Below are 46,479 nucleotides of genomic sequence, written 5' to 3' on the forward strand. Positions count from 1 at the left end.
CTATCCGCAGATATCATGTTGACGGTCCCTCCACCCTGGCTCCTACATACCGCGTAGGAGCCGGGAGGAACATACAAGCCATGCTCGGCTGAGGCATTACCAGGAAGGCCCTTGCCGAGCACGGCTCGGCACTACCTGGCAGCTTTACCGGGAAGGCCCCTAGCCGAGCATGGCTCGGCACTACATTCAGCAGCCTTGGCGGAGCTGACGTACCATCGCGCCTCCCTCGTATCACCTGTCCCAGCCTGTTCCGATGACCCAGCAATCCCACCGTGTGCAAGGCCTGAACAACGATGAAGTGGCCGCTGACTGGCCCGCCATCAATGCGACCGAGCTTGCCTGGCTGTGTAATCGCTACCCGCAGCTGGACGCTGACAGCACCCTGCTCTGGCACAGTCCGCGACCGATGTCGGCCGCCGCGATTGCCCAGGGCCCGCACGGCAAGGTCTTCGTCAAACGGCACCACCGGCTGGTCCGCAGTGCTGCCTGTCTGCTGGAAGAGCATCAATTCATCACCCACCTCACCAAGGCCGGGGTGCCGGTTACCCAGCTCCTGCATGGCCACGATGGCCAGACCGCCATCGAACATGGCGACTGGACCTACGAGCTGCACGCCGTAGCCGATGGCCAGGACCTGTACCGGGATGCCCCATCGTGGACACTGCTGACCGAAGTCGAACGCGCGCGCGCTGCCGGCCGCATGCTGGCCACCCTGCACCGTGCCTCCGCCAGCTATGACGCGCCCCAGCGCAGCACCCACCTGCTGGTCGCACGTGAAGAGCTGATCCGTGCGGAAGACCCGATCGCGGCGCTCAAGACCGATCTCGGCAATCGACCCGGCCTTGCCCGCTATCTGGCCCGCATACCCTGGGAGCAACAACTGCAGCGCAGCGTCATGCCTTGGCACACCGGACTGTCAGCGCGCCTGCAGGCCGAACCTCGGCTCTGGGCGCACAACGACTGGCACGTCTCCAACCTGCTGTGGGGCCACGGCGACAATGCGATGCAGGTCAGCAGCGTGCTCGATTTCGGCCTGGCCTCCCCCACCAGCGCCCTGTTCGATCTGGCCACCGCCATCGAACGCAATGCCGTGGCTTGGCTGGAACTGGAGCGCGGCGCCGAGGCGGTGCGTATCGATATCGCATTGGCCCTGCTCGACGGCTACCGCGAAGTGTTGCCCTTGTCGGCCGAACGGGTACACCTGCTGGCCGACCTGCTGCCAATGGTGCATTTCGACTTTGCACTGTCCGAAGTCGAGTATTTCGAAGGCGTCACCGGCTCCACCGCAAATGCCGATGTCGCCTGGCAGCCCTTCATGCTCGGCCACCCTGAATGGTTCGCCAGCCATCACGGCCAAACCTTGTTGCAGGCCCTGCACGCCGCCGCCTGAAGCAGCCCGACTCGCAAATCATTCGCATTTGTAGTGAAATGGCGCCCTGAAGCGGGGGTGCCTGGATTTGCCAGGCTGAGAGAGTCCCTTGGAACCTGATCCGGTTTGCACCGGCGTAGGGAGCTTTGAGCAGCAGCCGTAGCGCCGTCATTGGCGCTGCGCATGCGCGCCTTCGCTTCGTCTCCCTTGTTGCCTGAAGACGAATCGAATGAACCGCTGCCTGCGCCCCACGTTGCTGTCTCTCGCCCTGAGCACCGCCCTGCCGCTGTACGCCAGCGACACCGGCCTCGATGCCGCTGCCGAATACTCCCCGACCGAACTGGCCGCCGTGCGCGTGCAGGCACGCCAGCCGGACGCGGACAACTCCCGCGCCAACAGCTTTGGCAGCGGCGACTGGAAAAGCACGCCGGCATCAATGAACGTGCTGGACCGCGACTTCCTCGACCACCAGCAGGTGCGCTCGCTGTCCGAACTGGCCAGCAATGACGCCTCGCTCGGTGATGCCTACGCACCGGTCGGTTACTACCAGAACATCGCCATCCGTGGCTTCGCGTTGGACACAGCCACCGGCTACCGCTTCAACGGCATGTCGATCGCCGGCGAACAGCGTCTGGCACTGGAGAACCTGCAGTCGGTGGAAGTGCTCAAGGGCGAAGCTGGTTTGGCAGCCGGCGTGATGGCACCCGGCGGCATCATCAACTACGTCAGCAAACGGCCGGCCGAAGTACGCACCGTCACCCTGGGCACCGACAACGAAGGCTCGCGCTATGCCGCCATCGACGTCGGCCACTGGCTGACCCCGCGCATCGGCCTGCGCTTCAACGCAGCCTGGGACGACAGCGCGTCCTATATCGAACATGCCGATGGCCGCCGCAATTTCTACTCGCTGGCGACCGACTGGCTGATCGGCGAGCGCGGCAAGCTTGAAGTCGACGCCAACTACCAGACCAGCGCGCAGCGCTCGGCCTCCGGCTACCAACTGCTGGGCGGACGTGAACTGCCGACCGGCGTGGACCGTGAGCAGTTGCTCGGCTATCAGCCGTGGCAGCAGCCGGTAGGCATTGCCAGCACCAATATCACCGCGCTGCACACCTACGACTTCAACGCCAATTGGCAATCCCGCGTCGCCGTCAGCCACAGCCGCACGGTGATCGACGACAACGTCGCCTTCGCCTATGGCTGCTACTACGCCGCGCAATGCGCCGATGGCAGCGTGCCGGGCAATTACTTTGCCCCCAATGGCGATTACGACATCTACGACTACCGCAGCCCGGACGATACCCGTCGCAACCAGGAGCTGCGCGCCGAGCTGCGCGGCAGCTTCGACACCGGCAGCATCGGCCATCAGCTGACCGTGGGTGCGGACCAGTTCCGCCGCACCGTGGACAAGCGCCGCAACGTCAACGAATACGTCGGCACGGTCAATATCCACGACAAGCAGCTGCTCGTGTTCGAGCCCTCGCCACTGATGCCCGGCGCGTCCGCACGTCGCCTGGACAGCCGCCAGACCGCGGCCTTCGCACTGGACCGCATCCAGCTCAATGAAGACTGGCAATGGCTGGCCGGCGGCCGCTACGTGCGCCTGGACGAACGCGCATACGACAAGCGCGGCAACCCGCAACGTCGCAGCCGCCTGTCGCGCTTCCTGCCGCAGACTGCGGTGATGTGGAAGGCCAGCGACAGCATCAATGCCTACGCAAGCTATGTCGAAGGCATCTCGCTCGGCCAGGAGGCACCGTTCTGGACCGCCAACGCCGATACCTTCCTGCCGGCAGTGCAATCGCGCCAGCTCGAAATCGGCGTGAAGTATTCCAGCACCGAGCAGCTGACGCTGGGCGCGGCACTGTTCCGCACCACCCAGCCCTACCAGTACGCAAAGCCCGACGACAGCGACGCCGGCTACACCTTCGTAGAGGAAGGCAAGCAGGCACACGTCGGCCTGGAACTGACCGCCAATGGCCAGCTCACCGATGCACTACAGATCGTCGCCAGCGCCAGCGTATTGCAGGCACGTGCACGCGATACCGGCACGTCAAGCTACGAAGGCCACCAGCTGGTCAACGTTCCCAAGCTGCGCACCAGCGTGCACCTGAGCTATGCGCTGCCCTTCGTTGAAGGGCTGGACCTGACCGGCGGCTGGCGCTACGCATCGGCCAATACCGCGCGCGCTGATGGCGCCGTACGCGCACCGAGCTACAACCTGTTCGATGCCGGCCTGCGCTTCCAGCACCAGCTGCAGGGCCACGCCGTAAGCTGGAACCTGTCAGTGGACAATGTATTCAACCGCTTCTACTGGCGTGACACCGGCAGCAGCATGGGCGATTACTACCTGTTCCCAGGCGCACCGCGGCAGGCACGCGTATCGGTGAGCGTCGCGCTGTGAGCAGCGCAACGCTCGAATGGTCGGCCGCGCTATGCAGCATCCTCGGCGTCTGGCTGATGGCGCAACGGCGGATGGTCGCCTGGCCGGTCGGCCTGTTGTCGGTGGCGCTGTATGCACTGGTATTCGCCGAAGCCAAGCTGTATTCGGACACGCTGCTGCAGCTCGCTTTCGCCGTTTTCCTGGTCTATGGCTGGATCAACTGGCGTCGCCACGCCGCCGACGAAGGCAGCGTGCGTATCGTGCCCCTGTCACGCAGCAAGATGCTGCGTGACCTGGGTATCGGCCTGCTTGGCGGCATCGCGCTTGGTGCCGGCATGCACAGCTTCACCGATGCCTCGCTGCCATGGCTGGACGCGATGCTGACCGGATTGAGCCTGGTCGCGCAGTGGTGGCAGGCACGCCGCCATACCGCCACCTGGTGGCTGTGGATCGTGGTCGACGTGGTGTACGTGGGCGCATATCTGTTCAAGTCACTGCATGTGACCGCGGCGCTGTACGTGTTCTTCCTCGGTCTTGCCGTGATCGGGCTGCGTGCATGGAGTGCAGCGGCCCACATCCCCACTGCGGAACCTGCAGCGCACGCCGCGCGCTGAGCAGCGTCACGCATTGCCAGCTGCTGCCGATGTCGGCAGCAGTTGGCTGAAGGTAAATCGCAGACAACAAAAAAGCCCCGTCAGGGGCTTTTCTTTACCTGCAGATATCACATGGAATCTGCTGGTCATTATCTGGAGCGGGAAACGAGACTCGAACTCGCGACCTCAACCTTGGCAAGGTTGCGCTCTACCAACTGAGCTATTCCCGCGGATTGAATGCAGCACCTGCGAAACAGAGAACCGACATTCGAGATGTATTGCAAGACTGGAGCGGGAAACGAGACTCGAACTCGCGACCTCAACCTTGGCAAGGTTGCGCTCTACCAACTGAGCTATTCCCGCAGGCTTGCTACATCTATTTACTCATCGAAGCACGAATGAACATGACCCGATGCTTGAAACTGGAGCGGGAAACGAGACTCGAACTCGCGACCTCAACCTTGGCAAGGTTGCGCTCTACCAACTGAGCTATTCCCGCTTGGGAGGCGAAATTCTACATGCATTGGGCGCAGTGTCAACAGCCTGTTCACTTTTTAACTGCGCTATTCCTTGCGGCTTTTTCGTCTTCACGCAGGCTCGGCCAAGCCGCACGCAGGTACTGCAGCGCAGACACCAGAGTCAGCAAAGCAGCGATGGCCAACATCCAGTCACCAATATGGAAAACCGGCTCGCCCATCCAGATGGTTTTGTACGAGGTATTGGGCGACACCGAGTACAGCAGGCACAGCAACGCCACCATCTGCGCGGTGGTCTTGACCTTGCCGATCATCGCCACCCGCACCTTGGCGCGCTGGCCGATCTCGGCCATCCACTCGCGCAACGCCGACACCGCGATTTCACGGCCGACGATCACCGCTGCCCAGAACGCCATCCACGGCGTCGGGTGCCCCTGCACGATCAGGAACAGGGCCACCGCCACCATCAACTTGTCCGCCACCGGGTCCAGGAATGCGCCGAACGCCGAATGCTGCTCGTACTTGCGCGCCACCCAGCCGTCCAGCCAATCGGTGATAGCCGCCAGGCCGAAAATCGCCGCCGAGGCGAAGTTGGTCCAGGCATAGGGCAGGTAGAACACCAGCACCAGCACCGGGATCATCAGGATCCGCAGCAGCGTCAGCCAGGTGGGGATGGTCAATTTCATTACAACATTACTCCGCTGCCGGATCGGGTACCGACAGACCATGAAGGTTAGCGTAGATACGCGCAGCGAGGGCGGCATTGATGCCTTCCACGCGGGCGATTTCAGCCTCGCCCGCGGCCTTCAGGCCGGCAATGCCGCCAAAATGCTTGAGCAGGCTGGCGCGCCGACGCGGGCCGATACCGGGAATATCCTCGAGTTTGCTGGTCATGCGCGCCTTCTGGCGACGCCCGCGGTGGCCGGTAATGGCAAAGCGATGGGCCTCGTCACGCACCTGCTGGATGAACTGCAAGGCCGGGGACGCGGCGCCGGGGCGTAGCTCGCGGCCATCGGGCAGCACCAGTGCTTCATGGCCGGCACGGCGCTCCACGCCCTTGGCCACGCCCACCAGCATCACCCCTTCCACGCCCAGGTCAGCCAGCGCTGCCTGTGCCTGTGCCAACTGTCCGGCACCACCGTCGATCAACAACACGTCCGGCAGCACCCCACCCTCTTCCACCGCGCGGCGGAAACGTCGGTCGATGGCCTGGCGCATGGCGGCGTAATCGTCGCCCGGCTCGATGCCGCTGATGTTGTAGCGCCGGTACTGCGCGCGCACCGGGCCGGCCGCATCAAACACCACGCAGGAGGCCACTGTAGCCTCACCCATGGTGTGACTGATATCAAAGCACTCCACGCGCTTGACCGGCTCGGCCAGGCCCAGCATCTCGCGCACGGCCTCACTGCGCGCCTGCTGTGCACCGGCACTGTCCATCTCGGCGACCAGGGTGATCTGCGCGTTGCGACTTGCCAGTTCCACGTAGCCGGCGCGTTCGCCGCGCACGTTCCACTTCAAGGCCACCTTGCGCTCGGCCGATGCACTCAGCGCGGCCTCGATCATCTCTGCATCCGGAATCTGTCGATCCAGCAGCACCTCCGCCGGCGGCTCATGTTCGACGTAATACTGCGAGACAAACGCCGCCAACACCTCCTCGGCGCTGTCTTCGCCATTGGTGCGCGGAAAGAATGCACGCGTACCCAGATTGCGGCCATCGCGGAATGCCAGCAGCATCACGCAGGCGCTGGCACCCTGGGTTGCACAGGCCAGCACGTCCAGATCGGCAGCGCGCCCATCCACGTACTGGCGGTTCTGCATGCTGCGCAACGAAGCCACCAGATCACGCAACCGCGCCGCCCGCTCGAACTCAAGCGTATCGCTGGCCTGCTGCATCGCCTGCATCAGCTCCTCGGCAAGCTGATCGCTCTTGCCTTCCAGGAACATCGCCGCGCGCCGCACCGATTCGTCGTATTCGGCCTGCGGAACCAGCTCCACGCAGGGCGCGCTGCAACGACCGATCTGGTACTGCAGGCACGGCCGCGAGCGGTTGCGGAATACGCTGTCTTCGCAGCTGCGCAGCTTGAACAGCTTGTGCATCAGGTTCAGCGTTTCGCGCACCGCACCGACGCCCGGATACGGCCCGTAATAGCGTCCGGGCACCGCACGCGGACCGCGATGCAGGGCAATCCGCGGCCATTGCTCGCGGGTCAGCAGCACCTGCGGATAGGTTTTGTCGTCGCGCAGCGAGACGTTGTAACGCGGGTTCAGCGACTTGATCAGCTGGTTTTCCAGCAGCAGCGCTTCAGCCTCGGTGCGGGTGACGGTGACATCCATCCGCGCCACCTGCGACAGCATCATCATGATGCGGCGGCTCTTCGGCGAGCCGTTGAAGTAACTGCCTACGCGCTTGCGCAGCGCGCCGGCCTTGCCCACGTACAGCAAGCTGTCATCGGCAGCGTACATCCGGTACACACCTGGCGCTGTACTCAGCGCCGCAGCGAAGGCCTTGCCATCGAATTCATTGGCAACTACGTCGGTCATCCTTCAATCGGCACTTCACTCAGTTCACCGCTGAGTGGATCAAAACGCAGCACAGCGTGCGCGTCGGCTTCGGCAATCCAGATCGCGCCTGCAGCCACCGCCAAGGCGGCCGGACCATGCAGGCGACGCGGCAGGTTGACCGTGGACAGATCACCACCGCCCAAGCGCAGGGTACGTAGCGAACCATTGCCGGCATCGGCAATCCACAGCAGCGGCGAGTCCGGCCCCATTGCCAGGGCCAACGGGTACTGCAGGCGCGCACGCAAGCGCGGGCCATCAACATTGCCCGACTCCCATGGTCCCTGCCCGACCAGCGTCTGCACCAGGTCGCCACGCAGCTGCACCGAACGGATCGCCGAGCCCAGCGCGTCGCAGACGTAGAGCGTCTGCTGGACCGCAACCAGACTGCTGGGCTGTGCAAATGCAGCCAGATGACCACTGCCATCGCGCACCTCCACTGCGCCGGCACCGGCCCTCCAGCGCAGCTCGCGCGTGCCCAGGTCATAGCTCCAGATATGGTTGTCACCGGCCATCGCGATATGGACCTGGTTGTCCGCCACCGCAACCGCTGCTGGATGATTGAGCTGACTGTCCCAAGGCTGGGCCAACACGCCGGCACGCGGATCACCTGCACGGCCGTTGCCGCACAAGGTGTCCACCTGCCCACTGATCAGATTGATGCTGCGCAAGGCGTGATTGCCGGTATCAGCCACGTACAGGATCTCGCGCACCAAAGCCAAGCCCTGCGGGCGATTGAACGTCGCCTCGCCGGTGCCGCCATTGATCAGATCGGCGCTGCCCAAGCCGAACTGACGCAGAACGCGGCCATTATGGGTGCACTCTAGAATTCGATGGTGACCGGTGTCAGCCACGTAAAGGCGATCTGCCGTGGCAACCAGTCCGCCCGGGAACAGCAGCGGGAGGCGCGGTTCGGCGTTGATTTCACGGATGCCGTAGGCATCATCGTCCAACGGGCGCGTCATGCCTTCACCCAGACTGTTCAAGGCCCGCTCCAAGTCACCGGTCGCGCCCACCAGCCGCTCCTGTTCCTGCCCATAGGCATCGAGCATCAGCAGGGTTGGCCAGGACTGTACGTCAAACCGGCGCCAGGCATCCCACTGCGCATCCAACACGATGGGCGCACTGATGCCCTGCCGACGCAGCAGCTTCAGTGCTTGCTGCGGTTCACGTTCAAACTCGAATCGCGGCACCTGCACCACCAGCAACTGCACCTTGCCGGGGTTGCGCGCCTGCCAGCGCATGACCTCAGCCAGCCGCTGCATGCACCACACCGAGGCTCCGTTGACGAAGGCCAGCACCAGCGGGCGACCGCGCATGTCCTGCAAGGTCGCCGGCGCTGCATTCAGCCAGATACCGGAGGTGGGCAGTTCCGTTACACGGTTTTCGTTCATGCAGGGATTATGCCGGAGTCGTCGCGCCGCGACAGGCGGCGCACTGTGGCCTGGGCCGCAGTATCGAGCAGCGCCCAGCTGTGTTCGAAATCTCCCACATCACCGTAATAGGGGTCCGGCACCACATCGGCCCCTTCAATGCCTGCCCACGGCAGCCACAACACCGCACGCGCCTCGAACCCGGCCGGCGCCAGCTGCCGGGCCTCACGCAGATTGTCGACATCCGCACACAGGATAAGGTCGTATTCATCGAAATCCTCGGCCAGCAGCTGGCGGGCCCGCTGGGCGGCTATGTCCACGCCATGCTGGCGGGCACAGGCAACGGCACGCGGATCGGGGCTGCGCCCGGCATGCCAATGGCCCGAGGTTCCAGCCGAACCGACCTGCACCCAACTGCCCAACCCCGCCTCGGCAATCCGCGCGCGCAAAGCCCCTTCACCCATCGGCGAGCGGCAGATATTGCCCAGGCAGACCACCAGCAACTTCATTGCCCCGCCCTCATTCGCGCCTCGGCGCGATGCAGGTCTCCCGGGGTGTCGATCCCTGGCGGGAATGGCGCGGGCGACAAGCCCACCGCGATACGGAAGCCAGCCTCCAGCACCCGCAGCTGCTCCAGCGATTCGATCTGCTCCAGATTACCGGGCGGCATGCCGGCAAACTGCTGCAGGAAACCAGCTCGGTAGCCATAAATACCGATATGCCGCAGCCACTGGCCGGCCGGCAGCACATCGCGACTGACGGCGAAGCCATCGCGGTGCCACGGAATCGGCGCGCGGCTGAAGTACAGCGCATCGCCCTGCGCAGTCCGTACCAGCTTGACCACATTGGGATCAAACAGGGTCGGAGCGTCTTCCACCAGCGTTGCCAACGTCGACATCGGCGCGCCGCTGTCGGCAAGAATTGTCGCCACTGCCTGGATGCCTGCCGCCGGGGCGAAGGGCTCATCACCCTGCAGGTTCACCACGATCACATCGTCGGCCCAACCAGCCTGGCGAGCACATTCGGCAAGACGGTCGGTACCGGAGGCATGCGCGGGGTCGGTCATCGCCACATGGATGCCGGTCAATCCCGCCACCGCTTCCGCAATCCGCGCGTCATCGGTAGCCACCCACACCTCGCGGGCGCCCGCGTCCAACGCGCGACGCGCCACGTGCAGCACCATTGGCTCCCCGGCAATCAGCGCCAAGGGCTTGCCCGGCAAGCGGGTGGAGGCATAGCGGGCCGGAATGGCCACCACGAATTCGGGAACCCTGCTCATCTCAACTCCTTCCAACACGTACGACAACAGCATGCATCAACCGCGGGACAGCTTACCCAGACGGTCGAGCAGGGCCACCCAGAATGCTGCCGGCAACTCAGCCTGCAGCGGCACAGCGTAGTGCCACGCGGTAGCGAAACCCTGGCATTTGACCGCGTCTTTTTCGGTCATCAATACCGGCAACTCGCTGCCGAAGGACAGGTCTTGCGGCGTGTAACGATGATGATCGGCAAAGGCATGCGGCACCACACCGATATCGCGGCCGCGCAGCATCTGGAAAAACCGCTGCGGATTGGCGATGCCTGCCACCGCGTGTACCCGCAGGCCGGCAAATGTCTTCAAGGGTTTGCCGCGGCCGCCCTTCAGTGGCCGCGCCGATTCGATCGACAGACGCATCGCCCACTCGCCGAAACCGGAGTCCCCTACCTGAGTGGGCGCATCACTGTTCTGCCCAAGATTGACCACCCGGAAGTCACACTGCGCGGCGCGCGAGGCCGGCTCGCGCAGCGGCCCGGCCGGCAGCAACCGTCCGTTGCCATAGCGGCGCACTGCGTCCACCACTTCGATTTCGATATCACGCGCCAAACGGTAGTGCTGCAGACCGTCATCGCAGACCACCACATCGCAACCGGCATCCAGCAGGGCCTTGGCCGCGGCGACCCGATCCTTGTCCACCCGCACCGGCACGCCGGTCTTCCAGGCGATCAGCACCGGCTCATCCCCGCCCAGGCCCACGTCCATATCCGCGGTGACCCAGCGCGCCGTATCAGCCTCGTCGCGGCCATAACCGCGGCTGGCGACACCGGGTTTCCAGCCCGCTTCACGCAGGCGGTTGACCAGTTCAATCGTCAACGGCGTCTTGCCGGTACCACCGGCAGTGATATTGCCAACCACGATCACCGGCAACGGTACCTGCCGGGCACGCAACCAACCACGGCGGTACAGGCTGCGGCGCAGGCCGGTTACTGCGCCATACAGCGGCGCCAGCAGCCGTGCCAGCAGCGGCACCGGTGCATCGCCATACCAGTAGGCCGGCGTTTGCGGTCCTTGCTTGGCCATCATTCCTGCCTGTCGCGGAACTGCATGCTATGCAGGTGTTCGTACAGACCGCCCATCGCCAGCAATTCGGCATGGGTTCCCCGCTCGACGATGCGCCCCTGATCCATCACCAACACCTGATCGGCGTGCTCGATGGTGGACAGGCGATGCGCGATGACCAGCGTGGTGCGGTCTGGCATCAACTTCTGCAGTGCGTCCTGCACCAGCCGCTCGGATTCGTTGTCCAGCGCAGCGGTTGCTTCGTCCAGGATCAGGATAGGCGCGTCCTTGAGCATCGCGCGGGCAATCGCCAGGCGCTGACGCTGGCCACCGGACAGGCGACCGCCCTTTGCCCCAACCGGCGCATCAATTCCCTGCGGCAGCTGCTCAACGAACTCGCTGGCGTTTGCGCCATCGATTGCCCGCTGCAACTGCTCGACGCTGCGCTCCTGCAGCTCACCATAGGCGACGTTCTGGGCGATGCTGCCATTGAACAAGGTGACCTGCTGTCCAACCAGAGCAATCTGCCGACGCAGATCGGCCAACTTGTAATCCTGCAACGGGTGGCCATCAAGCAGGATTTCGCCAGCCTCAATTTCATAGAAGCGCGGGATCAGCTTGATCAAGGTCGACTTGCCACTGCCGGAGCGGCCAACGATGGCGGTTACCGTGCCCGGCTTGGCAACGAAGCTGATGTCTTCCAGCGCCGGCTTGGTCTGTCCCACATAACGGGCAGTGACGTGACGGAATTCCAACAGGCCCTTGGCGCGCTGGAGCGACAGATTGCCCCCATCCACTTCGTCTTTTGCGTCAAGCACATGGAACAGGCGCTGCGCCGAGGCAATGCCGCGCTGGGTCATGTTCTGTACGTTGGTCAGCTGCTTCAGCGCCGGAATGATCGCCAGCATCGCCATCAGCAGACCGACGAAGTCACCCACCGTCAAACGCCCGGCAGCGGCCTCGTGCCCCGCGATGAGCAACAGCGCAGCCAAGCCGACCGCACCGATCAACTGCACCATGCTGGAAGAAATGCTGCGCGTCGCTTCGACCTTCATCGCCAGCCGCAGGTTGGTGTTGGCCAACCCGGTATAGCGGTCCAGCTCAGCCGGCTGCGCACCGTAGATCTTCACTTCCTGCTGGCTGGACAGGGCCTGATCGGCCGCCTGCAGCAGATCAGCACCACTCTCCTGGATGCGGTGACTGATGCGCCGGTAGCGCTTGGCGACGATGTTCATCACCCAGGCCAATGGCGGTGCCAGCACGAAGATCGCAAGCGTCACCTGCCAGCTGTAGTACAGCATCACCGCCAACGAACCCAGTGCCTGCAGCGATTGCTGCAGCACCACCTTCATCGCATCGATCGCAGCCTGCGCCACTTGGTCGCTGTCCGAGCCCAACCGTACCAACATCGATGGCACCGGCTCGGAATCGAAACGCTGCCCTGGCAGCCGCAGGTACTTGCCCAGCACCAGCACCCGGAAATCACGGGCGATGCTGCGTGCGGCCTTGCCCATGCCGATATCGGTCAGATAGCCAGCCACACCACGCAACAGGAACAACCCAATGACAGCCAAAGGCATCCACTGGTTGATGTCCTTCGGGTTCACCAGGCTATTGGTGATCGGGCTCATCAGGACCAGGAAACCACTGCCTGCGGCCGCCTCGATCAACATGCCAAGGCCCGCCATCAACAACAGCGGCCGATAGGGCTTGGCGGAGGCAAGCAAGCGCTTGTAGATCTTCCAGGCCGAGTCGTTGTCACTCATTGTTTGGCTTCCGGTGCGGTTGCAATCGCGATCCGGCGGAAACCGAGCTGACCGAGGGCATCCTGCGCGGTGACCACAGCTTGGTACGGCGTACGCGCGTCAGCACGCAGCAGCACGCTCTGCTCGCGGTCGGCACCGGCCAACTGGGCGATGATCTGCTTCAACGATTCGATGTCGGTGCGCAGCACTTCCTGGTCGTTGACGAAGTAGCGGCCATCAGCATTGACCAGCACGCTCAGCGAAGTCTGCGGCGCGCTGGTCTTCTGGTCGCTGGCCGTGGGCAACTGCACCTGCAGCGTCGAACGCGCATCAAAGGTGGTGGTGACCACGAAGAAAATGATCAGCACCAGGATCACGTCGATCAAGGGCACCAGATCGATATGCGGTTCATCCTGGGTGCGATTGTTACCAATCCGCATGGGCTCAGGCCTTCTCGGTTGCCGCCGGGCGCGGCGCGGCGGCCTTGCTGGCCGCCATGACCGCCGGGCGACCATCCAGTGCATCCAGCAGCGCGCTGGCTTCCTGCTCCATCTCGATCACGTAGCCATCGATCAGGCCACGGAAGTAACGATGGAACATCAAGGCCGGAATCGCGACCATCATGCCGGTCGCGGTGCACACCAGTGCCTTGCCGATACCGCCAGCAAGCTGGCCGACGTCGCCGACGCCGTGATCGAGAATGCCCAGGAACATCTGGATCATGCCGACCACCGTACCCAACAGGCCGAGCAACGGGCCAGCCGAGGCGATGGTGCCAAGTGCATTGAGGAAGCGTCCCATCCGGTGCACCAGATGGCGACCGGTGTCTTCGATGCGCTCACGGATCTGGTCACGCGGGCGATTGCGCGCTTCAAGCGCGGCTGCCAACAAGGCACCGAGCGGTGAGTTGGCACGCAGGGAGTCGATATGCGAGGCATCCAGCTTGCCGCGCGCGGCCCAGTTGCGGACCTCCTGGCCCAGGCCCGGCGGCAGCACCTCGTTACGGCGCAGGCTCCAGAAACGCTCCAGGACGATCGCCAACGCCAGCACGCCCAACAGCAGCAACGGCACCATCGGCCATCCGCCGGCTTTGACCAATTCCCACACGTTTCAACCCTCCGGCGCCGTGGCCGCGTATTTGATGTCAGATAGGATAGCAGCCGCCCGCGCCCGCTCAGCGGCATCCCATGACCTTGAGCGCCAGATTCTGCGCTCGCGCAGCTGCAAGCCCTGCTTGCCCAACCATACATGCAGCGCCCCACTGCCGGCCGTGGTCAGCACCTCGGCCCCGGAGCGCTGCCAGCGGGCCACCACGTCACCGCGCGGGTGACCGAAGCGATTGCCATGGCCACTGGAGATCAGCGCCAGCCGCGCGTCGGTAGCCGCCACGAAACGATGACTGGACGACCCGCCGCTGCCGTGGTGCGCCACCAACACCACCTCCGCGCGCAGCTTTACCGGCATCTGTTTGAGCAGGCGCTGTTCGATGACTTCGCCAATGTCGCCGGTCAACAAGGCCGTTCCGTAAGCACCCTGGACCCGCAGCACGCAACTGGACTCGTTGCCCAGATACGGAAAACCCGGCGTGGGGTGCAGAAACTCAAGCAGCACCCCATCCCATTGCCATGCCTGACCTGCCTCGCAGGCCACTCCAGTGCCTGCGTCCACCACCAGTCCCGGCGGCATCAGCACCTCCGCAGACGGTAGGACGCTCCGCACCGCCGCCAGTCCGCCGGCATGATCATGATCGCCATGACTGACCACCACCCGGTCCAGACGCCGCACACCCAAGGCACGCAGTGCAGGCACCACCACCCGCTCGCCGGCATCAAAGCCGTCAGCTACCGCCGGCCCGGTATCGAACAGCAGTGTGTGCTGACGGGTACGCAGCAGCACTGCCAAGCCCTGCCCCACATCCAGCGTAACCAGCTCGAACTCACCCGGCTCGGGCCTGTCGCGCCATGGCAGACACAACGGCAACCACAGCAACACCGCCAGACCCTTGCCCGCAACCCCGGCCGGCAACAACAACCACACGGCGCCGAGCAGCGCCAGAGGCAAGGCGAACCACGCCGGCTCGGGCAACCACCACAATGAATAGAGAGCACTGCCCAGCATCTGGAACAACGGCCAGCTCAGATCGAAGCACCATGCCGAGGCCCGCCAGACCACGCCGCCCGCACCACTGCATATCACCTCCAGTGCAGTACCGATAAGCGCCAGCGGCACCACCACCAGACTCCACCAGGGAATGGCGACCAGGTTGGCCAGCGGACCGATCGCCGAGGCCTGGCCGAACAGCATCACCGTCAGCGGCAACAGACCCAACGTCGCAACACGCTGCGCAGACAAGAAGCCGCGCAGCCAATGTGTACGCTCGGGCAGACACCACAGCAACCACGCCACCCCAGCGAAGCTGAGCCAGAAGCCAGCGGTCAACACCGACAATGGCGCCAGCCACAGCACGACCAAGGCCGCCAACGCCAATGCGCCAGCAACATCGACCGGCCTGCGCCCAAGCCGTGCCAGCACCACTACCGCAACCATCAGCACGGTACGCACCGTCGGCAAGCCAAACCCGGCTACTGCCGCATACGTCGTCGCCCCAAGCAGCGCACCAATGGCAACGGCTTGCGGACGCGGGCAATAGCGACCGCACCAAGGCAGCAAGCGCCAGAGTCCTGCCACCAACCACGCTGCGCACAGTGCAACCATGCCGACGTGAAAGCCCGAGATGGCTATCAGATGGGTCAGGCCGGTTGCACGCAGCACCTGCCAGTCGCCTTCACCAAGACCGCGCGTATCGCCCAGCGCCAGGGCCTGTACATAGCGCGAAGATGCGGCCGGCACCTGCGCTGCGATCCGCGCGGCCATGCGTTCGCGCCATGCCCCTAGCCCGGCAGCTGCCACCAAGCGTTGTGGTGCAGGCGATTGGCGCACGACTCCGCTGGCGGCAATGCCCTGTGCCAACGCGTGTCGCTCGGCATCAAAGCCGCCGGGATTGACCAGCCCGCGTGGTGCACGCAGGCGCAGATTCAACTGCCAACGTTCGCCCGCGTGTACCTGCAGGCGTGGACCGGGCGCTGTTGCGCCAAAGTCGTCGTACCAGGACACCTGCACCGTCTCCCCACGCAGGTCTGGTGGAAGGTCGGCTTCCGCATCCAGGCGTAGTTGAAAGCGCGTGCGACGAATCTCGTGCTGGGGAAGGCTGCTTACAACGCCTGTCACCGTGATTTCCTGCGCCTCCCTGCGTGCAGCCAGCTGCTGTTCCAGGCCCCAACCCACATGCAGGAAAGCCCAGCCCAAACCGGCCAGCACTGCCCCCAGCCAGCGCCAACGCGGGGCTGTGAGCCATAACAGCAGGCCCGCCGACAATGCCGCCCAGCGCACCCACGTTGACGGCATGGCCGGAGCCAGAATGGCCGTACAGATACCGGCCATAAAGCATGCCGCTACGGCCTTTCCGGCGAAGGCGAGGTTTGAGTGATGTTGAACCGCGTCGCCCGCGTTTCGCTGAGCTGGCATATCCGTCCCCGTTTGCGCCTTGGGGAATGCTGGCAGGCATCTGCTCGCATTCCATCGGCAAAAGCCGGTGATGGCGGATCGGAGATAGTGGGTAGCTACTGTAGAGCGCAGCGATGCTGCGCTGATTCAGGCCGGCAAGTTGTCGACCATCAGCTTCGCGGCTAACACCGCCCCCACAAGATGGAAGAATTGTCGGGAAGGCCTCTGCCGAGCATGGCTCGGCACTACGGCTGCATAAGCATCATTCTTTGTGGGAGCGGTGTCAGCCGCGAAGCTGGCGGCAATGAAATTCGAGTGATGCCTGCAACCTGGCGGATCTCGAGCTTCGCGGCTGACGCCGTCCCCACAAGACCGATGGATTACCTGGAAAGCCTCTGCCGAGCATGGTTCGGCACTACGGCTGCTCGGCTGCTGTCGTACAGGCAAAAGAAAAGCGGACACTAGGCCCGCTTTTCTTCTCAGCGATACAACACCGCAGCCTTATTCGGCCGGGGTGCCCTCGCCTTCTTCAACGGCCTTCATCGACAGGCGGATACGGCCCTGCTTGTCGACTTCCAGCACCTTGACCTTGACCACATCGCCTTCCTTCAGCACGTCGCCGACCTTCTCGACGCGGTCGCTGGAGATCTGCGACACGTGGACCAGACCGTCCTTGCCCGGCAGGATGGTGACGAATGCACCGAAGTCCATGATCTTGGCGACCTTGCCTTCGTAGATGCGGCCCGGCTCGACGTCCGAGGTGATCTGCTCGATGCGGGCCTTGGCGGCCTGGGCAGCAGCGTTGTTCACCGAAGCGATCGTGATGGTGCCATCGTCCTGGATGTCGATCTGGGTGCCGGTTTCCTTGGTGATGGCCTGGATGGTGGAACCACCCTTGCCGATCACTTCGCGGATCTTGTCCGGGTGGATCTTGATGGTCAGCAGACGCGGCGCGTAATCCGACAGCTCGGCGCGCGGCGAGGTCAGGCCGTGGGCCATTTCACCCAGGATGTGCAGACGGCCAGCCTTGGCCTGCTGCAGTGCCTGCTTCATGATCTCTTCGGTGATGCCTTCGATCTTGATATCCATCTGCAGGGCGGAGATGCCCTCGGCGGTACCAGCGACCTTGAAGTCCATGTCGCCCAGGTGATCTTCGTCACCCAGGATGTCGGACAGGACGACGAAACGCTCGCCTTCCTTGACCAGGCCCATGGCGATACCAGCAACCGGCGACTTGACCGGCACGCCGGCGTCCATCAGGGCCAGCGAGGAACCGCAGACCGAAGCCATCGACGAGGAGCCGTTGGATTCAGTGATTTCCGACACCACGCGGATGGTGTACGGGAAGGCTTCCAGCGACGGCATCACAGCCAGCACACCGCGCTTGGCCAGACGGCCGTGGCCGATTTCACGACGCTTCGGCGCACCGAAACGACCGCACTCACCGACCGAGTAGGGCGGGAAGTTGTAATGGAACAGGAAGTTTTCCTTGTACTCACCGGCAACGGCGTCGATCACCTGGCCATCACGGGCGGTGCCCAGGGTGATGGTCACGATGGCCTGCGTTTCACCGCGGGTGAACAGCGAGGAACCGTGGGTACGCGGCAGCACACCGGTCTTCACGGCGATCGGGCGGACGGTGTCCAGCGCACGGCCGTCGATGCGGACCTTGGTGTCCAGCACCGAGTTGCGCATGGTGCTGTATTCCAGCTCGCCGAATTCCTTCGACAGCTCGGCCGGGTTCCAACCTTCAGCGGCAACGCGGCCAGCCAGGGTCTCGACCACGTCCTTCTTGATCGCCGAGATGGCGTCACGACGCTGCAGCTTGTCACGCACCTGGAAAGCTTCGCCGAGCTTGCCGCCGACGGCTTCCTGCAGGGCGCTTACCCGCGGGGGGGGCGCGGCGGGGGCAACCCCGGCGCGGGGTGTGGTGCGGGTTTCACGGGCCCTTGCGTTGAGCGGGTTCATCACTTTCTGAATTCCGCGGTCCCCTAGGGCCACGGCGCCCAGCATCACGTCTTCGGACAGCAGTGCGGCTTCGGATTCCACCATCAGCACGGCGTTGGCGGTACCTGCGACCACCAGCTCCAGCTGCGATTCCTTCAGCTCCGACACGGTCGGGTTGAGGATGTACTGGCCGTCCTTGTAACCGACCTTGGCAGCGCCGATCGGGCCCTTGAACGGGGTGCCGGCCAGCGACAGTGCGGCCGAAGCACCGATCAGGGCGGCGATGTCGCCGTCCACTTCCGGGTTCAGCGACATCACCGTGGCGATGATCTGCACTTCGTTCTTGTAGTCTTCCGGGAACAGCGGACGGATCGGGCGATCGATCAGGCGCGAGATCAGCGTCTCTTTTTCGGTCGCACGGCCTTCACGCTTGAAGAAGCCACCCGGGATACGGCCACCGGCGTAGAACTTTTCCTGGTAATCGACGGTCAGCGGGAAGAAGTCCTGGCCTTCGCGCGCGCTCTTGGCGGCGACGGCAGTGACCAGCAACACGGTGTCGTCCATCTTGACGATGACTGCGCCGGCGGCCTGACGGGCGATTTCGCCGGTTTCAAGCGTGACGGTGTGTTTGCCGTACTGGAAGGTTTTGGTGATTTTTGCCACGGGGGATCCTTGAAATGCTTTCTTCGATTGGTCCGTTGCCAACCCATGCCGGCAACGGCTGGCCGGGCGGTTCCGGCCGGTCTACTACGATTTTGAAGCTCTAAAAACAAAGCCGCGGCGCATCGCTGCGCCGCGGCGGGTATCGATTAGCGGCGCAGGCCGAGCTTTTCGATCAATGCTTTATAGCGTGCGACATCCTTGTTCTTCAGGTAGTCGAGCAGGCTACGGCGGCGATTGACCATCTGCAGCAGGCCACGGCGGCTGTGGTGATCCTTCTTGTGTTCCTTGAAGTGGCCGGTCAGCAGTTCAATGCGAGCGGTCAGCAGGGCGACCTGGACTTCCGGGGAACCGGTATCAGCAGCGCCGCGCTTGTTTTCTTCAATGACTTTCTGGGTGTCGATCGACATGGTTTTTCTCTTCAGATGCGGGGCCAGCAGGAACGCCTCAAGACGCACCGCACAGCTCGCCGATTAATAGGCTGCCCACCGAGGTGGACAGTTGCCCTTTCTAGGGCCGCAAAATTGTAACGGTCACAACCATCCGGGACAAGGCGGCTGTGGTCTTAAAGGTACTGTCCGCCGCGGCCCGTTCAGAGATTGAAGCGGCGCTGCGGCCCCAGCCGCCCGCCCTCTTCCACCTGGCCCAGGCCCAGCGGTTGGCCGCCTTCGCCATAAACCACCACCAGGCCTACCGGCCAGTCCTGATTGCGCAGGCGTTGGCCAAGGCAGAACCGCGCTGCCTGGGCGGCATCCAGCTCGACCCGGGCGAACTGGCTCAGGCCCTGCTCGATTGGCAGCAACCAGTCCAGCAAGGCGGTTTCGTCGCCGGATTCAGCTACTGCGCGCAGCGCATCCAGGCCGATCATCTTCGGCGCCATGAACGGCTCCACCCACAGCCGGCGCAGCGCGGTGACATGTGCACCACAGCCCAGCAACTCGCCAAGGTCGCGGGCGATGCTGCGGATATAGGTGCCAGAACCGCAGGTCACGCGCAGCGACAGGCGCTCGCCTTCACGGGCCAGCACTTCAATCGCCTGCACCTGCACTTCGCGCTCGGGGGCCTCGATGGCCTCGCCACGACGCGCCTTGGCATATAGCGGCTCGCCCCCCTGCTTCAGCGCCGAATAGATCGGTGCCCGCTGCAGGATGGTGCCAGTCAGGCTGGCCAAGGCCGCCTGCAACTGCGCATCACTGAATTCAGGTACCGGCCGCTGGCGCAGCACCGCGCCGTCGGCATCATCGGTATCAGTGGTGCTACCAAGCCGGATTTCGGCGTCATAGGCCTTGGCCGAGCCCAGCAACAGGCCGGCGATCTTGGTCGCTTCGCCAAAACACAGCGGCAGAAGACCGGTGGCCAGCGGATCAAGGCTGCCGGTATGACCGCCCTTCTCGGCACGGAACAGGCGACGCGCAACCTGCAGCGCGGTGTTGGAGCTCATGCCTGCCGGCTTGTCGAGCAGAACGATGCCATCCAGGCGGCGGAATTGAATTCTGGGACGCATGCAACACCATGAGCGGGCCGCCGCGCGTTCAGCGCAGCCGGCAGAGAACAGAAAAGTCACCTGCGCCAATGCGCAGGCCAGACATGACAACAGCCCTTACGGGCTGCTGCGATTACGCTTTATCGGGGCCGCTGTCGGCGTCGGACCCGGGGTCCGGTGCCGGCGCCAGGTCGCGCAGCAGATTGTCGATGCGCTCACCACGATCGACCGAATCGTCGTAGTGGAAATGCAGCTCCGGCACATGCCGCAACTTCATCGCCTTGGCCAGCGACATGCGCAGCTCAACGGTCAGCTCGCGCAGCCCCTTCATCGCCTCATCCGCACGTTCCGGCATCAGCGCGGTCACGAAGATCTTGGCGTGGGCCATGTCACGGGTGACTTCCACGTCCGACACACTGACCGAAGGCAGGCCGAATTCACGCACGGCGGCATGCACCAGCGTGCCCAGATCACGGCGGATCTGCGCAGAAACACGGTCGGTACGATGGAAAGTCTTAGGCATCGGGCAAGTATCAGCAATAAAGAGTGAATTTCGATGAAACCGGAAGGGAACCGCCCGCCGCAACCGCTTTCACGGCCACAACTGACGATTCCCCGACCCGGCCGGTAGAGGCCCCGCTCGCTGGGACCCGCCTTGGCGCATCCCGACTCCCGGCACCTCGATCGCAGCCGTTACAGCGTGCGCGGCACTTCGATACGCTCGAAGCACTCGATCTGGTCGCCCGGCTTGACGTCGTTGTAAGCCTTCACGCCAATACCGCACTCGGTACCGTTGCGAACTTCCTCGACGTTTTCCTTGAAGCGACGCAGCGATTCCAGCTCGCCCTCGAACACCACCACGCTGTCGCGCAGCACGCGGATCGGCTTGTTCCGCTTCACCACGCCTTCGATGATCATGCAGCCTGCAACCGCGCCGAACTTGGAGCTGCGGAACACGTCGCGAACCTGGGCGATACCGATGATCTCTTCGCGGATTTCCACGCCGAGCAGACCGGATGCCACCTGCTTCACCTGGTCGATCACGTCATAGATGATCGAGAAGTAACGCAGGTCAACGCCGTTGGATTCAATGATGCGACGGGCCGAAGCATCCGCACGCACGTTGAAGCCGATGACGGTGGCCTTGGAAGCCACGGCCGAGTTGGCGTCGGACTCGGTGATGCCGCCCACGCCGGAGTGGATCACGTTGATGCGGATGTCGTCGTTGGACAACGCAACCAGCGCCTGGCTCAGTGCCTGCACCGAACCCTGCACGTCGGCCTTGATCAACAGGTTCAGCACCTGCTGGCCTTCGCCCTTGCCCAGCTGCGACATGATGTCTTCCATGCGGCTGCCGGCAGTGGCGACCAGGCGCGACTCGCGACGCTTGGTTTCACGCGTCTGCGCGACGTCCTTGGCCAGACGCTCGTCTTCAACCACGACGAAGTCATCACCGGCTTCCGGCACACCCGACAGACCCAGCACCTGCACCGGAATCGACGGACCCGCTTCGGAGACCTGGGCACCGGTTTCGTCGAACAGTGCACGCACGCGGCCGTACTGGATACCACACACCAGGTAGTCGCCCTTCTTCAGCAGACCCTGTTGCACCAGCACCGTTGCGATCGGGCCACGGCCCTTGTCCAGCGAGGATTCGATGACCACGCCGTTGGCGCGGCCGTCGGCCACGGCCTTCAGTTCCAGCACTTCGGCCTGCAGCGAAATTGCATCCAGCAGGTCGTCGATGCCCTGGCCAGTCTTGGCCGAGATCTCCACCATCTGCACATCGCCACCGAAGTCTTCGGCCACGACCTGCTCGGCAAGCAATTCGTTCTTGACACGCATCGGGTCGGCGGACGACTTGTCGATCTTGTTGATCGCCACCACGATCGGCGCGTTTGCGGCGCGAGCGTGCTGGATGGCTTCCTTGGTCTGCGGCATCACGCCATCGTCGGCGGCGACAACCACCACCACGATGTCGGTCAACTGCGCACCACGGGCACGCATCGAGGTGAACGCGGCGTGGCCCGGGGTATCGAGGAAGCTGATCACGCCCTTCGGCGTGGTCACATGGTAAGCACCGATGTGCTGGGTGATGCCACCGGCTTCGCCATTGGCAACCTTGGTGCGGCGCATGTAGTCCAGCAGCGAGGTCTTGCCGTGATCGACGTGGCCCATGATGGTCACGACCGGTGCACGCGGCACCGCCACGCGCTCATCAGCGCCAGTGATGGCCAGCAGTGCGTCTTCAGCATCGTTGGCGTTGGCGCGAACCACGTTGTGGCCGAGCTCTTCGACAACCAGTGCCGCAGTGTCATGGTCGATGGTCTGGGTGATGGTCGCCATCACGCCCATCTTGAACAGCGCCTTCACCACCTCGCCGCCCTTGAGCGCGAGCTTCTGCGCCAGATCGGCGACGGTGATGGTGTCGCCAACGGCGACTTCACGCACCACCGGTGCGGTCGGACGTTCGAAGGCGTGGCTGCCACCACCACTACGTGCTGCTTCATTGCCACGGCGGCCCTGCGGTGCACGCGCACCCGGACGACCGCGCGAATTCGTGTTGCTGCTGTTGCCACGACGGGCACGGTCAGACGCCGACAGGTGCAGCTGGCCACCGAAACGGTTGCCATCCCCACCTTCGTTGCGCTTGCCTGACTTTGCATTGGCATTGGCGTTGTTGCCACGCTCCTCGCGGGCGGGCGCGCGGGCCGGTGCAGCAGCGGCCGGGCGTGCGGCGCGCGGCGCCGGCGCTTCAACTTCGGGTGCCGGCTTTGCAGCAGCGGCCTTGGCGGCGGCTTCAGCAGCAGCCTTCTCGGCCTCGATGCGTGCGGCTTCGGCTTCCTCGGCGGCCTTCTTGGCTGCAATGCCTTCGTCGCGGGCACGATCCTTCTCGGCCAGCATGCGCTGTTCGTCGAGATTGCGCTGGCGCGATTCTTCGAGCTTGCGCAGGATGTCTGCGCGCTCTTCGTCCGGCGTCATTGCAGGCTTGCCACCTTCCGGCTTGGTGTAAGTACGCTTCTGGCGCACTTCCACATTGACGGTGGTCTTGCTGCGGCCAGCGTTGACGGTCACTTCCTGATGTTTGCGGCGGTTCAGGGTGATCTTCTTGGCTGCGGCTTCGGCGTCTTCGACCGGCTGCTCTTCCTTGCCATGCGAACGGCGGAGGAAGCCAAGCAGCTTCACTTTCTCGGTACTGGTCACGACCTGGTCGGGACCGCTGAACTTCATCCCGGCCTGGGACAGCTGCTCAAGCAGTTTCTCGACCGGCGTGTTGACCAGTTCGGCGAGCTTGCGGATGGTGGTTTGCTGCGACATTCGGATCCTATGATCTTGTTTGCGCCCCCTCGTCACGAACGAAGGCAGCGCGGAGTCTACGCCCTGAGCGGCTCAGGGCACTGTTCATCGCTGGCTCATTCGCCGCGCTCCAGGCGGGCGATCTCCTCGGCGCGGGCTGCCAGGACCAACGCCGCGGCGCGCTCCAGATCCATGCCCTCGATGCCGAACTCCAGAACCTCGTCGGCAGCCAGATCCGACAGATCCTCACTTGTGCGCACGCCGTGGCCAGCCAGCGCGTACGCGGTCGCCTCATCCATGCCCTTCAGTGCCAGCAGATCTGCTGCCGGCACACCGCCGTCAGCACCCTCTTCCACCGCCAGCGCTTCATTGAGCAGCGCATCGCGGGCGCGGGCGCGGAGTTCTTCGACGATATCTTCGTCGAAGCCTTCCACTGCCAGCAACTCACCAACCGGCACGTAGGCGATTTCTTCCACCGTACCAAAACCTTCGGACACCAGGATGCCGGCGATTTCTTCGTCCACTTCCAGCTTGTCCATGAACAGCTGTCGGGCGACGCCCTGTTCGGCTTCCGACTTGGCGGTTACCTGGTCCTGGGTCATCACATTCAGCTGCCAACCGGTCAGGCGGCTGGCCAGACGCACGTTCTGGCCGCCCTTGCCGATTGCCTGGGCCAGACGGTCTTCCGCCACGGCCAGGTCCATCGAATGCTTTTCTTCGTCAACGATGATCGACTGCACTTCAGCCGGTGCCATCGCGTTGATGACGAAGTTGGCCGGGTTTTCATTCCACAACACGATATCCACGCGCTCACCATTGAGCTCGTTGGACACCGCCTGCACGCGCGAACCGCGCATGCCGATGCAGGCGCCGATCGGATCGGTGCGGCTGTCATGGGCCAGCACGGCGATCTTGGCGCGGTCGCCCGGGTCACGTGCACAGGCCTTGATCTCAACCAGGCCCTGGCCGACTTCCGGCACTTCCAGCTTGAACAGCTCGATCATGAATTCCGGGGCAGCGCGGCTGATGAACAGCTGCGGGCCACGCGGCTCCGAACGCACTTCAGCCAGGTAACCGCGCACGCGGTCGCCGGCACGCAGCACGTCACGCGGAATGCCCTTGTCCTTCGGAATGAAGGCTTCGGCATTGCCACCCAGATCGACATAGATGTTGCCACGCTCAGCGCGCTTGACCACACCGGTGACCAGTTCGCCAACGCGGTCCTTCCATGCATCCACCACCTGCTGGCGCTCGGCTTCGCGCACGCGCTGGACGATGACCTGCTTGGCAGCCTGCGCTGCGATACGGCCGAAATCGGGGTTTTCAATCTGCTCTTCGATGTAGTCGCCGACTTCAACGCCGTCGGCTTCATCGATAGCGTCCATCAAACGGATCTGACGGTCCGGCGACTCCATCACGACGTCATCAGCGACCACTTCCCAGCGACGGAAAGTTTCGTAGGTGCCGTCCTTGTGGTTGATCGAAACGCGCGCCAGGACTTCTTCCTCGGCATAACGCTTCTTCGCGGCAGAAGCCAGTGCGGCCTCGATCGCGTCAAAAATGACCTCACGCGGCACGCCCTTCTCGTTGGCGACTGCGTCAACTACCAGCAAAAGTTCCTTGCTCATCGGCTCACTCCGCGCGCGGCTTTTTGGCCGCCGTTTCGTTATTGGAATTATTCTTGGTCTTGCCCTGCTTGGGGGCCGGACCCGTCGGTTTGGTCGGTGCCAGGCCCAAAGCGGCCCAGTCCGGAATGATGCGTGCCTTGTCGATGTTGTCGAACGAAGCCACGAACGGCTTGTTGTCGACCACGAAGGTCACCGTGCCCTGCTCCTGGTCAACCGCGGCAATTTCACCCTGCAGGCGACGGCGGTTTTCCTGCGGCAGCTTCAAGCCGACCTTGGCGGATTCACCAATGGCGCGCTCGAACTGCTCCAGCGAGAACAACGGACGGTCCACGCCCGGCGAAGACACTTCCAGCGTGTAATTGCCGCTGATCGGGTCCTCGACGTCCAGCTGCGCGGAAACCTCGCGGCTCACCCGCTCGCAGTCTTCAACGTTGACCATGCGCTCAGGCTGCTCAGCCAACGGCACGTCGATATACAGGCGCAACGTTGCGCCGCCCGGGGCCGGCAGATATTCGGCGCCAAGCAACTCGAGCCCCAACGCCTGCACGGTGGGGCCCAGCAGATTCGCGATTTCAGTAGCCTTGTCGCTCACAGCCAGCCTTGATTCGTAAGTTAGAGAACGGTTGTCACCCAACCGGGGTTTCTGATTTCCAGAAACAGCAAAGGGCCCAAATGGGCCCTTTGTCCGTTTGGATCCGATGACCGGATCCCGGTTGCAAGAACGGAAGCAGCCGTTCTTGCGAGCCCAACTTTTGCCTCATCAACACATCGTGTTGCAAAGACCGAAGCTGGTAGCGGGGGCAGGATTTGAACCTGCGACCTTCGGGTTATGAGCCCGACGAGCTGCCAGACTGCTCCACCCCGCATCAGAAGCGGAATTATGAAGTAACCAAGCCGATAATGCAAGACTTATTTACTTCGCGTTTCTCTCAAGAAGCTGGAGAAACCCGGAAAAACCCTTCCGGTTGAACCACTTATCAGGTGGTTCCGACCTTTCCGCTAGGCGGTTAGGTCGTCAACTCAGGAGATGAATAATACACACTTCGCGCAGATTTGTAACGTTTTTTATTACAAATGTGCAAAAGAATTGCGCATCCACTCCATGATCGGGCCCAAACCGAGCGGCAGGAACAGCAACAGCACGGAATTCACGCCCAGCACGATACCCAGGATGCGGTCATTGTTGCGCGGCAGCGGCTCACCTACCGGCTCATCGAAGTACATGACCTTGATGACGCGCAGGTAGTAGAAGCAACCAATCACCGCACACAACACACCAACCATGGCCAGCCACAGCAGGCCACCGTTGACGGCCGCGCTCAGCACCGACAGCTTGGTCCAGAAGCCCAGGAACGGTGGGATGCCGGCCAGCGACGCCATGATGCACAGGACCAGGCCGGCCATCCACGGGCTGCGTGCGTTCAGGCCCTTGAAGTCTTCGATGTTCTCAGCCTCAAAACCGGCACGCGACATCGCGATGATCGCGCCGAATGCCGCGGTCGACATGATGGCGTAGGCGATGGCGTAGAACAGCGCGGCCGAATAGCCCGCCTCGCCGCCGCCGGCGATACCCATCAGCAGGAAGCCGATGTGCGACACGGTCGAGTACGCCAGCATGCGCTTCAGGTTGGTCTGGGCGATCGCCATCAGGTTACCGATGACCAGCGACAGCGCGGCCAGGCCGGCCAGCACGTACTGCAGCTCGGTCGACAGCGGGCCAACGCCCATTTCCAGCAGGCGGTAAGCCATGCCAAATGCAGCCAGCTTCGGTGCCGAGCTGATGAACAGCGCGATCGGAGCGGGGGCGCCCTGATACACGTCTGGCAGCCACATGTGGAACGGTGCCGCGCCGAGCTTGAAGGCAACGCCGGCGACCATGAACACCGCACCGGTCAACAACAGCAGGCGCTCATCGGAATGGGCGATGGAAGCGTGGATCACGTCCAGGTGCAGCGAGCCGGTGGCGCCATAGATCAGCGACATGCCGTACAGCAACAAGCCAGAGGCCAGCGAACCGAGCACGATGTACTTCATGCCAGCTTCGGCAGCGAGCTTGTTCTCACGATTGCTGGCAACCAGCGCATAGGAACACAGCGCCAGCAGCTCCAGGCCCAGGTAGACCATCAGCAGGCTGCCGGCCGAAACCAGGATCATCATGCCGGCGGTGGCGAACAGGATCAGCACCGGGATCTCGCCCTGGTACAGATTGCGCTCGCGCAGGTAGCTCCAGCCGTAGATCAGGCTCAGGCCACTGACCAGCACCACGACGGTCTTCATGACGTCGGCAGCGTTGTCGCGGATGAACATCCCGTGGAACACCTCGCCCTGCCCGCCCGCGCCGTTCAGCAGCATGATGAAGGCGACAGCGAGGATCGCCACCGAAATGAAGTGGGTCCAGACCTTGTGCCTGGCGCTGATGAACAGATCAAGGATCAGCAGGGCAAAGGCACCGCCAATCACTACCAGTTCGGGCAGCAACGGCAGCAGGTCGGTCATGGTCAACGGCAGAGGCGTCGGCGTGGTCATCATCAAATCCTGGAATCAATACTCTCGACGAGCCGCTTACAGCAGCTTGCTTGAAGCGATCTGCATCGCCAGATGGGCGATGGACGGCTCCATCAGATCGGTCAGCGGCTTGGGATAGAAGCCCAGCACCAGCGTACCGACCGCAAACACGGTCATTACCAGCCACTCGCGACCATTCATATCCTTCAGCTCGGCGACGTGGGCATTGCCCACTTCACCGAAGAACACGCGCTTGTACAGCCACAGCGAATAAGCAGCACTGATGATCAGCGTGGTCGCGGCGCCCAAAGCAACCAGCGGGTTCCACTGGAATGCAGCCAGCACGATCATGAACTCGCCAACGAAGCCGCTGGTACCCGGCAGGCCGGAGTTGGCCATGAAGAACAGCAGTGCGAACGCTGCGAACCACGGCATCACATTGACCACGCCGCCGTAATCGGCGATGCGGCGACTGTGCATGCGGTCATACAGCACGCCCACGCAGGAGAACATCGCGCCGGACACAAAGCCGTGCGAGATCATCTGCACCATGGCGCCCTGCAGGCCCAGGCGGGCTGCATCGGCACTACCGGCGTCACGAACCAGCCACAGCGCAATGAACGTACCCAGAGTGACGAAACCCATATGTGCGACCGACGAATAAGCAATCAGCTTCTTCATGTCGTCCTGCACCATCGCCACCAGGCCGACGTAGATCACCGCCACCAGCGACAGCGCGATCACCAGCCAGGCCCACTCGTGACTCGCGTCCGGAACGATCGGCAGGTTGAAGCGCAGGAAGCCGTAGCCACCAATCTTCAGTGCGATCGCGGCCAGGATCACCGAACCGGCGGTCGGCGCCTCAACGTGCGCGTCCGGCAGCCAGGTGTGCACCGGGAACATCGGCACCTTGACCGCGAAAGCGATCAGGAAGGCGAAGAATATCCAGGTCTGCTCCTTGCCCGACAGCTGCAGCTGATACAGGTCAACCAGCTGGAAGCTGCCGCCCTTCAGGTACAGATAGATCAGTGCCACCAGCATCAGCACCGAGCCGAGGAAGGTGTACAGGAAGAACTTCATCGCCGCGTAGATACGACGCGGACCGCCCCAGACGCCGATGATCAGGAACATCGGGATCAGCATGGCTTCGAAGAACACGTAGAACAGCATCGCGTCGGTGGCTGCGAAAATGCCGACCGTCACGCCTTCCAGGATCAGGAAGGCGGCCACGTACTGGTTGACGCGTTTGTCGACCACGCCCCAGGCACCGATCAGTGCCAACACGCCGATCAGCGTGGTCAGCAGGATCAGGGCAATGGCGATACCGTCGACGGCCAGGTTGTAGCCGATGTCGAACGCCGGGATCCAGGGATGCTGTTCGACGAACTGCATCACATCGGCAGCGGCGCGGTCGTAACCGCTGAGCAGACCGAGGCTGAGCAGGAAAGTGAGCAGTGCCACCGCCAGGGACGCCCAACGGGCGGCCTGGGCGTTGCGCAGAGCCAGGATCAATGCGCCGCCGATGATCGGCAGCCAAATGAGAATACTAAGTAGAGGCCAGTTCGACACGTCTTCTATTCCGTACAGGTCAACGCCAGAAATGCATCAGCACGCCCAACAGGGCAATCAGGCCGATGATCATCGCGAACGCGTAGTGGTAGAGGAAACCGGATTGGGTGCGGCGCAACAGGTTGGCAGCCAGGTCGACCAGACGCGCCGAACCATTGACCATCACCCCATCAACGACCGTGCTATCAACGGCACGGGCGGCCTTGCCGAGCTGCACACCACCGCCGGCAAAGCCGTCGATCCAGAGCTTGTCGAAGCCGTACTTGTTTTCCAGCACCGAAACCACCGGTGCAAGGGTCTTGCGAGCCTGTCCTGCCAGTTCCGGCTTCCAGATGTAGAACACCCAGGCCAGCGCGAAACCTGCAACCGTCAGCCAGAACGCCGGCATCTGCATGCCGTGTATCGCATAGGCCACCGAACCGTGCCAGAACTCCTTGCCGACTTCGGCAATGGTGTCACGCGCCGGGTCGTAGAAGTCGACGATGCCGGTGAAGAACGACATGGCCTGGCCGGGAATGCCGCCAGCGGCAGCATGGCCGTCCCAACCGGTACCAAACAGCATCGGGCCGATGGTGAAGAAGCCGATCAGGATGGACGGGATCGCCAGCAGGATCAGTGGCACGGTCACCACCAGCGGCGACTCGTGCGGCTCGTGCGCACCGTGACCGTGGTGGTCATCGTGGCCGTGGCCATGATCGGCGTGGTGATCATCATGTGCGTCGCGGAAGCGTTCCTTGCCGAAGAAGGTCAGGAACAGCAGGCGGAAGCTGTAGAAACTGGTGACGATGACGCCACCGAGCACCGCCCAGTAACCGTACAGGGCAACCCAGCCAGCATCGGCAGCATGCGCGTGCATCGCGGCAGCTTCGATGATGGTGTCCTTCGAGTAGAAACCGGCGAAGAACGGCGTACCCACGAGGGCCAGCGTACCGATCCACATGGTGATGTGGGTGATCGGCATGTATTTGCGCAGGCCGCCCATCTTCATCATGTTCTGCTCATGGTGCATGCCCATGATCACCGAACCGGCACCCAGGAACAGCAGCGCCTTGAAGAAGGCGTGGGTCATCAGGTGGAACACGGCGCCCGAGTAGGCCGACACGCCCAGTGCAACCGTCATGTAGCCCAGCTGCGACAAGGTGGAGTACGCAACCACGCGCTTGATATCGGTCTGCACGATGCCGATCAGGCCGGTGAAGAACGCGGTGGTGGCACCGATGAAGAGGATGAAGTCCAACGCGGTCTGCGACAGCTCGAACAGCGGCGACATACGGGTGACCATGAAGATACCCGCCGTGACCATGGTCGCGGCGTGGATCAGTGCCGAGATCGGGGTCGGGCCTTCCATTGAGTCCGGCAGCCACACGTGCAACGGCACCTGTGCCGACTTGCCCATCGCACCGATGAACAGGCAGATGCAGATGATGGTCGCCACGCTCCACTGGTTGTCGCCGATCAGCTGCACCATGGCGTGACCGGTCGTGTCGGTGCCCAGCACGGTGCTGGCATTGGCGAACACGGTGGCGTAGTCCAGCGAGCCAAAGGCCCACAGGATGCCAGCGATGCCGAGCAGGAAGCCGAAGTCACCAACGCGGTTGACCAGGAAGGCCTTCATGTTGGCGAAAATGGCGGTCGGCTTCTTGAAGTAGAAACCGATCAACAGGTACGACACCAGGCCCACCGCTTCCCAGCCAAAGAACAGCTGCAGGAAGTTGTTGCTCATCACCAAGGTGAGCATCGAGAAGGTGAACAGCGAGATGTAGCTGAAGAAACGCTGGTAGCCGTCGTCTTCGGACATGTAGCCGATCGAGTAGATGTGGACCAGCAGCGACACGAAGGTCACCACCACCATCATCATCGCGGTCATGCGGTCGATCATGAAACCGACGTGGGCCGCGTACTGGCCGACTTCAAAGAAGGTGTAGACGTTCTGGTTGTACGGCTGTGCCCCGCCCCACAACAGCTGGGAGAAGATGTAAGCCGACAGGCCGCAGCTGATGGCCACGCCCAGGATGGTGATGTACTGGGCGCCCTTGCGCCCCACCTGACGACCGAACAGGCCGGCGATGATGCTGCCGAACAGCGGTGCAAGCACCACTGCAATCAACAGACTCTTGGAGAGAGTGATTTCCATCTTCGGATCAGCCCTTCAGCGAATCGACTTCGCCCACGTTGATGGTGTGGCGAGTACGGAACAAGGTCACCAGGATCGCGAGGCCGATTGCAGCTTCGGCTGCGGCCACGGTCAGGATGAAGAACACGAACAGCTGACCGGCGGTGTCGCCCAGCTCACGCGAGAAGGCGATGAAGTTGATGTTCACCGACAACAGCATCAGTTCGATCGACATCAACAACACGATGATGTTCTTGCGGTTGAGGAAGATGCCGGCGACGCTGATGCAGAACATCACCGCGCCCAGCGCAAGCATATGGCCCAGGGAAATCATGGCTTGGCCTCCTCGCCACCGTCATGTTGCGTATCGACCTGCACCACCGGCTTCTCGGCGGCCATCTTGACCATGCGCAGGCGGTCTTTTGCCTTGGTCATGGTCTGCTCGGTCGGGTTCTGCGTCTTCAGGCCTTCACGGCGACGCAGGGTCAGCATCACAGCTGCCACCACGGCCACGGTCAGGATCACGGCCGCGAACTCGAACGGCAGCAGGTATTCAGTGAACAGGCTGCGTGCCAGCCAGGTGATGTTGGACGTATCGGCGGCCACCGCAGCGGCGTTGTCCACCGGGAACGGCGCGGTACGTGCCTTGACCCCGATCAGGGTCAGCATCTGCACCAACATCACCACCGCGACCACCAGGCCGACCGGCAGGTAACGCACCCAGCCTTCACGCAGGTTGGTGGTATCGATGTCCAGCATCATCACCACGAACAGGAACAACACCATCACCGCGCCAACGTAGACCAGCACCAGGGTGACACCGAGGAACTCGGCCCCCACCAGCAACCAGACGCAGGCAATGGAGAAGAAGGTCAGGATCAAGCACAGCACGGCGTACACCGGGTTGCGCACACTGATCACCGCTGCCGCGGAAATGCCGGCAATGATGGAGAAGAACCAGAAACAAATATTTACCCAATCCATCTCAAGACCTCAGCGGAAGGCGGCGTCGGCGGCACGGCGCTCGGCGATTTCGGCTTCAAGCCGGTCGCCAATTGCCAGCAGCTGCGGCTTGGTGATGACGTTCTCGCCACGCTTCTCGAAGTGGTACTCGAGAATGTGGGTCTCGACGATCGAGTCCACCGGGCAGCTTTCTTCGCAGAAGCCGCAGAAGATGCACTTGAACAGATCGATTTCGTAACGCGTGGTACGGCGGGTGCCGTCTTCGCGCTTGGCCGAGTCGATGGTGATCGCCAGTGCCGGGCACACCGCTTCGCACAGTTTGCAGGCAATGCAGCGTTCTTCACCGTTGGGGTAACGCCGCAGGGCGTGCAGGCCACGGAAACGCGGCGACTGCGGGAACTTCTCCATCGGGTACATCACGGTGTACTTGGGCTTGAACGTGTATTTCAACGTCAGCCACAAGCCGCCGAGCAACTCCAGGAGCAGCAGGCTTTTGAAATAGTGGGTGATCTTATTCATGAATCAAACGCCCTTCTGGATCACGCCGTAGAACACCATCAGTGCCGTCACCGCGATCCAGAAAATGGTCAGCGGGATGAACACCTTCCAGCCCAGACGCATGATCTGGTCATAACGGAAGCGCGGGAAGCTGGCACGGAACCAGATGTACGCACTGGCGAAGAACAGCACCTTGAGCAGCAGCCACGGCCAACCGCCGGTCCAGATCCAGTTGATCCACGGCGAGATGTCGGCCGTGATCCAACCCTGGAGCGGGCTCAGCCAGCCACCGAGGAAGAAGATCGAGATCAGGAAGCTGACCAGGATCATGTTGGCGTACTCGGCCAGGAAGAACAGTGCGAACGCACCGCCGGAGTACTCCACCATGTGACCGGCAACGATTTCCGACTCGCCTTCCACCACGTCGAACGGCGCGCGGTTGGTTTCGGCAACGCCGGACACCCAGTACACGACGAACAGCGGGAACAGCGGCAGCAGGAACCAGTCGAACAGACCCGAACTACCCTTCTGCGCCAGCACGATATCGGTCAGGTTCAAGCTGCCGGCAGCAATCATCACGCCGACCAGAGCAAAGCCCATTGCGATTTCGTAGCTGACCACCTGAGCGGCCGAACGCATCGCACCGAGGAAGGCGTACTTGGAGTTGGAGGCCCAACCGGCGAGGATCACGCCATACACGCCCAGCGAGGTCATCGCCAGCAGGTACAGCAGACCGACGTTGGCGTTGGACAGCACCAGCTTGTAGTCGAACGGAACCACTGCCCACGCCGCGAACGACGGTGCCAGCACGATCAGCGGCGCGATGATGTACATCGCCTTGTGTGCGCTGGCCGGGGCAATGATTTCCTTGAACAGCAGCTTGGTGACGTCGGCGAAGGCCTGCAGCAGGCCGCCCAGACCGACATACATCGGCCCGTGACGCACGTGCATCCAGCCGATCAGCTTGCGCTCCCACAACACGTAGAAGGCAACCGAAATGATCACCGGCATGGCGATCAAGAGGATCTTGATCACCGTCCACAGCACGATACCGATGTCACCCAGGGACATGAACCACTGGAACAAGGGCTCGATCGCGTTTAACAGCAACTCGTTCATGCAGCCACCACCGTTACCCGAGCGGCACCCAGCGGCGCGGTTGCGCCGTGGCCCGATTCAATCCACACCGTACCGGCGGCGACGCGCGCGTCGACCACAACCGACAGCGTGGCGCGACCAGCGTCGGTACCGACCTTGGCCATCTGACCTTCGCTCAGCTGCAGACGCGCGGCGTCATCGGCATTGAGCACGATGCGTGGGTCGTTGTTGAGCGGATGCGACTGCAGCGCCTGCGCACGACGCACGACAGCATCGGTACGGTAGATCGCCGGGGTCGAAGCCACTTCGAAGCCCTCGCCTGCCAGCTGCGGCTGCGCCGAAGCAGCAACCTTGACCGAGACCGGCTGCAGGCCGGCACGCAGGCCTGCCAGATCGGTGAAACCGAAGCCGGCCAACTGCATGTCACCACCCAGCGCACGCAGCACGCGCCAGCCCTCGCGGGCCTCGCCCTGCAGCTTGCCGCCAGCACGGGCGACCTGGTTGCGGCCATCCAGATTGGTCAGCGTTGCGTCGATTTCCGGCAGCGCGCCAATCGGCAGGATCACATCGGCGACATCGCGGGTCGAGGCGCAGGCGAAGTGGCTGAAGGCCACGACCTTGGCACCGGCCAGCGCCTTGCGGGCAGCGGCGGTATCGGCGAAGTCCAGGCCCGGCTCGATGCCGTACAGGGCATAGGCCTTGCGCGGCTGCGCCAGCATTGCATTGACATCCTTGCCGGCCGGCAGCACGCCAACCTGGGCCAGGCCCACGGCATTCGCACCCTGCGGGATGCGGCACAGCTTGGCGCCGGTGGCAGTGGCAAACGCGCTGGCAGCGGCACGGATGGCAGCGGCCTGCGGGTGATTCTCAGCAATCGCGCCGACGATGATGACGGTGTTGTTGCCGCCCTTCACCGCGTCGACCAGCTGCGCATTGCCCAGCGTCTCGACGAAGCGCGACGGTGCAACGATGTGCTTGCCAGCCAGCTTGAACGCGAAGTCGAAATCGACCGGGTTGATCGAATGAATCTTGGCGCCGTTGCTGGTCTGCGCCTTGCGCAGGCGAGCGTGCAGCAGCGGCAGCTCGTGGCGGATATTGCTACCCAGCACGACGATCTGATCGGCGTGTTCGATATCGGCCAGCGACATGCCAAACGCTTCGGCAACCGGTGCATCGGAGAAGTCGCGGTTGTTGATGCGGTGGTCGATGTTGTTCGAACCCAGGCCAGCGGCCAGGCGGGCCAGCAATGCACCCTCCTCGTTCGAGGTAGCCGGGTGCACCAGCACGCCGAGCTCGTCGCCACGGTTGGCTTCGAAGATTTCGCGGGCAGCGGCCAGACCTTCGGCCCAGCTCACTTCCTTCCACTCGCCATTGACCTTCTGCAGCGGCTTGACCGCGCGGTCGGCCGCATACAGGCCCTGGTGCGAATAACGATCGCGATCGGACAGCCAGCACTCGTTGACCAGCTCGTTGTCACGCGGCACCGCACGCAGCACTTCGCCGCGACGGGTGTGCAGGAACAGGTTCGAGCCCATCGCGTCGTGGTAACCCAGCGATTCGCGTGCGGTCAGCTCCCACGGACGTGCCTTGAACTGGAACACCTTGTTGGTCAGCGCGCCGACCGGGCACACGTCGATGACGTTGCCGGACAGCTCGGTGGTCAACGGCTTGCCGTCGTAGGTGCCGATCTGCAGGTTTTCACCACGCGACATGCCACCCAGCTCGTAGGTGCCAGCGACTTCAGCGGTGAAGCGCACGCAACGGGTGCACTGGATGCAGCGGGTCATCTCGGTGGCGACCAGCGGCCCCATGTCCTCGTCGACCACGACGCGCTTGCGCTCGTTGAAGCGGCTGACCGAACGGCCGTAACCCAGCGACACGTCCTGCAGCTCGCACTCGCCGCCCTGGTCGCAGATCGGGCAGTCCAGCGGGTGGTTGATGAGCAGGAACTCCATCACCGAACGCTGGTACTTGAGCGCCTTCTCGTTGCGGGTCTGGATCTTCATGCCATCCATGACCGGGGTAGCGCAGGCCGGCGACGGCTTGGGCGACTTTTCAACGTCGACCAGGCACATGCGGCAGTTTGCAGCGATCGGCAGCTTCTCGTGGTAGCAGAAGCGAGGAATCGGGATGCCAGCCTTGTCGGCGGCCTGGATGATCATCGAACCCTTGGGTACGACCAGGGACTGACCATCGATATCGATGGTCACGTGATCCGGCGGTACATTGGGATTTACCGGTTGCGCGCTCATGCGGCAGCAGTCTCCACCTTCTTGCCGTCAACCATCGAATGACCGTTGACGATGTAGTACTCGAATTCGTTCCAGAACTGGCGCAGGAAGCCTTGAATCGGCCACGCTGCCGCCTCACCGAACGCACAGATGGTGTGGCCTTCAATCTGCCCGGCAACCGTCTTCAGCTGATGCAGGTCTTCCATCGTCGCCTGGCCGGCGACGATGCGCTCCAGCACGCGGTGCATCCAGCCGGTGCCTTCACGGCACGGGGTGCACTGGCCACAGGATTCCTTGTGGAAGAACTGGCTGATGCGGCAGGCGAACTTGACGCAGCAGACGCTGTCATCCAGCACCACGATGGCACCCGAACCCAGGCCAGAGCCCAGTGCACGGATGGTGTCGTAGTCCATCGCCAGCCCATTGAGCTGCTCGGCGGTCAGCACCGGCATCGACACGCCGCCGGGGATTGCGCCCTTCAGCTTGCGGCCCGGACGCAGACCACCGGCCATTGCCAGCAGGTCGTCGAAGGTGGTGCCCAACGGAACTTCGAAGTTGCCGCCCTTGGTCACGCAGCCGGAGACCGAGAAGCACTTCGGGCCGCCGTTATTGGTCAGGCTCAGGTTCTTGAACCACTCCGCGCCGTTGCGGATGATCGCTGGCACCGAGGCATAGGTCTCAGTGTTGTTGATCGTGGTCGGCTTGCCGTACAGGCCGAAGTTGGCCGGGAACGGCGGCTTGTAACGCGGCTGGCCCTTCTTGCCTTCCAGCGATTCCATCAGTGCGGTTTCTTCGCCGCAGATGTAGGCGCCGGCGCCGAGTGCGCCATAGATATCGATGTCGCAACCGCTGCCCAGCACGTTCTTGCCCAGCCAGCCGTGCTTGTAGGCATCGGCCAGGGCCTGCTCGAAGTGCTCGAACGGCTCGTGGTGGAACTCACCGCGCAGGTAGTTGTACGCCGCGGTCGAGCCGGTGGCGTAGCAGGCAATCGCCATGCCTTCCACGACCGAATGCGGGTTGTAGCGCAGGATGTCGCGGTCCTTGCAGGTGCCCGGCTCGGATTCATCCGAGTTGCAGAGGATGTACTTCTGCACATCACCCTTGGGCATGAAGGACCACTTCAGGCCGGTCGGGAAGCCAGCGCCGCCACGGCCACGCAGGCCGGACTGCTTGACCATCTCGATGACGTCGGCCGGCGGGATCTTCTCTTCGAGGATCTTGCGCAGCGCGGCGTAGCCACCGGTCTTCAGATAGCTTTCGTACGACCACGGGGTGTCGTAATGCAGCGTGGTGTAGACCACGTTGTGCGGAAGCGGCGCCGGTCCGACCGGGCCCTTGGATTCGTGGTGTGCCATGCCTTACTCCAGCCCGTCCAGCAGCGCATCGACCTGGTCCAGCGTCAGGCGCTCGTGGTAGTGACCGTTGATGACCATCATCGGCGCACCGGCGCAGCCAGCCAGGCACTCTTCCTCTTTCTTGAGGTAGACGCGGCCGTCAGCGGTCGATTCACCGTGCTTGATGCCCAGCTTCTTCTCGCAATGGCGGACGATGTCGTCGGCGCCATTGAGCCAGCAGCTGACGTTGGTGCAGATCGCGACGTTGTTGCGGCCAACCTTCTCGGTCTCGAACATCGAGTAGAAGGTTGCAACTTCGTACGCCCACACGAACGGCAGGTCCAGGTACTTGGCCACGCCGGCGATCAGCTCGTCGCTCAGCCAGCCCTGGTTCTGCTCCTGTGCGGCATGCAGACCCTGCAGCACCGCAGAACGCTTGCGATCCGGCGGGAACTTGGACAGCCAGTGATCGATGTGAGCGCGCGTCTTGTCGCTCAACACCACCATCGGGTCGACGTTGCGCGCCGCCTCGAAATTACCCGTCGCCTTCATAGGCCGACCTCAACGAATACCAAAAGCTGAAAAACCGATGCCTGCGGCGGCTGGACCGCGCAGGCAACGGACGATGTCTGATCCGCCGGCATTACCGGTCAACCTCACCGAACACGAGGTCGTAGGTGCCGATCATTGCCACCACGTCGGCCAGCATGTGACCGCGCACGACCGAATCGATCGAGGACAGGTGGGCGAAGCCCGGCGCGCGCAAGTGGGCGCGGAACGGCTTGTTGGCACCGTCGGAGACCAGGTAGCAGCCGAACTCGCCCTTGGGCGCTTCAACCGCCGCATAGGTTTCGCCAGCCGGCACGCAGTAGCCTTCGCTGAACAGCTTGAAGTGATGGATCAGCGCTTCCATGTCGTCCTTCATCTCGGCGCGAGCAGGCGGGGCAACCTTGAAGTTCTTGACCATCACCGGGCCCGGATTGGCCTTCAGCCAAGCCACGCACTGCTTGATGATGCGGTTGGATTCACGCATCTCGGCAATACGCACCAGGTAACGGTCGTAGCAGTCGCCCTTGGTGCCCAGCGGCAGGTCGAAATCGACCGCGTCGTACTTGGCGTACGGCTGCTTCTTGCGCAGATCCCAGGCAATGCCCGAACCACGCAGCATCACGCCGGTCATACCCCAGGCCAGCGCGTGTTCCGGGGTAATAACGCCGATGCCGACGGTACGCTGTTTCCAGATACGGTTATCGGTCAGCAGGGTTTCGTACTCGTCGACGCGACCCGGGAACTCCTTGGTGAAATTCTCCAGGAAGTCGAGCAGCGAGCCCTCGCGCGAAGCATTCAGACGCTTCAGAGCATTGCCCTTGTGCCAACGCGACTCCTTGTACTTCGGCATCGTGTCCGGCAGGTCACGGTACACGCCGCCCGGGCGGTAGTACGCCGCGTGCATGCGCGCGCCAGAGACTGCTTCGTAGCAGTCCATCAGCTCTTCGCGCTCACGGAAGGCATACAGCATCACCGCCATCGCGCCCAGATCGAGCGCGTTGGAACCCAGCCACATCAAGTGGTTCAAGATGCGGGTGACTTCGTCGAACATGGTGCGGATGTACTGCGCACGCTCCGGCACTTCGATACCCACCAGGGTTTCGATGGCACGGACATAGGCGTGCTCGTTGCACATCATCGAGCAGTAATCCAGGCGATCCATGTAACCGATCGACTGGTTGAACGGCTTGGACTCGGCCAGCTTCTCGGTCGCGCGGTGCAGCAGGCCGATATGCGGATCGGCGCGCATGATGGTCTCGCCGTCCATTTCCAGGATCAGGCGCAACACACCGTGCGCAGCCGGGTGCTGCGGGCCGAAGTTCATGGTGTAGTTGCGGATTTCCTGCTTCGCTTCGGCAGGATTGCTCGCAAAGGCCTGCGAAGCCTGGTGGAATTCCTTCTTTACGTCCGCACTCACTTGCTTGCCTCCGTCTGCGCGCGCTCGCCTTCAGCGGTCTGGAAACGGGCATCGTCGCGGATAACACGCGGCACGCCTACGCGCGGCTCGACCGAAGTCACCGGCTCGTAGACCACACGCTTCTTTTCTTCGTCGTAACGCACTTCGACGTTGCCGATCAGCGGGAAATCCTTGCGGAAAGGATGGCCCACGAAACCGTAGTCGGTCAGGATGCGACGCAGGTCCGGGTGACCTTCGAAGATCACGCCATACAAGTCGAACGCTTCGCGCTCGAACCAGTTCAGGCCCGGATAGATGTCGGTCAGCGAGGCCACCACCGGCAGCGATTCGCTGGGTGCGTAGCAACGGATGCGCAGCAGCTGGTTGTGCTGGTAGGAGCGCAACTGGCAGACCACCGCGAAACGCTGTTTCGGCAGTGCGTCCGGCTGGGCACCTTCGGCGGTTTCGTGGCTGGGGAATTCACCCCAGGCGAAACGGCCCGCGCCATTGCCCTCCACGCCACGGCTGAAGCCGTGCGAGGAAACGTCCGAGGTATCCCACTCGTCGCTGCCGTAACCAAGGTAATCGACGCCGCACAGGTCGGTGGCGTGCTCGAAACCGAATTCGTCACGCAGCGCCAGAGCGGTTGCGTGCCAATCGGCAACAGCCACTTCCAGCGTTACTTCGCCGCGCGGTTCGACCACCACAACCTGCGCACCGGCAAAACGGGCGCGAAGTTTATCGATGAGAGAAGGTGCTTGCTGGGCCATGGGGGCTGGCGTGCTCTTGATTTGAAAGGGGGTCAGCGTGCGATGGTCTGGGTACGCCAGATCTTCTTCTGCAGCTGCAAAATGCCGTACACCAGCGCCTCGGCGGTCGGCGGGCAACCCGGGACGTAGACGTCCACCGGCACCACACGATCGCAACCGCGCACCACTGCATAGGAATAATGGTAATAACCGCCACCGTTGGCGCAGCTACCCATCGAGATGACCCACTTCGGGTCCGGCATCTGGTCGTAGACCTTGCGCAGCGCCGGGGCCATCTTGTTGACCAGGGTGCCGGCCACGATCATCACGTCGGACTGTCGCGGCGAGGGACGGAACACCACACCGTACCGATCAAGGTCCAGGCGCGCCGCACCGGCATGCATCATTTCCACCGCGCAGCAGGCCAGACCGAAGGTCATGGGCCACATCGAGCCGGTACGTGCCCAGTTCAACAGCGCGTCAACGCTGGTGGTCACATAGCCCTTCTCGAGCAGGGGGTTGTCGCCTTCAGGCCGCAGAATGTCATCAACCCGCCCTTCCGGGACGGGGTTGTTCATCAGGCCGTCGAGAGTTTGGATCACTCCCATTCCAGCGCTCCCTTCTTCCACACGTAGATAAAGCCGAGGAACAGCATGCCCACGAACAAGCCCATGGTGACCAGCGAACGCGCGCCGAGCTCCATGAACACCTGGGTCCAGGGCACAATAAAGATGATTTCCAGGTCAAAGACGATGAACTGGATGGCGATGAGGTAGTAGCGCACATCGAACTTCATGCGCGCGTTCTCGAACGCCTCGAAGCCACACTCGTAGGCGGAGAGCTTCTCGGTGTCCGGCGAACGCGGAGCGAGGAACCGACCGATCAACATCAGCGCAACGCCGATGCCGGTGGCGACGATCAGAAACAGCAGAGACGGCAAATATTCGGCCAGCACAGCGATTCTCTCTTGCCTCTGCCCGGGACACCTGCAGGTGCCAAGGCATGGGGGATGAACGGGACTTGCCACGACGGGTAGCTGCTGCAACCCGTGTACCCGCATAAAACAATGGTGCCCAAGAGGGGACTCGAACCCCTACGACCTAAGTCGCTACCACCTCAAGGTAGTGCGTCTACCAATTCCGCCACCTGGGCTTACGTCAGCGCAGCTGCTTCGCAGTGCGCCGCGTATTGTAACCGTCTTCAGTCTTTCTGTGCGGGTTCAGCGGGCTTTTCTTCGCTCTTGGCAGGAATATTTTCCGCCGGAGCCGTTGCCTGCGGCACTTCACCCACCGCTGCGGCAGCCGGAGCTGCCGGAACGGCCTGCAACTCACCCGCCGGGGCCGCCGGCGCCGCAGTTTCAACCGTACTCATCAGGCCCACGCCCTGGTCCGTCGGACGCGAGCCGTGGCTGGCATACCACGCCATGAACAAGCTGATGCCGAAAAACACCACGGCCAGCCACTTGGTGCTCTTGGACAGGAAGTTGGACGCGCCACGCGCACCGAACACCGTACCCGACGCACCGGCACCAAAACCCGAACCAGCGGCAGCACCAGAGCCACGCTGCATCAGGATCAGCGCGATCATCGCAAGCGCCACCAGTACATAGACCACATTGAGGATCAACATCAGCATTTTTGAAATCCGTCCCGGACAATTACCCGTTAGCGACTGGCGGCTGCCCTCGCGATGGCCAGAAAATCAGCCGCCACCAGCGAAGCGCCACCTACCAGCCCGCCATCGACGTCAGGCTGTGAAAACAGCTCTGCTGCGTTGTCGGGCTTGACGCTGCCGCCATAAAGGATCGACAACGAATCGGCGATTCTAGCATCGCGCTCGGCGACTACGCCACGAATGAACGCATGCACGGCCTGCGCCTGCTCCGGCGAGGCGGTACGGCCAGTGCCAATTGCCCAGATTGGCTCGTACGCCACCACAGCCTTGGCGAAGGCCTGGACCCCGGCCAGATCCAACACCGGCGCCAGCTGCGAGGCGATCACCGCCTCGGTCTGCGCAGCCTCCCGCTGCTCCAGCGTCTCACCAACACATAAGACTGGCACCAGGCCTGCATTGATCGCGGCAACGAACTTGCGCGCAACCAGTTCACTGCTTTCGTTGTGGTACTGGCGACGCTCGGAGTGACCGACCAGACCATGGGTGGCGCCGACGTCTACCAGCATGCTGGCCGAAACCTCGCCCGTGTAGGCCCCCTTTTCGTTGCTGCTGACGTCCTGCGAGCCAAAAGCCAGCTCTGTCTCCTCGAAATCCTCGACCAGATCTCCCAGGTAGGGCAGCGGCGGCAGGATCACCAGACTCACACCAGGCAGCGGCAGGCCCGCGGCCACCTGCCCGACCAGATCGGTGGCGAATTGCCGGCTGCCATGCAGCTTCCAGTTACCAGCAACGATTTTTTGGCGCATTCAGGCATAACTCCCCGGTAAAAAGTATCGGCAAAGGATAGCCGATATGCGGACATCGGCAGGACAAGCTGCAGACAACGGAAGACAAGACGCAAAAACGCCGCCGGGCCTGGGCCGCGGCGGCGCGATAGGACAGCTGGCGAAACCAGCGCCGGCTTACTTCAGCTTGATTTCGCGCAGGCGCTCTTCCAGGAAGCCATGGGCGGTAATCGCCTCCGGATAGCGGCTCGGATTCTCCGCAGTGATGCACGAAGGCAACACGTCGATCAGGAAGTCCGGGTTCGGGTGCAGGAAGAACGGCACCGAGTAGCGCGGCTTGCGTGCCAGCTCACCCGGGGGATTGACCACGCGGTGGATGGTGGACGGGTACACATGGTTGGTCAGGCGCTGCAGCATGTCGCCGATGTTGACCACGATGGTGTCGGCGTCGGAGGTGAACGGGACCCACTCACCTTCATGCGACTGCACTTCCAGACCGGCCGCACTGGCACCGACCAGCAAGGTGATGAAGTTGATGTCGCCATGTGCGCCAGCGCGCACGTTGGGGATGTCATCGGTGGTGATCGGCGGATAGTGGATCGGGCGCAGGATCGAGTTGCCGTTGTTGGTCTTGTCGGCAAAGAAGGTCTCGGGCAGGCCAATGTGCAGGGCCAGGGCCGACAGCACGCGCGAGCCCAGCTGGTCCAGCTTCTGGTACAGGCCGTACCCATGCTCCTTGAAGCCGGGGACTTCGCTCGGCCACAGGTTCGGCGGCATCACCTCACGGTACTTGGAGTCATCGGCGATCTCGCGGCCGATATGCCAGAACTCCTTCAGGTCGAAATGCTTGGAGCCCTTGGCGGTTTCCACGCCGAACTGGGTATAGCCACGCGCACCGCCGCCGCCAGCGATGTGGTACTGCTTCTTCACATCTTCAGGCAGCGCGAAGAATGCCTTGAACACGTCATACGCGGCGTCGATCTCCGCCTGCGGGATGCCGTGGTTGCGAATACCCGCAAAACCCCACTGACGATACGCCGCGCCCAGTTCGGCCACGAAGGCCTCACGGTCGGTATCGAAACGGGTGATGTCGAGGGTGGGAATGCGGGAACTCATACAAAACTCCAAAGAAGGGAACGGGACGCCGGCTATTGAAACCGACGTCCCGGCAACACCACTATGATCCAGCTCAAACCTGTGCGGCAGCCGAACGAACCGCCTCGGCCAGCGCCTCAAGCGTAGCGCTCATCAGCCCGGCCTCATCGGCCTCGACCGTGACCCGCACCACCGGCTCGGTACCCGACGGCCGCAGGAATGCCCTGCCCCGCCCCGCCACCGCCGCCTGCGCGGCCGCCAGCGCGGCCTGTACCGGCGCACTGGCAACGACTTCGCGTGCGCCCGTTTCCAGACGAATATTGATGGTTTTCTGCGGCACCATTACCAGTCCCTGCAGGGCCTGGCGCAGGTTCATGCCGGCATCGCCCAGCACCTCCAGCACCTGCAAGGCACTGACGATGGCATCGCCGGTGGTCGCGCGGTCCAGGCACAGGATGTGCCCGGAGGCTTCGCCACCGAGCACCCCATCCCCCTCGACCAGGGCCTGGTGCACGTAACGGTCACCGACATTGGCGCGGACGAACGGGATACCCAGGCGCTCCAGCGCCTGTTCCATCCCGTAGTTGGTCATCAGCGTACCGACCACCGGACCACGCAGGCGGCAATTGGCCTGCCACGCCTTGGCCAGCACGTAGAGCAGACCATCACCGTCTACCGCCGCACCGGTGTGATCGACCATCAATACGCGGTCACCATCACCGTCGAAGGCAATGCCGATATCGGCGCCAACCTCGACCACTTTGCGTGCCAGGCTGTCGATGTGCATGGAGCCGACGCCATCATTGATGTTGATGCCATTGGGCTCGGCACCGATCGCGGTCACTTCCGCGCCCAGCTCGCGGAACAGCAGCGGCGCGACGTGATAGGTGGCACCGTGCGCGCAATCGAGCACGACCTTGAGCCCACGCAGGTAGAAGTTGCGCGGCACGCTGGCCTTGCAGAACTCGATGTAACGACCCACTGCATCGCGCGCGCGAACCGCCTTGCCCAACTGCTCGGACTCCACCGTCGAGAACGGCTCATCCATCGCGGCTTCCAGCGCCAGCTCGGTGGCGTCGTCAAGCTTTTCGCCTTCGCCGGAGAAGAACTTGATGCCGTTGTCGTAATGCGGATTGTGCGAGGCACTGATCACGATGCCAGCATCGGCACCCAGCGTATGCGCCAGGAAGGCGACCGCCGGCGTCGGCATCGGTCCGATCAGCTGCACGTTGGCACCGGCAGCGACCAGACCCGCCTCCAGCGCCGATTCGAACATATAACCGGAGATGCGCGTGTCCTTGCCGATCACCACGGTCGGCTGTGCACCAGCGCTGCGTGCAACCAGCACGCGGCCCAGCGCATTACCTACGCGCAGCACGAAATCAGCAGAAATGACGCCCTTGCCGACCCGGCCACGGATGCCATCGGTACCGAAATACTTGCGCGCGCCCATCAGGCAGCGGCTTCCTCATGCTGCGGCTGACGCCCCAGCATGGCCAGCAGGTCGGCCAGGCGATCACGCATTTCGCGGCGATCACAGATCTGGTCGATGGCACCGTGCTCGAGCAGGAACTCCGAGCGCTGGAAGCCTTCCGGCAGCTTTTCGCGCACGGTCTGTTCGATCACGCGCGGGCCGGCAAAGCCGATCAGCGCCTGCGGCTCGGCGATATTGATATCGCCCAGCATCGCGAACGAGGCCGACACGCCACCGGTGGTGGGATGGGTCAGCACCGAAATGTAGGGCAGACCAGCTTCGCGCAGCTTGGCCAGCGCGGCCGAGGTCTTGGCCATCTGCATCAGCGAGAACAGGCCTTCCTGCATGCGCGCGCCACCGGAGGCGGAGAAGCACACGTAGGGCGAGCCGATTTCCAGTGCGGTTTCCGCGGCCAGCGCGAAGCGCTCGCCGACCACCGAACCCATCGAACCGCCCATGAAGGCGAAGTCGAAGGAAGACGCCACCAGCGGGCGGCCCTTCAGCAGACCGCGCATGGCGACCAGCGCGTCGTACTCGCCGGTGTTTTTCTGGCTGGCCTTGATGCGTTCGACGTATTTCTTCTGGTCCTTGAACTTGAGCACGTCGGTCGGCCCGAGGCGGGCAGCGATCTCGCTGGTGCTGTCAGCGTCAAACAACGAGGCCAGGCGCGCGCGCGCGCGTATGGCCATGTGGTGCCCGCACTTCGGGCAGACCTCAAGGTTTTCTTCCAGCTCCGGGCGGTACAGGGCCGCGCCGCAGCTGCTGCATTTTTCCCACAGCCCCTCGGGGACGCTGCGTTTTTTGGAGGGCGTGTTGTCGGTACGGATGCCGGACGGCATCAACTTGCTGAGCCAACTCATGCGGGATGACAATTCCGTTCAGGGTGGCCTCGCGGCCACGACAGGGCCCACAGTCTAGCTCACCACTGCGACCAAGTCGCAGCGCCGGATCTGGCGCAATCCCTACTGCCGCGTATGTTTGCAGCGCAGCACCAGGCCATGCCCGGCAGAAAGCTGGACCACTGCAGTGCCGAGCCATGCTCGGCAGAGGCCTTGCCGATAAAGCGTCCTTGTAGTGGGGGGGGGGGGGGGGGGGGGGGGGGGGGGGGGGGCGGGGGCGGCGGGCGGGGGGGGGGGCGGGGCGGCGCGGGCGGGCGCGGCGCGCCGGCGGCG

Annotated in this window: 39 protein-coding genes, 5 tRNA genes and 1 riboswitch; of the genes, 3 read left to right on the forward strand and 41 right to left on the reverse strand. The window is 63.2% G+C overall.

Going from position 1 to position 46,479, the window contains the following annotated elements; translation table 11 throughout:
- The first annotated feature begins 253 nt into the window (after positions 1-253).
- From ACVOMF_RS08565 to pnuC, 3 genes are all read left to right on the forward strand, one after another.
- On the forward strand, positions 254-1,390 hold the full coding sequence (locus ACVOMF_RS08565) for a phosphotransferase enzyme family protein (RefSeq protein WP_481508904.1): 1,137 nt from the start codon (positions 254-256) through the stop codon (positions 1,388-1,390).
- 43 nt (positions 1,391-1,433) lie between these two features.
- A riboswitch (TPP riboswitch) is annotated at positions 1,434-1,529 on the forward strand.
- Between the two features lie 69 nt (positions 1,530-1,598).
- Positions 1,599-3,773 (forward strand): TonB-dependent receptor, encoded by a 2,175-nt coding sequence (locus tag ACVOMF_RS08570; RefSeq protein WP_481508905.1) that lies wholly within the window; start codon positions 1,599-1,601, stop codon positions 3,771-3,773.
- A complete protein-coding gene (pnuC, locus tag ACVOMF_RS08575; protein WP_481508906.1) occupies positions 3,770-4,366 on the forward strand; it encodes a nicotinamide riboside transporter PnuC in 597 nt (198 codons plus the stop codon). The genes ACVOMF_RS08570 and pnuC overlap by 4 nt, the downstream gene beginning before the upstream one ends.
- Positions 4,367-4,499: 133 nt before the next feature.
- On the opposite strand, the gene ACVOMF_RS08580 is transcribed toward pnuC, so the two are convergent.
- The 41 genes from ACVOMF_RS08580 to accD all read right to left on the reverse strand — a co-directional run bounded on the left by ACVOMF_RS08580 (position 4,500) and on the right by accD (position 46,167).
- Positions 4,500-4,575: transfer RNA gene (locus ACVOMF_RS08580), tRNA-Gly, on the reverse strand.
- A 57-nt stretch (positions 4,576-4,632) separates the two neighbouring features.
- Positions 4,633-4,708: transfer RNA gene (locus tag ACVOMF_RS08585), tRNA-Gly, on the reverse strand.
- A gap of 60 nt (positions 4,709-4,768) precedes the next feature.
- Positions 4,769-4,844 (reverse strand) — tRNA-Gly (locus tag ACVOMF_RS08590).
- A 48-nt stretch (positions 4,845-4,892) separates the two neighbouring features.
- On the reverse strand, positions 4,893-5,507 hold the full coding sequence (pgsA, locus tag ACVOMF_RS08595) for a CDP-diacylglycerol--glycerol-3-phosphate 3-phosphatidyltransferase (RefSeq protein WP_481508907.1): 615 nt from the start codon (positions 5,505-5,507) through the stop codon (positions 4,893-4,895).
- Between the two features lie 7 nt (positions 5,508-5,514).
- Positions 5,515-7,362: an excinuclease ABC subunit UvrC gene (gene uvrC / locus ACVOMF_RS08600; RefSeq protein ID WP_481508908.1), complete on the reverse strand. Its 1,848-nt coding sequence runs from the start codon at positions 7,360-7,362 to the stop codon at positions 5,515-5,517.
- The gene (locus ACVOMF_RS08605; RefSeq protein WP_481508909.1) at positions 7,359-8,774 is read right to left on the reverse strand and encodes a hypothetical protein; all 1,416 of its coding nucleotides are present in this window, start codon (positions 8,772-8,774) and stop codon (positions 7,359-7,361) included. The genes uvrC and ACVOMF_RS08605 overlap by 4 nt, the downstream gene beginning before the upstream one ends.
- Entirely contained in the window at positions 8,771-9,262 is a 492-nt protein-coding gene (locus ACVOMF_RS08610) for a low molecular weight protein-tyrosine-phosphatase (protein WP_481508910.1), read from the reverse strand. The genes ACVOMF_RS08605 and ACVOMF_RS08610 overlap by 4 nt, the downstream gene beginning before the upstream one ends.
- Positions 9,259-10,032: a 3-deoxy-manno-octulosonate cytidylyltransferase gene (gene kdsB, locus ACVOMF_RS08615; protein ID WP_481508911.1), complete on the reverse strand. Its 774-nt coding sequence runs from the start codon at positions 10,030-10,032 to the stop codon at positions 9,259-9,261. Before kdsB ends, ACVOMF_RS08610 begins: the two co-directional genes overlap by 4 nt.
- 36 nt (positions 10,033-10,068) lie before the next feature.
- Positions 10,069-11,091 carry a tetraacyldisaccharide 4'-kinase gene (gene lpxK, locus ACVOMF_RS08620; protein WP_481508912.1) on the reverse strand — a complete coding sequence of 341 codons (1,023 nt, stop codon included), beginning with the start codon at positions 11,089-11,091 and terminating at the stop codon, positions 10,069-10,071.
- Positions 11,091-12,836, reverse strand: coding sequence for a lipid A export permease/ATP-binding protein MsbA (msbA, locus tag ACVOMF_RS08625; protein ID WP_481508913.1), 1,746 nt, complete (start codon positions 12,834-12,836; stop codon positions 11,091-11,093). Before msbA ends, lpxK begins: the two co-directional genes overlap by 1 nt.
- Positions 12,833-13,255, reverse strand: a complete 423-nt coding sequence (locus ACVOMF_RS08630; protein WP_282270586.1) for an ExbD/TolR family protein — start codon at positions 13,253-13,255, stop codon at positions 12,833-12,835. The genes msbA and ACVOMF_RS08630 overlap by 4 nt, the downstream gene beginning before the upstream one ends.
- A gap of 4 nt (positions 13,256-13,259) precedes the next feature.
- On the reverse strand, positions 13,260-13,922 hold the full coding sequence (locus ACVOMF_RS08635) for a MotA/TolQ/ExbB proton channel family protein (protein WP_282270584.1): 663 nt from the start codon (positions 13,920-13,922) through the stop codon (positions 13,260-13,262).
- 3 nt (positions 13,923-13,925) lie between these two features.
- A complete protein-coding gene (locus ACVOMF_RS08640) occupies positions 13,926-16,220 on the reverse strand; it encodes a DNA internalization-related competence protein ComEC/Rec2 (protein WP_481508914.1) in 2,295 nt (764 codons plus the stop codon).
- A gap of 600 nt (positions 16,221-16,820) precedes the next feature.
- Positions 16,821-18,929: a polyribonucleotide nucleotidyltransferase gene (pnp, locus tag ACVOMF_RS08645; protein WP_481508915.1), complete on the reverse strand. Its 2,109-nt coding sequence runs from the start codon at positions 18,927-18,929 to the stop codon at positions 16,821-16,823.
- A gap of 146 nt (positions 18,930-19,075) precedes the next feature.
- Positions 19,076-19,336, reverse strand: coding sequence for a 30S ribosomal protein S15 (gene rpsO / locus ACVOMF_RS08650; RefSeq protein ID WP_057626688.1), 261 nt, complete (start codon positions 19,334-19,336; stop codon positions 19,076-19,078).
- Positions 19,337-19,518: 182 nt separating this feature from the next.
- Positions 19,519-20,430: a tRNA pseudouridine(55) synthase TruB gene (gene truB / locus ACVOMF_RS08655; RefSeq protein ID WP_481508916.1), complete on the reverse strand. Its 912-nt coding sequence runs from the start codon at positions 20,428-20,430 to the stop codon at positions 19,519-19,521.
- Between the two features lie 112 nt (positions 20,431-20,542).
- Complete coding sequence (gene rbfA, locus ACVOMF_RS08660) at positions 20,543-20,932, reverse strand: 30S ribosome-binding factor RbfA (RefSeq protein WP_481508917.1); 390 nt, start codon at positions 20,930-20,932, stop codon at positions 20,543-20,545.
- A 170-nt stretch (positions 20,933-21,102) separates the two neighbouring features.
- Complete coding sequence (infB, locus tag ACVOMF_RS08665) at positions 21,103-23,727, reverse strand: translation initiation factor IF-2 (protein ID WP_481508918.1); 2,625 nt, start codon at positions 23,725-23,727, stop codon at positions 21,103-21,105.
- A 95-nt stretch (positions 23,728-23,822) separates the two neighbouring features.
- Positions 23,823-25,334, reverse strand: a complete 1,512-nt coding sequence (gene nusA, locus ACVOMF_RS08670; RefSeq protein WP_481508919.1) for a transcription termination factor NusA — start codon at positions 25,332-25,334, stop codon at positions 23,823-23,825.
- Between the two features lie 4 nt (positions 25,335-25,338).
- Positions 25,339-25,926, reverse strand: a complete 588-nt coding sequence (gene rimP / locus ACVOMF_RS08675; RefSeq protein WP_481508920.1) for a ribosome maturation factor RimP — start codon at positions 25,924-25,926, stop codon at positions 25,339-25,341.
- Between the two features lie 197 nt (positions 25,927-26,123).
- Positions 26,124-26,200: transfer RNA gene (locus ACVOMF_RS08680), tRNA-Met, on the reverse strand.
- Between the two features lie 202 nt (positions 26,201-26,402).
- On the reverse strand, positions 26,403-27,860 hold the full coding sequence (gene nuoN / locus ACVOMF_RS08685) for an NADH-quinone oxidoreductase subunit NuoN (protein ID WP_481508921.1): 1,458 nt from the start codon (positions 27,858-27,860) through the stop codon (positions 26,403-26,405).
- Positions 27,861-27,896: 36 nt separating this feature from the next.
- Positions 27,897-29,408 carry an NADH-quinone oxidoreductase subunit M gene (locus ACVOMF_RS08690; protein WP_481508922.1) on the reverse strand — a complete coding sequence of 504 codons (1,512 nt, stop codon included), beginning with the start codon at positions 29,406-29,408 and terminating at the stop codon, positions 27,897-27,899.
- Positions 29,409-29,427: 19 nt separating this feature from the next.
- The gene (gene nuoL, locus ACVOMF_RS08695) at positions 29,428-31,542 is read right to left on the reverse strand and encodes an NADH-quinone oxidoreductase subunit L (RefSeq protein WP_481508923.1); all 2,115 of its coding nucleotides are present in this window, start codon (positions 31,540-31,542) and stop codon (positions 29,428-29,430) included.
- A 7-nt stretch (positions 31,543-31,549) separates the two neighbouring features.
- Positions 31,550-31,855 (reverse strand): NADH-quinone oxidoreductase subunit NuoK, encoded by a 306-nt coding sequence (gene nuoK / locus ACVOMF_RS08700; RefSeq protein WP_054656949.1) that lies wholly within the window; start codon positions 31,853-31,855, stop codon positions 31,550-31,552.
- Positions 31,852-32,505: an NADH-quinone oxidoreductase subunit J gene (locus ACVOMF_RS08705; RefSeq protein ID WP_282268411.1), complete on the reverse strand. Its 654-nt coding sequence runs from the start codon at positions 32,503-32,505 to the stop codon at positions 31,852-31,854. Before ACVOMF_RS08705 ends, nuoK begins: the two co-directional genes overlap by 4 nt.
- A 9-nt stretch (positions 32,506-32,514) precedes the next feature.
- Positions 32,515-33,003 carry an NADH-quinone oxidoreductase subunit NuoI gene (gene nuoI / locus ACVOMF_RS08710; protein ID WP_282268409.1) on the reverse strand — a complete coding sequence of 163 codons (489 nt, stop codon included), beginning with the start codon at positions 33,001-33,003 and terminating at the stop codon, positions 32,515-32,517.
- 3 nt (positions 33,004-33,006) lie between these two features.
- Positions 33,007-34,101, reverse strand: a complete 1,095-nt coding sequence (gene nuoH, locus ACVOMF_RS08715) for an NADH-quinone oxidoreductase subunit NuoH (RefSeq protein ID WP_481508924.1) — start codon at positions 34,099-34,101, stop codon at positions 33,007-33,009.
- On the reverse strand, positions 34,098-36,332 hold the full coding sequence (gene nuoG, locus ACVOMF_RS08720; RefSeq protein WP_481508925.1) for an NADH-quinone oxidoreductase subunit NuoG: 2,235 nt from the start codon (positions 36,330-36,332) through the stop codon (positions 34,098-34,100). The genes nuoH and nuoG overlap by 4 nt, the downstream gene beginning before the upstream one ends.
- On the reverse strand, positions 36,329-37,666 hold the full coding sequence (nuoF, locus tag ACVOMF_RS08725) for an NADH-quinone oxidoreductase subunit NuoF (RefSeq protein WP_282268405.1): 1,338 nt from the start codon (positions 37,664-37,666) through the stop codon (positions 36,329-36,331). The genes nuoG and nuoF overlap by 4 nt, the downstream gene beginning before the upstream one ends.
- Before the next feature lie 3 nt (positions 37,667-37,669).
- Entirely contained in the window at positions 37,670-38,197 is a 528-nt protein-coding gene (gene nuoE / locus ACVOMF_RS08730; RefSeq protein WP_282268404.1) for an NADH-quinone oxidoreductase subunit NuoE, read from the reverse strand.
- Between the two features lie 91 nt (positions 38,198-38,288).
- Positions 38,289-39,518: an NADH-quinone oxidoreductase subunit D gene (locus tag ACVOMF_RS08735; RefSeq protein WP_282268443.1), complete on the reverse strand. Its 1,230-nt coding sequence runs from the start codon at positions 39,516-39,518 to the stop codon at positions 38,289-38,291.
- Between the two features lie 89 nt (positions 39,519-39,607).
- Positions 39,608-40,360 carry an NADH-quinone oxidoreductase subunit C gene (locus ACVOMF_RS08740; RefSeq protein ID WP_481508926.1) on the reverse strand — a complete coding sequence of 251 codons (753 nt, stop codon included), beginning with the start codon at positions 40,358-40,360 and terminating at the stop codon, positions 39,608-39,610.
- 32 nt (positions 40,361-40,392) lie between these two features.
- A complete protein-coding gene (locus ACVOMF_RS08745) occupies positions 40,393-40,947 on the reverse strand; it encodes a NuoB/complex I 20 kDa subunit family protein (protein ID WP_017354657.1) in 555 nt (184 codons plus the stop codon).
- Positions 40,938-41,294 carry an NADH-quinone oxidoreductase subunit A gene (locus tag ACVOMF_RS08750; protein ID WP_282268401.1) on the reverse strand — a complete coding sequence of 119 codons (357 nt, stop codon included), beginning with the start codon at positions 41,292-41,294 and terminating at the stop codon, positions 40,938-40,940. Before ACVOMF_RS08750 ends, ACVOMF_RS08745 begins: the two co-directional genes overlap by 10 nt.
- A gap of 112 nt (positions 41,295-41,406) precedes the next feature.
- A tRNA-Leu gene (locus tag ACVOMF_RS08755) sits at positions 41,407-41,491 on the reverse strand.
- Between the two features lie 48 nt (positions 41,492-41,539).
- Positions 41,540-41,974: a preprotein translocase subunit SecG gene (gene secG / locus ACVOMF_RS08760; protein ID WP_481508927.1), complete on the reverse strand. Its 435-nt coding sequence runs from the start codon at positions 41,972-41,974 to the stop codon at positions 41,540-41,542.
- Positions 41,975-42,003: 29 nt separating this feature from the next.
- Positions 42,004-42,759 carry a triose-phosphate isomerase gene (tpiA, locus tag ACVOMF_RS08765; RefSeq protein WP_481508928.1) on the reverse strand — a complete coding sequence of 252 codons (756 nt, stop codon included), beginning with the start codon at positions 42,757-42,759 and terminating at the stop codon, positions 42,004-42,006.
- A gap of 156 nt (positions 42,760-42,915) precedes the next feature.
- Complete coding sequence (locus tag ACVOMF_RS08770) at positions 42,916-43,854, reverse strand: isopenicillin N synthase family dioxygenase (protein ID WP_282268395.1); 939 nt, start codon at positions 43,852-43,854, stop codon at positions 42,916-42,918.
- A 73-nt stretch (positions 43,855-43,927) separates the two neighbouring features.
- Entirely contained in the window at positions 43,928-45,286 is a 1,359-nt protein-coding gene (gene glmM / locus ACVOMF_RS08775) for a phosphoglucosamine mutase (RefSeq protein ID WP_481508929.1), read from the reverse strand.
- Positions 45,286-46,167, reverse strand: coding sequence for an acetyl-CoA carboxylase, carboxyltransferase subunit beta (gene accD / locus ACVOMF_RS08780; RefSeq protein WP_481508930.1), 882 nt, complete (start codon positions 46,165-46,167; stop codon positions 45,286-45,288). Before accD ends, glmM begins: the two co-directional genes overlap by 1 nt.
- Between the last annotated feature and the right edge of the window lie 312 nt (positions 46,168-46,479).

The sequence above is a fragment of the Stenotrophomonas sp. STEN022 genome, from assembly GCF_056760155.1.

Coding starts and splice junctions, on each gene's coding strand:
- ACVOMF_RS08565 (WP_481508904.1), top strand. CDS start 254: ATGACCCAGCAATCCCACCGTGTGCAAGGCCTGAACAACGATGAAGTG.
- ACVOMF_RS08570 (WP_481508905.1), top strand. CDS start 1,599: ATGAACCGCTGCCTGCGCCCCACGTTGCTGTCTCTCGCCCTGAGCACC.
- pgsA (WP_481508907.1), bottom strand. CDS start 5,507: ATGAAATTGACCATCCCCACCTGGCTGACGCTGCTGCGGATCCTGATG.
- uvrC (WP_481508908.1), bottom strand. CDS start 7,362: ATGACCGACGTAGTTGCCAATGAATTCGATGGCAAGGCCTTCGCTGCG.
- ACVOMF_RS08605 (WP_481508909.1), bottom strand. CDS start 8,774: ATGAACGAAAACCGTGTAACGGAACTGCCCACCTCCGGTATCTGGCTG.
- ACVOMF_RS08610 (WP_481508910.1), bottom strand. CDS start 9,262: ATGAAGTTGCTGGTGGTCTGCCTGGGCAATATCTGCCGCTCGCCGATG.
- kdsB (WP_481508911.1), bottom strand. CDS start 10,032: ATGAGCAGGGTTCCCGAATTCGTGGTGGCCATTCCGGCCCGCTATGCC.
- lpxK (WP_481508912.1), bottom strand. CDS start 11,091: ATGGCCAAGCAAGGACCGCAAACGCCGGCCTACTGGTATGGCGATGCA.
- msbA (WP_481508913.1), bottom strand. CDS start 12,836: ATGAGTGACAACGACTCGGCCTGGAAGATCTACAAGCGCTTGCTTGCC.
- ACVOMF_RS08630 (WP_282270586.1), bottom strand. CDS start 13,255: ATGCGGATTGGTAACAATCGCACCCAGGATGAACCGCATATCGATCTG.
- ACVOMF_RS08640 (WP_481508914.1), bottom strand. CDS start 16,220: ATGCCGTCAACGTGGGTGCGCTGGGCGGCATTGTCGGCGGGCCTGCTG.
- rpsO (WP_057626688.1), bottom strand. CDS start 19,336: ATGTCGATCGACACCCAGAAAGTCATTGAAGAAAACAAGCGCGGCGCT.
- truB (WP_481508916.1), bottom strand. CDS start 20,430: ATGCGTCCCAGAATTCAATTCCGCCGCCTGGATGGCATCGTTCTGCTC.
- rbfA (WP_481508917.1), bottom strand. CDS start 20,932: ATGCCTAAGACTTTCCATCGTACCGACCGTGTTTCTGCGCAGATCCGC.
- infB (WP_481508918.1), bottom strand. CDS start 23,727: ATGTCGCAGCAAACCACCATCCGCAAGCTCGCCGAACTGGTCAACACG.
- nusA (WP_481508919.1), bottom strand. CDS start 25,334: ATGAGCAAGGAACTTTTGCTGGTAGTTGACGCAGTCGCCAACGAGAAG.
- nuoN (WP_481508921.1), bottom strand. CDS start 27,860: ATGACCACGCCGACGCCTCTGCCGTTGACCATGACCGACCTGCTGCCG.
- nuoL (WP_481508923.1), bottom strand. CDS start 31,542: ATGGAAATCACTCTCTCCAAGAGTCTGTTGATTGCAGTGGTGCTTGCA.
- nuoK (WP_054656949.1), bottom strand. CDS start 31,855: ATGATTTCCCTGGGCCATATGCTTGCGCTGGGCGCGGTGATGTTCTGC.
- ACVOMF_RS08705 (WP_282268411.1), bottom strand. CDS start 32,505: ATGGATTGGGTAAATATTTGTTTCTGGTTCTTCTCCATCATTGCCGGC.
- nuoI (WP_282268409.1), bottom strand. CDS start 33,003: ATGAATAAGATCACCCACTATTTCAAAAGCCTGCTGCTCCTGGAGTTG.
- nuoH (WP_481508924.1), bottom strand. CDS start 34,101: ATGAACGAGTTGCTGTTAAACGCGATCGAGCCCTTGTTCCAGTGGTTC.
- nuoG (WP_481508925.1), bottom strand. CDS start 36,332: ATGAGCGCGCAACCGGTAAATCCCAATGTACCGCCGGATCACGTGACC.
- nuoF (WP_282268405.1), bottom strand. CDS start 37,666: ATGGCACACCACGAATCCAAGGGCCCGGTCGGACCGGCGCCGCTTCCG.
- nuoE (WP_282268404.1), bottom strand. CDS start 38,197: ATGAAGGCGACGGGTAATTTCGAGGCGGCGCGCAACGTCGACCCGATG.
- ACVOMF_RS08735 (WP_282268443.1), bottom strand. CDS start 39,518: ATGAACTTCGGCCCGCAGCACCCGGCTGCGCACGGTGTGTTGCGCCTG.
- ACVOMF_RS08740 (WP_481508926.1), bottom strand. CDS start 40,360: ATGGCCCAGCAAGCACCTTCTCTCATCGATAAACTTCGCGCCCGTTTT.
- ACVOMF_RS08745 (WP_017354657.1), bottom strand. CDS start 40,947: ATGGGAGTGATCCAAACTCTCGACGGCCTGATGAACAACCCCGTCCCG.
- secG (WP_481508927.1), bottom strand. CDS start 41,974: ATGCTGATGTTGATCCTCAATGTGGTCTATGTACTGGTGGCGCTTGCG.
- tpiA (WP_481508928.1), bottom strand. CDS start 42,759: ATGCGCCAAAAAATCGTTGCTGGTAACTGGAAGCTGCATGGCAGCCGG.
- ACVOMF_RS08770 (WP_282268395.1), bottom strand. CDS start 43,854: ATGAGTTCCCGCATTCCCACCCTCGACATCACCCGTTTCGATACCGAC.
- glmM (WP_481508929.1), bottom strand. CDS start 45,286: ATGGGCGCGCGCAAGTATTTCGGTACCGATGGCATCCGTGGCCGGGTC.
- accD (WP_481508930.1), bottom strand. CDS start 46,167: ATGAGTTGGCTCAGCAAGTTGATGCCGTCCGGCATCCGTACCGACAAC.